This window comes from Mesorhizobium sp. Arg314 (assembly GCF_053714275.1).
The window spans coordinates 167818-222049 of the sequence record NZ_JBSKBP010000007.1 but is presented as its reverse complement, the minus strand read 5'-3'; the positions used below and the strand labels follow the sequence as shown (position 1 = coordinate 222049).

The 54232-nt window shown below is 63.9% G+C and carries 58 protein-coding genes; 36 read left to right on the top strand and 22 right to left on the bottom strand.

The genetic code is table 11. The features are described 5' to 3' along the window. Window positions 1–268: 268 nt before the first annotated feature. Window positions 269–1219, bottom strand: a complete 951-nt coding sequence (locus ACWGS9_RS10375) for a CPBP family intramembrane glutamic endopeptidase (protein ID WP_454505154.1) — start codon at window positions 1217–1219, stop codon at window positions 269–271. Window positions 1220–1376: 157 nt separating this feature from the next. Between ACWGS9_RS10375 and ACWGS9_RS10370 the strand changes: the two genes are divergently transcribed. Both ACWGS9_RS10370 and ACWGS9_RS10365 read left to right on the top strand, forming a co-directional pair. Further along, window positions 1377–1670, top strand: a complete 294-nt coding sequence (locus ACWGS9_RS10370) for a type II toxin-antitoxin system RelE/ParE family toxin (protein ID WP_454505184.1) — start codon at window positions 1377–1379, stop codon at window positions 1668–1670. Between the two features lie 32 nt (window positions 1671–1702). Further along, a complete protein-coding gene (locus ACWGS9_RS10365; protein ID WP_454505153.1) occupies window positions 1703–2002 on the top strand; it encodes a HigA family addiction module antitoxin in 300 nt (99 codons plus the stop codon). 72 nt (window positions 2003–2074) lie between these two features. Here ACWGS9_RS10365 and ACWGS9_RS10360 read toward each other — a convergent pair whose 3' ends face one another. Further along, window positions 2075–2686, bottom strand: coding sequence for a DUF1236 domain-containing protein (locus ACWGS9_RS10360; RefSeq protein WP_454505152.1), 612 nt, complete (start codon window positions 2684–2686; stop codon window positions 2075–2077). A 404-nt stretch (window positions 2687–3090) separates the two neighbouring features. On the opposite strand from ACWGS9_RS10360, the gene ACWGS9_RS10355 reads away from it, so the two are divergent. Beyond that, window positions 3091–3894: a lytic murein transglycosylase gene (locus ACWGS9_RS10355; RefSeq protein ID WP_454505151.1), complete on the top strand. Its 804-nt coding sequence runs from the start codon at window positions 3091–3093 to the stop codon at window positions 3892–3894. Window positions 3895–4114: 220 nt separating this feature from the next. On the opposite strand, the gene ACWGS9_RS10350 is transcribed toward ACWGS9_RS10355, so the two are convergent. Then, entirely contained in the window at window positions 4115–5335 is a 1221-nt protein-coding gene (locus ACWGS9_RS10350) for an argininosuccinate synthase (RefSeq protein WP_454505150.1), read from the bottom strand. A gap of 426 nt (window positions 5336–5761) precedes the next feature. Between ACWGS9_RS10350 and ACWGS9_RS10345 the strand changes: the two genes are divergently transcribed. Together ACWGS9_RS10345 and ACWGS9_RS10340 are read left to right on the top strand one after the other, a co-directional pair. Next, a complete protein-coding gene (locus tag ACWGS9_RS10345) occupies window positions 5762–6403 on the top strand; it encodes a LysE family translocator (RefSeq protein WP_454505149.1) in 642 nt (213 codons plus the stop codon). Window positions 6404–6509: 106 nt separating this feature from the next. Further along, complete coding sequence (locus ACWGS9_RS10340; RefSeq protein ID WP_454505148.1) at window positions 6510–7202, top strand: outer membrane protein; 693 nt, start codon at window positions 6510–6512, stop codon at window positions 7200–7202. Here ACWGS9_RS10340 and ACWGS9_RS10335 read toward each other — a convergent pair. From ACWGS9_RS10335 to rlmN, 3 genes are all read right to left on the bottom strand, one after another. After that, entirely contained in the window at window positions 7199–7882 is a 684-nt protein-coding gene (locus ACWGS9_RS10335; protein WP_454505147.1) for a GNAT family N-acetyltransferase, read from the bottom strand. The two genes, ACWGS9_RS10340 and ACWGS9_RS10335, sit on opposite strands and share 4 nt — an antisense overlap. Window positions 7883–7953: 71 nt before the next feature. After that, a complete protein-coding gene (locus ACWGS9_RS10330; protein ID WP_454505146.1) occupies window positions 7954–8421 on the bottom strand; it encodes a hypothetical protein in 468 nt (155 codons plus the stop codon). Further along, a complete protein-coding gene (rlmN, locus tag ACWGS9_RS10325; protein WP_454505145.1) occupies window positions 8418–9650 on the bottom strand; it encodes a dual-specificity RNA methyltransferase RlmN in 1233 nt (410 codons plus the stop codon). Before rlmN ends, ACWGS9_RS10330 begins: the two co-directional genes overlap by 4 nt. A 343-nt stretch (window positions 9651–9993) precedes the next feature. On the opposite strand from rlmN, the gene ACWGS9_RS10320 reads away from it, so the two are divergent. The 3 genes from ACWGS9_RS10320 to ACWGS9_RS10310 all read left to right on the top strand — a co-directional run bounded on the left by ACWGS9_RS10320 (window position 9994) and on the right by ACWGS9_RS10310 (window position 12250). Next, the gene (locus tag ACWGS9_RS10320) at window positions 9994–10293 is read left to right on the top strand and encodes a hypothetical protein (RefSeq protein WP_140805539.1); all 300 of its coding nucleotides are present in this window, start codon (window positions 9994–9996) and stop codon (window positions 10291–10293) included. A 145-nt stretch (window positions 10294–10438) separates the two neighbouring features. Beyond that, the gene (locus ACWGS9_RS10315) at window positions 10439–11776 is read left to right on the top strand and encodes a chloride channel protein (RefSeq protein WP_454505144.1); all 1338 of its coding nucleotides are present in this window, start codon (window positions 10439–10441) and stop codon (window positions 11774–11776) included. A 141-nt stretch (window positions 11777–11917) separates the two neighbouring features. Continuing rightward, the gene (locus tag ACWGS9_RS10310) at window positions 11918–12250 is read left to right on the top strand and encodes a hypothetical protein (RefSeq protein ID WP_454505143.1); all 333 of its coding nucleotides are present in this window, start codon (window positions 11918–11920) and stop codon (window positions 12248–12250) included. Window positions 12251–12301: 51 nt separating this feature from the next. On the opposite strand, the gene ACWGS9_RS10305 is transcribed toward ACWGS9_RS10310, so the two are convergent. From ACWGS9_RS10305 to ACWGS9_RS10295, 3 genes are all read right to left on the bottom strand, one after another. Continuing rightward, window positions 12302–12808, bottom strand: a complete 507-nt coding sequence (locus ACWGS9_RS10305) for an invasion associated locus B family protein (RefSeq protein WP_454505142.1) — start codon at window positions 12806–12808, stop codon at window positions 12302–12304. A gap of 257 nt (window positions 12809–13065) precedes the next feature. Continuing rightward, on the bottom strand, window positions 13066–13428 hold the full coding sequence (locus tag ACWGS9_RS10300; RefSeq protein ID WP_454505141.1) for a YkvA family protein: 363 nt from the start codon (window positions 13426–13428) through the stop codon (window positions 13066–13068). Window positions 13429–13863: 435 nt separating this feature from the next. After that, window positions 13864–14157 carry a 4a-hydroxytetrahydrobiopterin dehydratase gene (locus ACWGS9_RS10295; protein ID WP_454505140.1) on the bottom strand — a complete coding sequence of 98 codons (294 nt, stop codon included), beginning with the start codon at window positions 14155–14157 and terminating at the stop codon, window positions 13864–13866. Window positions 14158–14204: 47 nt separating this feature from the next. On the opposite strand from ACWGS9_RS10295, the gene ACWGS9_RS10290 reads away from it, so the two are divergent. Then, window positions 14205–14723, top strand: a complete 519-nt coding sequence (locus ACWGS9_RS10290; RefSeq protein ID WP_454505139.1) for a low molecular weight protein-tyrosine-phosphatase — start codon at window positions 14205–14207, stop codon at window positions 14721–14723. Here ACWGS9_RS10290 and thpR read toward each other — a convergent pair. Continuing rightward, window positions 14627–15223 carry an RNA 2',3'-cyclic phosphodiesterase gene (gene thpR / locus ACWGS9_RS10285; RefSeq protein ID WP_454505138.1) on the bottom strand — a complete coding sequence of 199 codons (597 nt, stop codon included), beginning with the start codon at window positions 15221–15223 and terminating at the stop codon, window positions 14627–14629. The two genes, ACWGS9_RS10290 and thpR, sit on opposite strands and share 97 nt — an antisense overlap. 118 nt (window positions 15224–15341) lie before the next feature. After that, window positions 15342–16004, bottom strand: coding sequence for an arylesterase (locus ACWGS9_RS10280; protein WP_454505137.1), 663 nt, complete (start codon window positions 16002–16004; stop codon window positions 15342–15344). Window positions 16005–16085: 81 nt separating this feature from the next. Between ACWGS9_RS10280 and ACWGS9_RS10275 the strand changes: the two genes are divergently transcribed. The 4 genes from ACWGS9_RS10275 to ACWGS9_RS10260 all read left to right on the top strand — a co-directional run bounded on the left by ACWGS9_RS10275 (window position 16086) and on the right by ACWGS9_RS10260 (window position 21002). Beyond that, on the top strand, window positions 16086–16784 hold the full coding sequence (locus tag ACWGS9_RS10275; RefSeq protein ID WP_454505136.1) for an ABC transporter ATP-binding protein: 699 nt from the start codon (window positions 16086–16088) through the stop codon (window positions 16782–16784). Next, window positions 16784–19324: an ABC transporter permease gene (locus ACWGS9_RS10270; RefSeq protein WP_454505135.1), complete on the top strand. Its 2541-nt coding sequence runs from the start codon at window positions 16784–16786 to the stop codon at window positions 19322–19324. Before ACWGS9_RS10275 ends, ACWGS9_RS10270 begins: the two co-directional genes overlap by 1 nt. A gap of 229 nt (window positions 19325–19553) precedes the next feature. Continuing rightward, the gene (locus tag ACWGS9_RS10265; RefSeq protein WP_454505134.1) at window positions 19554–20294 is read left to right on the top strand and encodes a Bax inhibitor-1/YccA family protein; all 741 of its coding nucleotides are present in this window, start codon (window positions 19554–19556) and stop codon (window positions 20292–20294) included. Between the two features lie 117 nt (window positions 20295–20411). Continuing rightward, window positions 20412–21002, top strand: coding sequence for a GNAT family N-acetyltransferase (locus tag ACWGS9_RS10260; protein ID WP_454505183.1), 591 nt, complete (start codon window positions 20412–20414; stop codon window positions 21000–21002). An 84-nt stretch (window positions 21003–21086) separates the two neighbouring features. Here ACWGS9_RS10260 and ACWGS9_RS10255 read toward each other — a convergent pair whose 3' ends face one another. After that, window positions 21087–21473 (bottom strand): DUF2794 domain-containing protein, encoded by a 387-nt coding sequence (locus tag ACWGS9_RS10255; RefSeq protein WP_454505133.1) that lies wholly within the window; start codon window positions 21471–21473, stop codon window positions 21087–21089. Window positions 21474–22037: 564 nt separating this feature from the next. After that, window positions 22038–22841 carry a DUF1223 domain-containing protein gene (locus ACWGS9_RS10250; protein WP_454505132.1) on the bottom strand — a complete coding sequence of 268 codons (804 nt, stop codon included), beginning with the start codon at window positions 22839–22841 and terminating at the stop codon, window positions 22038–22040. Window positions 22842–23025: 184 nt separating this feature from the next. Here ACWGS9_RS10250 and ACWGS9_RS10245 point away from each other — a divergent pair, with 184 nt between their 5' ends. Further along, complete coding sequence (locus ACWGS9_RS10245; RefSeq protein ID WP_454505131.1) at window positions 23026–23697, top strand: ceramidase domain-containing protein; 672 nt, start codon at window positions 23026–23028, stop codon at window positions 23695–23697. Between the two features lie 62 nt (window positions 23698–23759). Here the strand turns inward: ACWGS9_RS10245 and acnA are convergent, their stop codons facing one another. Beyond that, window positions 23760–26450, bottom strand: a complete 2691-nt coding sequence (acnA, locus tag ACWGS9_RS10240; RefSeq protein WP_454505130.1) for an aconitate hydratase AcnA — start codon at window positions 26448–26450, stop codon at window positions 23760–23762. 284 nt (window positions 26451–26734) lie between these two features. Here acnA and ccmA point away from each other — a divergent pair, with 284 nt between their 5' ends. The 4 genes from ccmA to ACWGS9_RS10220 all read left to right on the top strand — a co-directional run bounded on the left by ccmA (window position 26735) and on the right by ACWGS9_RS10220 (window position 29177). Beyond that, window positions 26735–27337, top strand: coding sequence for a heme ABC exporter ATP-binding protein CcmA (gene ccmA / locus ACWGS9_RS10235; protein ID WP_454505129.1), 603 nt, complete (start codon window positions 26735–26737; stop codon window positions 27335–27337). 226 nt (window positions 27338–27563) lie between these two features. Next, window positions 27564–28229: a heme exporter protein CcmB gene (gene ccmB / locus ACWGS9_RS10230; protein WP_454505128.1), complete on the top strand. Its 666-nt coding sequence runs from the start codon at window positions 27564–27566 to the stop codon at window positions 28227–28229. Window positions 28230–28434: 205 nt separating this feature from the next. Further along, window positions 28435–28602 carry a heme exporter protein CcmD gene (ccmD, locus tag ACWGS9_RS10225; protein WP_454505127.1) on the top strand — a complete coding sequence of 56 codons (168 nt, stop codon included), beginning with the start codon at window positions 28435–28437 and terminating at the stop codon, window positions 28600–28602. Then, the gene (locus tag ACWGS9_RS10220; RefSeq protein ID WP_454505126.1) at window positions 28599–29177 is read left to right on the top strand and encodes a DsbE family thiol:disulfide interchange protein; all 579 of its coding nucleotides are present in this window, start codon (window positions 28599–28601) and stop codon (window positions 29175–29177) included. Before ccmD ends, ACWGS9_RS10220 begins: the two co-directional genes overlap by 4 nt. Before the next feature lie 157 nt (window positions 29178–29334). Here ACWGS9_RS10220 and ACWGS9_RS10215 read toward each other — a convergent pair whose 3' ends face one another. After that, window positions 29335–29499 carry a hypothetical protein gene (locus ACWGS9_RS10215; protein ID WP_181177681.1) on the bottom strand — a complete coding sequence of 55 codons (165 nt, stop codon included), beginning with the start codon at window positions 29497–29499 and terminating at the stop codon, window positions 29335–29337. Window positions 29500–29792: 293 nt separating this feature from the next. On the opposite strand from ACWGS9_RS10215, the gene ACWGS9_RS10210 reads away from it, so the two are divergent. Together ACWGS9_RS10210 and ACWGS9_RS10205 are read left to right on the top strand one after the other, a co-directional pair. Then, on the top strand, window positions 29793–30713 hold the full coding sequence (locus tag ACWGS9_RS10210) for an SMP-30/gluconolactonase/LRE family protein (protein WP_454505125.1): 921 nt from the start codon (window positions 29793–29795) through the stop codon (window positions 30711–30713). A 207-nt stretch (window positions 30714–30920) separates the two neighbouring features. Further along, on the top strand, window positions 30921–31127 hold the full coding sequence (locus ACWGS9_RS10205; RefSeq protein ID WP_454505124.1) for a tautomerase family protein: 207 nt from the start codon (window positions 30921–30923) through the stop codon (window positions 31125–31127). A gap of 202 nt (window positions 31128–31329) precedes the next feature. On the opposite strand, the gene ACWGS9_RS10200 is transcribed toward ACWGS9_RS10205, so the two are convergent. The 7 genes from ACWGS9_RS10200 to ACWGS9_RS10170 all read right to left on the bottom strand — a co-directional run bounded on the left by ACWGS9_RS10200 (window position 31330) and on the right by ACWGS9_RS10170 (window position 38122). Further along, window positions 31330–31860 (bottom strand): NADPH-dependent FMN reductase, encoded by a 531-nt coding sequence (locus tag ACWGS9_RS10200; protein WP_454505123.1) that lies wholly within the window; start codon window positions 31858–31860, stop codon window positions 31330–31332. Window positions 31861–31906: 46 nt separating this feature from the next. Then, the gene (locus ACWGS9_RS10195; protein ID WP_454505122.1) at window positions 31907–32563 is read right to left on the bottom strand and encodes a septation protein A; all 657 of its coding nucleotides are present in this window, start codon (window positions 32561–32563) and stop codon (window positions 31907–31909) included. 62 nt (window positions 32564–32625) lie between these two features. Beyond that, window positions 32626–34503 (bottom strand): signal recognition particle-docking protein FtsY, encoded by a 1878-nt coding sequence (gene ftsY / locus ACWGS9_RS10190; RefSeq protein WP_454505121.1) that lies wholly within the window; start codon window positions 34501–34503, stop codon window positions 32626–32628. A 15-nt stretch (window positions 34504–34518) separates the two neighbouring features. Next, window positions 34519–35847 (bottom strand): tRNA (N(6)-L-threonylcarbamoyladenosine(37)-C(2))-methylthiotransferase MtaB, encoded by a 1329-nt coding sequence (gene mtaB / locus ACWGS9_RS10185; protein WP_454505120.1) that lies wholly within the window; start codon window positions 35845–35847, stop codon window positions 34519–34521. Then, window positions 35847–36731: a diaminopimelate epimerase gene (gene dapF / locus ACWGS9_RS10180; protein WP_454505119.1), complete on the bottom strand. Its 885-nt coding sequence runs from the start codon at window positions 36729–36731 to the stop codon at window positions 35847–35849. The genes mtaB and dapF overlap by 1 nt, the downstream gene beginning before the upstream one ends. A gap of 156 nt (window positions 36732–36887) precedes the next feature. Continuing rightward, on the bottom strand, window positions 36888–37049 hold the full coding sequence (locus tag ACWGS9_RS10175; RefSeq protein ID WP_320217716.1) for a DUF1328 domain-containing protein: 162 nt from the start codon (window positions 37047–37049) through the stop codon (window positions 36888–36890). Between the two features lie 65 nt (window positions 37050–37114). Further along, on the bottom strand, window positions 37115–38122 hold the full coding sequence (locus ACWGS9_RS10170) for an MBL fold metallo-hydrolase (RefSeq protein ID WP_454505118.1): 1008 nt from the start codon (window positions 38120–38122) through the stop codon (window positions 37115–37117). Between the two features lie 230 nt (window positions 38123–38352). On the opposite strand from ACWGS9_RS10170, the gene ACWGS9_RS10165 reads away from it, so the two are divergent. The 16 genes from ACWGS9_RS10165 (at window position 38353) to lpdA (ending at window position 54137) form a co-directional block, all read left to right on the top strand. Further along, the gene (locus tag ACWGS9_RS10165; protein WP_454505117.1) at window positions 38353–38793 is read left to right on the top strand and encodes a VOC family protein; all 441 of its coding nucleotides are present in this window, start codon (window positions 38353–38355) and stop codon (window positions 38791–38793) included. A gap of 197 nt (window positions 38794–38990) precedes the next feature. Next, window positions 38991–39539 (top strand): protease inhibitor Inh/omp19 family protein, encoded by a 549-nt coding sequence (locus ACWGS9_RS10160; RefSeq protein WP_454505116.1) that lies wholly within the window; start codon window positions 38991–38993, stop codon window positions 39537–39539. A 223-nt stretch (window positions 39540–39762) separates the two neighbouring features. Then, the gene (gene zapE / locus ACWGS9_RS10155; protein ID WP_454505115.1) at window positions 39763–40962 is read left to right on the top strand and encodes a cell division protein ZapE; all 1200 of its coding nucleotides are present in this window, start codon (window positions 39763–39765) and stop codon (window positions 40960–40962) included. Window positions 40963–41448: 486 nt separating this feature from the next. Continuing rightward, the gene (mdh, locus tag ACWGS9_RS10150; RefSeq protein ID WP_371011526.1) at window positions 41449–42417 is read left to right on the top strand and encodes a malate dehydrogenase; all 969 of its coding nucleotides are present in this window, start codon (window positions 41449–41451) and stop codon (window positions 42415–42417) included. A gap of 33 nt (window positions 42418–42450) precedes the next feature. Further along, entirely contained in the window at window positions 42451–43644 is a 1194-nt protein-coding gene (gene sucC, locus ACWGS9_RS10145; RefSeq protein WP_454505114.1) for an ADP-forming succinate--CoA ligase subunit beta, read from the top strand. Between the two features lie 5 nt (window positions 43645–43649). Continuing rightward, a complete protein-coding gene (locus ACWGS9_RS10140; protein WP_454505113.1) occupies window positions 43650–44021 on the top strand; it encodes a cupin domain-containing protein in 372 nt (123 codons plus the stop codon). A 3-nt stretch (window positions 44022–44024) separates the two neighbouring features. Beyond that, entirely contained in the window at window positions 44025–44522 is a 498-nt protein-coding gene (locus ACWGS9_RS10135) for a DUF1579 family protein (protein WP_454505112.1), read from the top strand. A 77-nt stretch (window positions 44523–44599) separates the two neighbouring features. Next, the gene (locus ACWGS9_RS10130; protein WP_454505111.1) at window positions 44600–44890 is read left to right on the top strand and encodes a hypothetical protein; all 291 of its coding nucleotides are present in this window, start codon (window positions 44600–44602) and stop codon (window positions 44888–44890) included. Beyond that, the gene (locus tag ACWGS9_RS10125) at window positions 44826–45236 is read left to right on the top strand and encodes a PIN domain-containing protein (RefSeq protein WP_454505110.1); all 411 of its coding nucleotides are present in this window, start codon (window positions 44826–44828) and stop codon (window positions 45234–45236) included. The genes ACWGS9_RS10130 and ACWGS9_RS10125 overlap by 65 nt, the downstream gene beginning before the upstream one ends. A 27-nt stretch (window positions 45237–45263) precedes the next feature. Beyond that, window positions 45264–46166, top strand: coding sequence for a succinate--CoA ligase subunit alpha (gene sucD, locus ACWGS9_RS10120; protein WP_454505109.1), 903 nt, complete (start codon window positions 45264–45266; stop codon window positions 46164–46166). A 145-nt stretch (window positions 46167–46311) separates the two neighbouring features. Further along, window positions 46312–49299: a 2-oxoglutarate dehydrogenase E1 component gene (locus ACWGS9_RS10115; protein WP_454505108.1), complete on the top strand. Its 2988-nt coding sequence runs from the start codon at window positions 46312–46314 to the stop codon at window positions 49297–49299. A 60-nt stretch (window positions 49300–49359) separates the two neighbouring features. After that, complete coding sequence (odhB, locus tag ACWGS9_RS10110; RefSeq protein ID WP_454505107.1) at window positions 49360–50640, top strand: 2-oxoglutarate dehydrogenase complex dihydrolipoyllysine-residue succinyltransferase; 1281 nt, start codon at window positions 49360–49362, stop codon at window positions 50638–50640. A gap of 73 nt (window positions 50641–50713) precedes the next feature. Beyond that, window positions 50714–51442, top strand: a complete 729-nt coding sequence (locus ACWGS9_RS10105; RefSeq protein WP_454505182.1) for a DUF4241 domain-containing protein — start codon at window positions 50714–50716, stop codon at window positions 51440–51442. Continuing rightward, on the top strand, window positions 51442–51954 hold the full coding sequence (locus ACWGS9_RS10100) for a hypothetical protein (protein WP_454505106.1): 513 nt from the start codon (window positions 51442–51444) through the stop codon (window positions 51952–51954). Before ACWGS9_RS10105 ends, ACWGS9_RS10100 begins: the two co-directional genes overlap by 1 nt. Further along, complete coding sequence (locus ACWGS9_RS10095) at window positions 51951–52706, top strand: SDR family oxidoreductase (RefSeq protein WP_454505105.1); 756 nt, start codon at window positions 51951–51953, stop codon at window positions 52704–52706. Before ACWGS9_RS10100 ends, ACWGS9_RS10095 begins: the two co-directional genes overlap by 4 nt. Before the next feature lie 24 nt (window positions 52707–52730). Continuing rightward, entirely contained in the window at window positions 52731–54137 is a 1407-nt protein-coding gene (lpdA, locus tag ACWGS9_RS10090) for a dihydrolipoyl dehydrogenase (protein ID WP_454505104.1), read from the top strand. Window positions 54138–54232 lie beyond the last annotated feature (95 nt).

The following is a 54232-nucleotide window of genomic DNA, read 5'->3' as shown; positions in this document are numbered from 1 at the left end:
AAGCCAAAAAGCACCCGGGGGCGCATTGCGCTGCCGGGTGTTGGCCTCCAGGATCTCTTTACAGCACTTGGCCTCAAAGAGGCTTCGGCGTCCTGGTCGGCTTTCGCGAAAGAAAACTCGTCGCGGAATTCAGCGGCTCTAGACAGGAAATCGGCTGCAGAGTCAAGGCTAATGCATGTCGCGCAAAAGTGCGCAGCGGTTTTGCGGCAACGACATGCATCAAAAAACATTCCTCAAATCCAGCCAAGACGCCGCGATTTGAGGCGGCTCACCGCGGGCTTTGGCTGCTCGTCCCGACCTTGAGCGGCGAACGCCGATGCAAAAGCAGCAGCATCGTCAAAAGCGTGCTGACGACCCCGATCGCGGCGATAAGAGCTGCGTCCAGACTGGTCCAGCCCGGGCCTTCGAGGGGCCTGGCGTTGAGCAGCGCGAAGGAGTTGTAGCCCTCCTGGTGCGAGATCAGCAGGAAGCCGGTCAGGTTGTTGCCCAGATGGGCGCCGAAACCGGCGCCGAGGTTGCCGGTGACATAGACCAGCAGCGTGAGCAGCAGGGCAAAGGCGCCGATCGAGACGAGCACGCAGGCATTGATGGCGAGCGTCGAGGCCGAATTCCAGTGCAGCGACGTGAACAGCAGTCCCGGCAGCACCGCCCAGATCAGCGGGCTCTTGAAGCGATAGGCGAGCGCGCGCAGCAGATAGCCGCGAAACAGCATTTCTTCCGACGACGTCTGCAGGAAGGCGAGCAGCACGATCGGCACCAGGAAGAGCAGCCAGGATGATAACGCGATCGGTCCGCGCGCGATCTCCGGCTGCAGCCAATAGAGCAGGACCTCGGAGAAGAGCGAGGTGATCAGGACCGCAACAAGGCCCTTGAGGAAATCGCCGCCCGCGATGCGGCGGGTGACGCCAAATAGAGCCGAGAGCGGCTCGCCATGCACGTAGCGCATCGCCACCCAAAGCCCGATCCAGATGCCGGCAAAGGAGGTCAGCGCACTGAGGATGCCGACGGGCGATGCCAGGAAGTCCTGCATGTAGCGCCCGGTCGAGGGGCCGGGGAGATGCCAGACGATGTAGGCATAGGTGCCGGCAAACAGCACCAATGCCGTCGCGGCCATCCAGCACACGACGACGATCGCCGTTCCGAACGGCAGGCGCAGCAAGGTGGTCTTTTCGTTCGGCGAGCGGCGGTAGCGCTCGAAGGCGGCATTTTCGATCGTCACGCGGCTCCCCTGCCGAAGGCTTTCGGGTCGCATGATCTATGGGATCAGTGGTTACCGTGCAATCGTCTTGCCGGGCTCGCCAGGGAATCGGTTTAGCAATCGGATCATAGAACGATACGTCTCTAACGACAATCGTGCCGTATCACGTTACGATACGATACGCGGAGGCACTGTTGATACGCTCGTTCAAAAAACAAGAGAACGGATTGCGCAAGGGCGATCTCCGAAGGGCTTTCCCGCCGATCTCGTTCGCGTGGCTCAACGCAAGCTGTGCATGTTAGACAACGCTGATGAACTAATCGACCTGAGAACGCCGCCGGGCAACCGGTTGGAGACGCTGAAGGGCGATCGTGCCGGACAGTACTCTATTCGCATCAACGACCAATTCAGAATCTGCTTCAGATGGGTGGAAGGTGCAGCCGAGGATGTAGAGATCACCGACTATCATTAGGGCATGTGCCCGCAACCAGAAAGGAAATGAAGATGGCTGCCAGCATCTTCCCGCCGATCCATCCGGGCGAAACCCTCCGTGAGGAGTATCTGGTCCCGCTTGGGCTGAAACCATATACGTTGGCCAAGAAGCTACATGTTCCTCGCACGCGCATCGAGCGCCTAGTGAGCGAAACCACGCCCGTAACACCAGACACGGCGCTTCGCCTTGCCAAGTTCTTCGGCACGACGCCCCGGTTTTGGATGAACATGCAGGCCAGCTACGATCTCGCGGTGGAAGGCGAGGCAAAGAAGGCCGAAATCGCGTCGATCGAGCAGATGCAAGCTGCCTGAGTTTCGGTCGGGGGAGCAAGCAAAACGGCCGCCATCGCTGGCGGCCGCTCTTATGACAGCGATCAAGCCCGCTCAGCGCATCACATAGACGATACGCCGCGTGCCGGGATCGACCAGCGCGGACTGGTTGTTCACATAGACATAGCGATACCGGTAATCCGGGATTTCGCGCAGCTCGACCGTGTCGGGCAGCGTGGCGCCCGTCACCACCTCGCCGTCGAGATAGACCGGATCGACCCGGTGCGCGGCGACATAGGTGCCGACCTCGGCCGGCGGTCTGCCGATCGACTCGATTGCATCGGGGTCGTCGCCGGGAACGATCGCTCCGGTGTAAATGTCCGTGGTGTAGACGTTGTCGGTCGGCGGCGCCACGACGGCGATGCCGGCATCGGCCGGCCGGCGAGTCAGCACGACGCGGCTGCCGCCGAAATCGCCCGTCACATAGTCGGAATAGACCCAGCCATTGCCGCCAGCTTCGGCGATCGTGCACCATTTGCTGTTCTCGATGCAGCCAGTGAGTGTGGCTGACTGGCCGGCGGCCAGCACGCCGATAACGGGATATTGCGGGCCGGGGCCGGCGCGCACATTGAGATCGGCCACCGCCGAGACGGCGGTGTCGGCCAGAGCCGTGCCCGACATGGCGAGCAGCGCGCCGGCAAGCGCCGGAAACAAGACGCGGTTCATGGTTTCACTCCGTTTTCAAAACGCTCCCTCGCGCTCCGAAACGAAACCAAAGCTTATGCGTTCCGGCTAAAGTGTCTTTCGGACGCTCACGAATTGTTCCACGGTTTTTCGGCGTTCCGGTCATAAGGGCGTGGGCGGGCTCAAGTTACGCCCGGCTCTTCGAGTGTGTTTCCGCCGGCCGCTCGAAGCGCCTTTGCCGCAGCAAGCCCCGCGGAACCGGCGCCAATGATCACGACATCAACGTCGTTCATGAGGCAAGCCCGCCACACCTGGTGCCTGATCGTAGGCAAGTTGCCCTTCTTTCGCCAGGGTCGGGTGTCACGTCCCCGCGAGGGCGGTGACAACCGGACGTTTCGCTGGCAAATTCACAACCGGGACGTGATTCAGGCAACCAGGAGAAGGACATGGCATTTTTTGCCAAAAGAAGGATTTTCGTGGCCGCCGCGGCGGTGGTGGCGATGCTTGGGCTGGCGACAGGCGCTGAAGCCGCGACCAGCTGTGGCAAGAGCGGCGCCGGCTTCGACGCCTGGAAGCAGGACTTTGCCGCCGAGGCCAAGGCCAACGGGGTCGGCCAAAGGGGCCTGTCGGCGCTGGCCGGGGCGACCTACGCGACAAGGACGATCTCCGCCGACCGCGCCATCCACAAGGCTTTCAGCGGCTCGGTGGAGGCGTTCATGAAGCGCCGCGGCGCTTCCGCGATCATCTCGAGGGGCCGCGCGCTGAAGAAGGCCAACGCGGCGATGTTCGCCGATATCGAGCGGACCTATGGCGTGCCGCCTGGCGTGCTGCTCGCCATCTGGGGTATGGAAACCGGTTTCGGCGCTTCGATGGGCAACCAGAACACGGTCTCGGCCATCCTGACGCTGGCCTATGACTGCCGCCGTCCGGACTATTTCACCCCGCATGCCATCGCCGCGCTCAAGCTGGTCGATCGCGGCGCGCTGAGCGCCTCCTCGGTCGGCGCCATGCATGGCGAGATCGGCCACACGCAGTTCCTGCCCGGAAACGTGCTGAAATATGGCGTCGGCAGCGGAAACCTGCGCGACCGCAACACGGCTTTGGCGTCGACCGCCAACTTCCTCAAAGGCCATGGCTGGCAAGCCGGCGCGAGCTATCAGGCCAATATGGGCGCGATCGCCGGCTGGAATTCGGCAAGCGTCTATCAGCAGGCCATCGCCCAAATCGCCGAGGCGATCGACGCGAACTGATCTTGAATCTCTGTTGAGCAGAACAGCCCGGCCATGCGCCGGGCTTTTTTGTTGGACTTGGAGATTGGCGAAAGCCGGGAACGCGGGAATCTCCCCCTCTCGGGGGGAGATGTCGCCGACGCGACAGAGGGGTTCTCGCGCGTGAAGCCGCGAAGGACGGGCTGCCGAGACAGCACTCCCCTCTGCCCTGCCGGGCATCCCGCGGGGGAGATCAGCAGTTTCAGCGGCGGTTCCTCGCTGCCAGCGTCCGCAGCCTCAATCCGTTCAACCGGATAAAGCCCTCGGCATCCTTCTGGTCATAGGCGCCGCGATCGTCCTCGAAGGTGACGAGCGCGTCCGAATAAAGCGTCTTCTTCGACTTGCGGCCGGTGACGATGACGTTGCCCTTGTATAGCTTCAGCCGCACCGTGCCTTCGACGTCTTCCTGGCTCTTGTCGATCATCGCCTGCAGCATGACGCGCTCGGGCGAGAACCAGAAGCCGTTGTAGATGAGCTCCGCGTAGCGCGGCATGAACTCGTCCTTGAGGTGGGCCGCACCCCGGTCGAGCGTGATCGATTCGATCGCGCGATGGGCGGCGATCAGGATGGTGCCGCCGGGCGTCTCATAGACGCCGCGCGACTTCATGCCGACGAAGCGGTTCTCGACCAGGTCGAGCCGGCCGATACCGTTGTCGCGGCCAAGGTCGTTGAGCGCCGCCAGCATGGTGGCCGGCGACAGCTTCTTGCCGTTGAGCGCGATCGGATCGCCCTTCAGGAACTCGATTTCGATCTCGGTGACGACATCGGGCGCATCCATCGGCGAAACGGTGCGCTGATGGACGAATTCCGGCGGCTCGCTCCACGGATCCTCCAGCACCTTGCCCTCGGAGGAGGAGTGCAAGAGGTTGGCGTCGACCGAGAAGGGCGCTTCGCCGCGCTTGTCCTTCGCCACCGGGATCTGGTGCTGCTCGGCGAAGTTGATCAGATCGGTGCGCGACTTGAACGACCAGTCGCGCCAAGGCGCGATGACCTTGATGTCGGGGTTGAGCGCATAAGCCGAAAGCTCGAAGCGGACCTGGTCGTTGCCCTTGCCGGTGGCGCCGTGGGCAATTGCGTCGGCCCCGGTCTCCCTGGCGATCTCGACCAGATGCTTGGAGATCAGCGGCCGGGCGATCGAGGTGCCAAGCAGGTAGGTGCCTTCATAGACGGTGTTGGCGCGGAACATCGGGAAGACGAAGTCGGCGACGAATTCCTCGCGCACGTCGACGATGCGGATGTCCTTGATGCCCATCATCTCGGCCTTCTTGCGCGCCGGCTCCAACTCGCCTCCCTGGCCGAGATCGGCGGTGAAGGTAACGACTTCGGCGCCGAGCTCGGTCTGCAGCCATTTCAGGATGATGGAGGTATCGAGGCCGCCGGAATAGGCGAGCACGACTTTCCTGACGTTCTTGATCTTGGACATCTTTGGCGGTTCCGCGGCAAATAGCTTCGCGGGCGAGGTATCACGGCCTTTCCGGGCCACGCAAGAGTTGAGCGGTGATTCAGCCGGCGCGATCGCTTCAGGTTCTTCCGGGCGCCGGCGCCGCCCCTCACCTGCCTGCCGGCATCCTCTCCCCGTATAGTGACGGGGAGAGGGGCGCTCTCATCGATGGTTTCGCCAATCGCCAGCGCTGAAAGAAAAGCGCCAACGCCGCGGCCAGCCCTTTCTCCCCGACACTATACGGGGAGAAATGCCCGGCAGGGCAATGAGGGGCGGCGCCAACATCAACGATTGCCTGGAGCGGATCGCCTGTCTTTTGCTGGACCAGAGGCCGCGCCAGTCAGCTGCTGGCATGGCCTGGCTGGCTGCGCTATAGGGATTTGCGATCCATCTCGCAGGGGCGAGCCAATGTCCTTCATTCCCGACACCACCACGCTGATCCAGTTCGCCATTGCCACCGTCATCCTGGCGATCACGCCGGGACCGGACATGACGCTGTTCGTGTCGCGCACGCTGAGCCAGGGCCGTGCCACCGGTTTCGCCTCGATGGCCGGTGCGCTCACCGGCACGCTGATCCACACCACGCTGGTGGTGGTCGGCATCTCGGCGCTGATCGTCGCTTCACCAATGGCCTTCTTCGTCCTGAAGATTTTTGGCGCCGGCTATCTGGTGTTCCTGGCCTTTCAGGCCGTGACGAAAGGCTCGGCCTTCTCGCCGGAGAAGAGGACGGGACCGCAAGTCTCCTTGTTCCGCAGCTGGGCGGCCGGGCTCGGCGTCAACCTGCTCAACCCCAAGATAATCCTGTTCTTCATGACCTTCCTGCCGCAGTTCGTCTCCGCGCATGATCCATACGCATCGGGCAAGCTGTTCTTCCTCGGCATGATGTTCGTCGTGCTGTCGATACCCGTGACGGTGCCGATGGTGCTGGCGGCGGAAAAGTTCTCGGCGGCGATGAAGGCGAGCCCGCGCGTCACGCGCGTGGTCGATTATCTGTTCGGCGGCGTGTTCTCGGCCTTCGCGCTCAAGATCCTGACGGCGCAGGCCAAGTAGGCGTTAGCCATCCGCAAAATTCGCCGGCGCTGTTGCACTGCTGCTCTTGTCACCCCGATTCTGCCCGCCTAGAAGATTCGCGAGGGCGCATGGGGGACTAATACTAATGAAGAGCTTACTCTTGGCGTCTGTCGCCATGATCGGGCTGGTCGGCGAGGCCAGCGCGCAGGACGCGACTTACAACTGGTCGGGATCTTATGTCGGCGTGGAGGGCGGCTATGCCCACTCCTCCGTCGATTTCGATGCCGACACGACAAACTTCGACGGCAGCCACCAAAAGGATGGTTATCTCGGGGGCATCTATGCCGGGCATGATTGGCAGAGCGGAAAATTCGTCTACGGCGTCGTCGGCGATTTCGATTTTGTCGGCATGCATGACACCACCTTCGGCGATGAGGCTGCATTTACCGGCGGCAAGGGCGAAGCCTACACCTACGACGTCGATTGGGTGGCGACGGCGCGGCTGAGGGCCGGCTATACCGCGACGGATCGTCTGCTCGCTTATGCGACCGGCGGTGTAGCGGCCGGACATTTTCAGGCAACGTCCTATTCAGGTCCAACTTTTGTTCCGGCCCCTCCGTTTTTCCTGCCCTCGTCGACCTCGGATTTTTCCGGCGTGAAATTCGGCGGTGTGATCGGGGTTGGCGCGGAGTACGCACTGGCCGACAAGTGGTCGCTGAAGGCGGAGTATCTTCACTACATTTTCGATGAGATCGAGCCTGGGCCGGGCGGCACCGCTGGCGCAAGTTTCCGGCCGTCCCTCGACACTGTGAAATTCGGCGTGGCGTACCGGTTCTAGGGCAGTCTTTGGGTCGGGAGGCCAGGGCCGGCGAAAGGACGAACCAGCCCGGCCGCCTCCAACGACCGAATGCGCTCGTCATATTCATCCAATGTCAGCGCATAGAGCATTTGGTCGAGACGCTTGCCCGTCTTGCCGTCGATGCGATGCGCACGCAGCGTGCCTTCGAGCCGCAACCCGAAACGTTCGCACACGGCGATGGCCGCGGCGTTACGCGCCAGCGGCTGAAAGGTCACCTTTTCGAGCTTCCTCTCGCGAAAGAAATGCCTGAGCAGAACGGCGGACGCCTCGAAGGCAACATTCTTGCCACGGTTTTCCGGGTCGCCGATGATGAGGTGCAGCGAGCCGAGCCGATGGCGTAGATCGACCTCCATCACGGCCAGGCCGAGCGGCTGATCGCCCGGCAGGCCAAGGATCGTCATCAGGTTGCGCTTCAGATTGTCGAAGCTCGCGACATAGGCGCGAAAGGCGTCGAGGCCCATTGCCTTCCGCGGGGCATTCAAGCCTTCCATTACCGCAGGATCGGTGAGCCACGCCGCGATCTCAGTTGTCACATCCGCTGGCCTGAGCGTGCGGATTCGAACCTTGTCGCTCCAGCGGTCGACAAAAACAGGCCTCAGCCCCTGGGCGGCAAGTGGTGTGACGAGGGGCTTGGCGCCCGGTTGCGGCATCTTCGGCATGGCGCTCCAGTGATGCGGGAGCATCGAACCGGGGTCAAGGCGGAGTTTGGCTGAGTTCAGCCGGGTGCGGCCTATGGCTCCAGGTCGAGCAGCGGCGCGCGGCGCCAGCTTCCGGCCCAGCGCCCGGCGGAGAGCCAATAGAAGATGCCGCCGACCATGCCGCTGCCGATCACGGCCAGCCTGGCGTTGGTCTCGGTGACATCGAAATTGATATCGGCGCTGCGGTGGACGAAACCGAGGAAGATGCCGGCCACGACGGCGCCGGCCAGCGCGTAGAACAGCCAGTCACGCCGGCCGAGCGCTTCGGCAATCAGGATCACGACAGCCGTCGGCATAAAGGCGAAATAAGCGACGAACAGTGCCACGAAAGGCACCGAGAAATAGAGTGAGGCGGTCGCCGTTGGCTCCGGATTGGCGGGGGTATAGCCCAGATGCGCCAGGAACAGGACGTTAAGGAAGGCGCTCGCCGACAGCGAGGCCACGACGTAGCCGGCCAGGATGACGGCGAAGCGGACGAGATAGGCGATGAGGCGTCTCAAGCCTCGCCGTGCCCCGCGATCATCATGGCTTCGAGCGCCAGGCGGTCGGCCTTGCGCATGCGCTCCGATTCCGACTTGAGCTGGCCGCAGGCGGCGAGGATGTCGCGGCCGCGCGGCGTACGGATCGGCGAGGCGTAGCCCGCGTTGTTGATGTAGTCGGCGAACTTCTCGATCGTCTCCCAGTCCGAGCACTGGTAGTTGGTGCCGGGCCATGGGTTGAACGGGATCAAATTGATCTTGGCCGGAATGCCCTTCAAGAGCTTCACCAGCGCCTTGGCGTCGTCGAGCGAATCGTTGACGTCTTTCAGCATCACATATTCGAAGGTGATGCGTTTGGCATTGGAGAGACCCGGATAGGCCTTGCAGGCGCCGATCAGGTCTTTCAGCGGGTACTTCTTGTTGATCGGCACCAAAAGGTCGCGCAAATCGTCATTGGTGGCGTGCAGCGAGATCGCCAGCATGACGCCGATCTCCTCGCCGGTGCGCGCGATCTCAGGGACGACGCCCGAGGTCGACAGCGTGATGCGGCGCTTCGACAGGGACAGGCCGTCGCCGTCGGAGGCGATCAGCAGCGCCTTCTTCACCGCCTCGAAATTGTAGAGCGGCTCGCCCATGCCCATCATGACGATGTTGGAGATTTTTCTGCCTTCAGCCGGCACGATGGCGCCGTCCGGCGTGTCGCGGTCTGGGAAATCACCGAGACGGTCGCGCGCGGTGAGCAACTGCGCCAGGATCTCTTCCGTCGTCAGGTTGCGCACCAGCTTCTGCGTGCCGGTGTGGCAGAAGGAGCAGGTCAGCGTGCAGCCGACCTGCGAGGAGATGCAGAGCGTGCCACGGCCCTCCTCGGGAATGTAGACGGTCTCGATCTCGACCGGACGGCCGGCGCCGCGCGGCGGAAAGCGGAACAGCCATTTGCGCGTACCATCGGCGGAGATCTGCTCCTCGACGATCTCGGGCCGCGCGACGGTGAAGTGCTTGTCGAGCACAGCGCGCAGATCCTTGGAGATGTTGAACATATGCGCGAAGTCGGAGACGCCGCGCACATACATCCAGTGCCAGAGCTGCTGGGCGCGCATCTTGGCCTGGCGCTCCGGCACGATGCCGGCCTCGACAAGGGCGGCGCCAAGCTCGGCGCGGGTCAGGCCGATCAGCGACGGCTTCTCGGTCGGTGCTGCGCGGCGCAAGGCGTCACGGGCGCCTTCGGCGGTAAGATCAAGCGAAACGGTCATGGTGGCGCCAATATAAGCGATTTGCGGCCGATTTCAGCATCGGCCGGATAAGGAAGCGCGGCGCATAGCACAGCTCGGCGATGAAGTCATGCGCCCGGGCTTTTCCTTCTCCCCTTGTGGGAGAAGGTGGATCGGCGCAGTGCCGGGACGGTTCTCACGAAGACGCGGATCGGCACAGCCTTACCTGGGGTATCCGTCCGCCGGCGATGGCCGCTGACCGTAACCCGCCGCCGCTCCCGCCGGCCGGAAAATCGATCACATATTCGTGTTGGCGTAACCAATCGAAGCGCATCCGCGAACCTGAAAGGGGCGACCATGCCCCGCAACAATGGGAGTTTTCCGGATGCACTCGATCAAGTTCGTTCTTATCGCCGGCCTCGTCGGTCTTTCCGCCTCGCAGGCATTTGCCGAAGACACGATGGGCGCAATGACCATGATGAAGGGTGGCCAGGTTACCGCGATCATGCCGGACGGTCACATGGGCACCATGATGCCGGACGCCAAGATGAGCGCCGACATGATGAAGATGGCCAAGCCGATCAAGCATTGCATGATGATGATCACCGACGCCAAGGGCAAAGCCTACATGATCGATACGTCGACCAAGAAGGCCCAGGCCGAATGTGAAAAAATGGCGATGTGAATTCGAACCTTGCTTGCCTTGCATTCCCGTCGGCACGACAGCCGGCGGGACAATCCTGAGCGCCTGCGCGATGGCGCCCTCGACCTTGTGGTCTTGATCGACCCTCAGCCTGTGCTAGGGCTGGGTTTCCATCTCGAAGGCGGACATGGCCGGGCTATCTCGAAAATACCGTATGTTGCGGCGCTCGCAGGCGATGTGGGTATCGCGGCGCGTCTGGCAGCCGCGTCTCGTCTTCTGGGCCGGCGCCATCTCGATCGGTCTGATCAGCGTTCTGTTCGCATTGCTCGCCGACCGCGCGCAGACCCTGTTTCACGCCATCACGGGCAATGATGGCGGCTGGCGATTTTATCTGCCGCTGGTCGTGACGCCACTCGGCTTCGTCTCTTGCGCCTGGCTGGCGCATTCCTTCTTCCCGGGATCGCAAGGCAGCGGCATTCCGCAGGCGATCGCGGCGCGGCATCTGCGCGACGAGGACGATCGCAGCCACATCCTGTCGCTCAGGCTGGTGGTGGGCAAGATCGTGCTCACCGTCATCGGCCTCGCCTGCGGCGCCTCGATCGGCCGCGAGGGTCCGACAGTGCAGGTCGGTGCTTCGTTGATGCTGCAGGCAGCGCGCTGGGGCGGCATGGCGCAGGCGCGCGGCCTGATCCTGGCTGGCTCCGCCGCCGGCATCGCCGCGGCCTTCAACACGCCGCTTGCCGGCATCGTCTTCGCCATTGAGGAAATGGGCCGCGCCTACGAATCGCGCACCAACGGCCTGGTGCTGACGGCGGTGATCCTGGCCGGCCTCGCCTCGCTGGGGCTGCTTGGCAACTACACCTATTTCGGCGTCGCCAAGGACACGGTCGCCTTCGCCGCCGACTGGCCGCTGGTGCTGGCCTGCGGCATTATCGGCGGCGGTGTCGGCGCGCTGTTTTCGCTGCTGGCGCTGAAAGCCATGCGGCGTATCCGCCGTTGGAATGCGTTGCAGCCGCTGCCGCGCACGCTGGTCGTGGCGGCTGTCTGCGGGCTGGCCGTGGCCGCGATCGGCATTGCCTCCGGAGGGCTGACGTTCGGCACCGGTTACACGCAGGCGCGCGGCGCGATCGAAGGCGCGCCGCTGCCGGCCTTCTTTTTCGTGGAAAAATTCGCGGCTGGCCTGCTTTCGATGGTGTCGGGCATTCCGGGCGGCATCTTTGCGCCGTCGCTTGCGGTCGGCGCCGGCCTCGGCAGCACGCTCGGCCTGCTCCTCGGCGCGGCCACCGGCACGGCGGCGCTGCTCGGCATGGCCGGCTATTTCGCCGGCGTCGTGCAGGCGCCGATGACGGCCTTCGTCATCATCCTCGAAATGACCGGCAACCACGACAATGTGATTGCGCTGATGTGCGCGTCTATGCTGGGTTACGGCACGGCGCGGCTGATCTCGCACGAGCCGCTCTACCACGCGCTGTCGCGGGTTTTCATCGCCGAGGCAATCCGGCGGCGGCGGGCTGTCGAGAGCTGAACTTAACCTTCGGACCGGCGGAAACCGCTTCGCATTTTCCCGGAATTGCTTAGGTCCGACTCATAGCCAGCAAGAGACAGCGGCCGCGATGCAGATCTCAGCGAGCCAAGAGATAGGATCCCTATGACAGAAAGAATCACCATGGCCGAGTCGTTACCAACAACCGCCGTCGTCCGCGTCTCGCGTGCCAGCTACGAGCCGAGCCGATTCGCCGAGGTCGACGCCGCGAGCAAGAAAACCTCGCAGTACATAATCCCGGCCATCAGACGGCTGCCAGGGCTCCTTCATTTTTATGCGGGCGTCTCGCCGAAGGGCTCGATCGTTCAAGTTAGCGTCTGGGACACCGACGAGCATGCGGCGCAGTTGGACCGGCTGAAGGAGATGGTCGTTGACGGCCGCAGGGATATGGAGGCGGTCGGCGTGACGTTCACCCCGATTTTCAACTATCCGATCGACTGGACCTGGACCGTCTGACCTGGAGTCCGGACTCATAACCAGTAGGAGATAGCGGCCGCGATGCCTTGCCTATTTGCACTTGGCGATCGAGGACAGCGCCGCCGAGATGCCCTTCAGCGAAAAGACGTAGGAGGTGGGGTTGCCGCGGCCGGACTTCGCCTGCACCTTCATGTCGGTGCCGGTCTTCATGGCGGCGATCAGCACCGGCTCTTCCGCGGCGTTCTCGACCCAGGCGGACTTGCCGCGGGTGAACATCGAGAACGACTTCTTGTCGATGGTGACGGTGGCCTTCGAGCCTTCCTGGAAGTTGTAGCCGGCGATGAACTGCGGCTCGTAGGACACCTGCTGTCCGGGCCGCTGGCTGACGAAGAAGAACATGTCGCCATGGTCGAGCGTCTTCGGCTGCTTGTCGGTGGGCACGGTCAGCACATAGCAGACCTTGCCGCCCGCCGCCTGATAGCTGTAGGTGCCCCACGCATTGTGCTGGCCGATCTTCGTCGCCTGCTGCGCCAGCGCCGGCGCCGCGAACGCAGCCGCCAGGACCAGGCTGGAAATTGTAGCAATCAATCCGCGCATCGTTCTTCCCGTATTCCAAATGGTGCGGAGGCGGGCCGCCTGGCGTCCTGCCGTCGCTTCATTTTGATTTAATCAGGGTTACCAAACGGTGAATTGTCCTCGAAGAAAAGGAACTCACCCCAGGAAACCGCCACCATTCGCGCCGCCGCCGTTAAAAGCGGCTGGCGCGACGTCCCGGCGCGGAGTTGGAGGCCACGAAAACGGCAAGAGTTTGTCTTTTCGCACGCGCTGATTTGCGGTCTTGAAGCGGGCCGCGGTCAGCTCCTATCAGCCAGCGCGTCCTTGGCGGCCTGCCTGTGGGCAGGCGTGATATGGGCGCTGACGGCGGTGATCGCGGCGGTCAGCACGGCAAGGTCGTCGGTAAAGCCGAGGCCGACGATGAAGTCGGGAATGAAATCGAACGGCAGCACGAAATAGCCGAGCGCGGCGAGCAGGATGCCTTTGGCACGCAGCGGCGTGTCCTTGTCCATGGCGCAGTAATAGGCGGCGACCACTTCATCCATGAACGGAATCTGCCGCGCCGCCTTCTTGGCGGTGCGCCAGAATTTCTCGCGCACTTCGCCTTCGCCGGCGAGCTTGTCGCCGAAGCCGAAGAAATCGAAACCGGTACCTTGCGCCATCAATCGCTCCTTGGCCGCCGGGCGCATGGTTGCGTCGGCCCGCCGCGACAAAATGTGGTGAAAGGGAGAGGCTGCCGCAAGGGTTTAGGGGTTGCTTGGCCGGGAAAATCGGAATCACCTGGCGTTTGGCTGCGATATGGTGCTGCAGCACTCCGAATGCCGGTTGGTGGGTGCGATTGGCAAACGCCTCAGTCCGGTGATTGGCCGAGGCATCCCTCCGATCGTCATCCTCGGGTCTGCGCTCCGCTTCGCGTCGCTCCGCCCGTGGATGACGAAGTTCGCAAGCTTCGGCCAATCGCGAACGTTCGCCACGATTAGCACCGCCGCGACGCTCATAGGTCACGGAATGGATTCCAAAGGTCTGCGCGCGTCGCTTCGCTCCTTGCTCCGCGCTGGAATGACGAGTCAAACTTTGAACAGCGAGGCTGCTCGTCCTCAGCCGAAATAGCGGTTCATCCGTTTGGCGAGCTCGATGTCGAGCGCCGTCACGCCACCGGAATCATGCGTGTTCAGCGTCACGTCGACGGTCTTGTAGACATTCGACCAATCCGGATGATGGTCCATCTTCTCGGCGGCCAGCGCCACGCGGGTCATGAAGGCGAAGGCCTCGGAGAAGTTTTTGAAGACGAAGCTGCGTTTTATCGAGGCACCGTCGGCGGCAAGCGACCAGCCCTCCAGACCGGACAGTGCTGAAGTGATCGCTTCCTTGGTGAGTTTCTCTCTCGTCATTTCGGGTTCCCGTGTTATTCGAAAAATGACCCGCACCATAGATCGACATGAGCGCAAAGCCCATAAAATCCATCCTATTCGTCTGCCTCGGTAACATCTGCCGCTCACCCTTGGCCGAGGGTGTTTTGAGCGCTGTACTGGCCGAGCGCGGAATGGGTCACAGCATCGTGCTCGATTCGGCGGCGACCGGTGGGTGGGAGATCGGCTCCGCTCCCGATCCGCGCTCGATCGCGGTCGCCATAAGCCATGGCATCGATATTTCCAGGCAAAGGGCACGCAGAATAGCGCCGGAGGATTTTTCGCGCTTCGACCTGATCCTTGGCATGGATCGCGTGAATGTGCGCGACCTCAAGGCGCTGGCGTCGCCGGCGGCGCGCGGCCGGGTCCATCTCTATCTCGATTTTGCAACGGGAAAGGCCGCAGACGTGCCGGATCCCTATTACGACGATGCCGAGGCCTTCGCGTCCGTCTACCGCATGATCCGCGAGGCGTCGGAGGCGCTGGCAAGGCGGCTCGAGGTCAGTGCATCGGTGCCGACCAGCGGCCAGGCCTCCTCGACGATATAGGGGCCGCCGCCGACCGAATCGCGCGACGACATCAGGACGAAGCGGCCGACGCGGAAGGGCAACGCGGAAAAATTGCCGCGCGCCGAAAGATATTGCGCGACGTCGAGCGGGCTCCCGTTGCGCAGTCGCGCCAGCGTCACATGCGGCGAGAATTTGCGCGGGTCGGCGGGCAGGCCAAGCCGCTGGCAGATGCGGTCGATCTCGCCCTGCAGCGCCGTCAGGTCGGGCGAGGCCGACACGCCTGCCCATACCGCATGCGGCTTCCTGCCGCCGAAGGCGCCGACGCCGGAGAGCGTCATCTGGAAAGAGGGGCGATGAACCCTGTCGAGCGCATTGGCGATCTCGTCGGCGACATGGCCCTCGACATCGCCGATGAAGCGCAGCGTCAGATGGTAGTTTTCGACATCGATCCAGCGCGCTCCGGGCAGCCCGCCCCGGAGCAGGGAGAGCGAGAGAGCGGCATCACGCGGAATTTCGAGGGCGGTGAAAAGACGTGGCATGTGAAGCCTCCTGTCCTCGAATCGAAACTCTCGGCCCTAGCGAATCATCGATATCCGCGCGGGGCAAGTGGTTTGTTGTCCACAAGGTTTCCCCAACGGAAACCGTGGCATTCCGGCCTCACGATGCGCCGCCATTGTCGGCGATCGCCTTCTCGACAATCGGCAGGATGCGCTCGACCATGACGTCGACGCCCTTCGAATTGGGGTGCAGGCCATCCTCCAACCGCAGTTCGGGATGGCCGGCGACGCCGTCGAGAAAGAACGCATAGAGCGGAACATCGTATTTCGCCGCGAGCTTGGGATAGATGGCGTCGAAGGACTTCTGGTAATCGGCGCCGAGATTGGGCGCAGCGCGCATTCCGGCGAGAAGGACGGGAATGTTGCGCTGCTTCAGCTTGGCGAGCATGGCGTCGAGGTTTTTCTCGGGGATATCCGGCGAGACGCCGCGCAACATGTCGTTGGCGCCGAGCTCGAGGATCACCAGCCGGGTGCCGTCCGGCACCGACCAGTCGAGCCGCGCCAGCCCGCCGCTCGACGTGTCGCCGGAGACACCGGCATTGGCGACGGTGACGTCAAGGCCTTTCGCCTTCAGCGCCGCCTGCAGCCTGTCGGTGAAACCCTGGCCCGGGCCAAGACTGAAGCCCGCCATCAGGCTGTCGCCGAAGCCGACGATGGTGAAGGTGGCAGCGCGCGCCGACGAAATGGCGCCGCAAAGGGCGAGGAAAAGGATGAGGGCTGCAAAAAGGACTGGAGCTGCGGCAAAACGGTGTTTGAATGCCATGCGGCGAGCCCCATATGACCGAAACAACCCAAGGAGGAGACACGGGCCGTCTCCTTTTTCCACATATAGGGCGCTTTCATTGTGACAGAAGCCGTCATCGCATTGAGGGATGTATCGCTGACGCTCGGCGAGGGCGCGTCCTCCGTCCATGTGCTGAAGGGCGTGAGCCTGGATGTGGGCGCCGGCGAGGCCACCGGTATCGTCGGTCCGTCGGGTTCGGGCAAATCTACTTTGCTCATGGTTCTTGCGGGTCTGGAAAGGGTCGATTCGGGCACGGTACGAGTAGCCGGCGAGCTGCTTAACGGCAAAAGCGAGGATCGAATTGCATCGTTTCGTGGGCGAAACATTGGCATCGTCTTCCAGTCCTTCCACCTCATTCCCAATATGACGGCGCTCGAAAATGTCGCGGTGCCGCTGGAGCTTGCCGGCCATGCCGATCCGTTCGGCGTGGCCGCGCGGGAGCTCGCGGCGGTCGGCCTGAGCGACCGTGTGACGCACTATCCGGGCGAGCTTTCGGGCGGCGAGCAGCAGCGCGTGGCGATCGCCCGGGCGCTGGCGCCGTCACCGCGCATCCTTATTGCCGACGAGCCGACCGGCAATCTCGACCAAGCGACAGGCAGGCAGATCGCCGACCTTTTGTTCGCCAAGGCGGCGGAGCGCGGCATGACGCTGGTGCTGGTCACGCATGATCCCGCGCTTGCCGCGCGCTGCGCGCGCCAGGTCTCGATGCGCTCGGGGCGGATCGAGGATGCGCCCAAGCCGGCGAAGGTGCCGGCCTGATGCGAACACTGAAGCTCGCCATCCGCTTCTCGTTGCGCGAGATGCGCGGCGGCCTGTCCGGCTTCATGATCTTCCTTGCCTGCATCGCGCTGGGCGTCGCGGCGATCGGCGGCGTCAATTCGGTGGCGCAGGCGATCTCCGCCGGCGTCGCCAACCAGGGCCAGACGCTGCTTGGCGGCGATCTACGCTTCCAGATCAATCAGCGCAGCGCTTCGGACGCCGAGCTCGGCTTCATCCGGAGCCTCGGCACGGTCTCGCAGAATTCCGGAATGCGCTCGATGGCGCGGCTGGAGGACGGCTCCGACCAGGCGCTGGTCGAAGCCAAGGCGGTCGATGAGGCCTATCCGCTCTACGGCGCGCTGGAGACCGATCCGCCGCTGCCGAAAGAAGAACTGTTCGGCGAAAGGGCCGGCGTGTTCGGCGCCGTCGCGCCCGATCTTTTGTTCGACCGGCTCAATCTTCATATCGGCGACAGGTTGAAGCTCGGCAGCGCCATTTTCGAGCTGCGGGCCAGGCTGGTCAGCGAGCCGGATGCGGTGTCGGACGGTTTCGGCTTCGCGCCGCGGCTGATGATCTCGAGCGCGGGGCTTGCCGCATCCGGCCTGGTGCAGCCCGGCAGCCTGGTCGAGAACGCCTATAGGGTGAGGCTGCCCGACGGCACCTCAGAGGCGCGGATCAAGGATGTCCAGGTTCAAGCCGCGAAGGACTTTCCGCAGGCCGGCTGGTCGATCCGGACGCGCAGCAACGCCGCCCCCGCGCTCTCCGCCAACATCGAGCGTTTCTCGCAGTTCCTGACCCTGGTCGGGTTGACGGCGCTGGTGGTCGGCGGCGTCGGCGTGGCGAACGCCGTGCGCGCCTATCTCGACGGCAAGCGCGCCGTCATCGCCACCTTCAAGAGCCTCGGCGCCTCGGGCGGCTTCGTCTTCACCGTCTATCTCGTGCAGATCCTTTTGATCGCAGGCCTCGGCATCGTGCTCGGGCTCATCCTGGGCGCAGCGATGCCTTTCGTGGCGAGCGCGCTTCTGCAATCGGTCATCCCGGTGCCGGCGCAAGGCGGCTTCTACGCGAGCGCGCTCGCCATGGCGGCGCTGTTCGGCCTGCTGGTGACGCTGGCCTTCGCTCTGCTGCCGCTCGGCCGCGCCCGCGACGTGCCGGCAACCGCGCTGTTTCGCGAGATGGGTTTCGAAAGCCGAGGGCTGCCGCGCCTGCCCTATGTTGGCGCTGCGCTGGCAATCGTCGTCGCGCTGGCGGCGCTGGCGATCCTTTCGGCCAACGACTACCGCATCGCCTCGATCTTCGTCGGCGCGACGGTCTTTGCTTTCCTGGTGCTGCGGCTGGTGGCGGCGCTGGTGCAGTGGGTCGCAAAAAAGAGCCCGCGGGTGCGTTTCGTTTCGCTGAGGCTCGCGCTTGGCAATATCCATCGGCCCGGCGCGCTGACGCCCTCGGTGGTGCTGTCGCTCGGCCTCGGCCTGACGCTTCTGGTGACGCTGGCGCTGATCGACGGGAACCTGCGGCGGCAGATCTCCGGCAGCCTGCCGGAGCGGGCGCCCAACTTCTTCTTCGTCGACATCCAGAGCAGCGACGTCGATGCCTTCGCCAGCCTAGTCGGCAAGGAGGCACCGCAAGGAACGCTGGTCAAGGTGCCGATGCTGCGCGGCCGCATAATGGCGCTCAACGGCGTCGACGTCGACAAGGTGAAGATCCCGGCCGACGGCGCCTGGGTGCTGCGCGGCGACCGTGGCCTGACCTATGACGCCAAGCAGCCGGAAAATGCGACGCTGACCGAAGGCATTTGGTGGCCGCAGGATTATTCCGGCGAGCCGCTGGTGTCGTTTTCGGCCGAGGAAGGCAAGGCGATCGGGCTGAGGCTCGGCGACAGCGTGACGGTCAATGTGCTCGGCCGCAATGTCACGGCAAGAATAGCCAATTTCCGCCAGGTGCAATGGGAGACGATGGGCATCAACTTCGTCATGGTGTTCTCGCCCAATACCTTTGCCGGGGCGCCGCATGGCTGGCTGGCGACGCTGACCGACAGGCAAGCCACCACGGCCGACGACGGAAGGCTGCTCAATGCCGTCACGCGTGCCTTTCCGGCGGTGACGACGGTGCGGGTCAAGGACGCGCTGGACATCGTCAACCGGCTGGTCGCGCAGCTCGGCACGGCTATCCGCGCGGCCGCCGGCGTGGCCTTGATCGCGTCGGTGCTGGTGCTCTCGGGCGCCCTGGCCGCCGGCAACCGGGCGCGCATCCACGATGCGGTCGTATTGAAGACGCTCGGCGCGACAAGGCGGACGTTGATCACCGCCTTCTCGCTGGAATATGTGCTGATCGGCCTTGCGACCGCGCTGTTTTCGCTTGTCGCCGGCGGCATCGCAGCCTGGTTCGTGGTCGCCCATATCATGACGCTACCATCGCATTTCATGCCGGAAGTCGCGGTGGCAACGATCCTGGCTTCGCTGACGGTGACGGTCGGCATCGGCCTTGCCGGCACCTGGCGGGTGCTCGGCCACAAGGCGGCGCCGGTGCTGCGCAACCTCTGACCCGGCGGGCCCAGAGCCGTTGGTCCGGTTAAATCTTTGTAAGAATGCAGGCGACAATGGCCAGAAACCCGGCTTTTTGCCTTCTCACAAAGGGTTACGCCTCGTTACCGTCTTGTTCTTGACGTCAAGAACCATCATATTTCGCGGCAGGCATGCTGGAGCCCTGCCAGCGGCGCCTGGTCCCAAAGGACCTGTCACCGGACGGGGCAGAAGCAACAGAGGATTTCCAATGGCTGATCCCATTCGCAACTACCAGACGTCCGCCGCCTCCGGCGCGCGCGTCGATATCGATCAGGGCCTGCGCGCCTATATGATCAAAGTCTATAACCTCATGGGGCTTGGCCTGCTCATCACCGGCCTTGCCGCCTGGGGTGCGTTCCAGCTCGCCATCACCGGCGACGGACAGCTGACCGCCTTCGGCCAGCTCATCTATGCCAGCGCGTTCCGCTGGGTCGTCATTCTGGCGCCGCTCGCCGCCGTGATGTTCCTGTCGTTCCGCATCCAGTCGATGAGCGTAGGGGCGGCGCAGGCCACCTTCTGGGTCTATGCCGGCCTTGTGGGCCTGTCGCTGTCGACGATCTTCCTCGTCTACACCGGCACCAGCATCACCCAGACCTTCTTCGCCACGGCCGCGGCCTTTGGCGGTCTGTCGCTCTACGGCTACACGACCAGGCGCGACCTGTCGGCGTTCGGCTCGTTCCTGGTCATGGGCGTGATCGGCCTGCTGATCGCGATGCTGATCAACATCTTCCTGCAGTCGTCGGCGCTTGGCTTCGCCATCTCGGCGATCGGCGTGCTGGTCTTCGCCGGCCTCACCGCCTATGACACGCAGGCCATCAAGGAGATGTACTACGAGGGCGATCAGTCCGATGTCGCCGGCCGCAAGGCGATCATGGGCGCGTTGAGGCTCTATCTCGACTTCATCAACCTGTTCATGTTCCTGCTGCAGTTCATGGGTCAGCGCCGCTAAAGGCGGTTACCCGGTCTCACTCTGGACTATAGACTTACAAAGGGCGGCCCAACGGCCGCCCTTTGCTTTTGTGTGCTCCTCTGCTCTCATCGAGGCAGGGAACAAACTGTATCAATGATAAGCAATATTGCGATCAGAGTCGCCACGCCGGCCGACCTCGACCGAATCACGGAAATCTATGCCGACGCGGTCGCGCATGGCACGGCGAGCTACGAGCTGGAGCCGCCCAGCCGCGTCGAAATGGGCAACCGATTCGACACCTTAGCGGCGGGCGGCTTTCCCTATCTGGTGGCGCAGAAGAGCGGCATTGTGCTCGGCTATGCCTATGCCGGACCGTTCCGGCCGCGCCCAGCCTATCGATTCGTCATCGAGGATTCGGTCTATGTCGCGCCCGAGGCCAAAGGGCAGGGCGTGGGCTCGCTGCTGATGCAGGCGCTGATCGAGACGGCACGCGCGGCGGGCTTCCGCCAGATCATCGCGGTGATCGGCGACGGCCATGCGGACAGCGCTTCGGTGCGGCTGCACGAGAAACTCGGCTTCCGCCATTCCGGGCGCCTGGAGGGATCGGGCTACAAGCACGGTCGCTGGCTGGACACGGTGTTCATGCAGCTGTCGCTGAATGGCGGCGCGGAATTGCCGCCCGATCCCGAATCATTGCCGGAACGGAGGTTTCGGGACTCAAGGGGAATTGAAGAACTGAAGAATTGAAGAACAAGGAGGGGGCGGCCACTGCGTCAGGCGCCAAGCGCCCTTTTCCTCAGTTCTTCAATTCTTCAGTTCCTCAATTCCCCTTCACGCCTCGACGACCCTCAGCTTGGGATCGAACACGCCAAGCACACGGCCGAGTTCCTGGCCGCGTTTCAGGATGCGGCCGCCGGCGGCGATGACGGCGAAAGCGCCTTGCCGGCGCGCCAGCTTCGGGTCCTTGACGATCTGGAACAGCGGCACTTCGCTGGCCCGGCGGAAGACGGAAAAGACTGCGCGATCAGTGAGATGATCGATGGCATAGTCGCGCCATTCATTGGCCGCCACCATGCGTCCGTAAAGCCTGAGTATCTGGTCTAATTCGCGCCGGTCGAATCGCACCGGCTGATCGAGGCGTGCGCTGCGCGCCTCGTGCAACGGGATCAATATTCCGGATGCTTCCCCATCCTCCGTCCCGCTGCTGCGATCGGTCATGCCTCGATCCTTCGATTGAATCATGCGCCGGCCAAGGTTCGCGCTTTCATGATGGAATTGCAAGGGCACGATGGCATTGCGAGGGCCGGCTAAGCACGCGCACGGTCGCGCGGTTTCCCAAACGTCCAGTCACGTTTGCGAAACACATGTTGGAATTGGTGATGTTCCGCCATATTCTCGCCACAAATAATCCGCGCTCATGCCCCAATGTCCGACGAATTTACCGGCGTTGCCTGAGACGGTTCGGTCCGGCACCGGCTCGTAAACCCCAAGCCCCCCGCCCACGGGTCAGCGTCGGATCGAACCAACCTCGGTTTTTCCTTGGAAAAATCAGGTGCGACGATCCCAAAACCTGAATAACCGGCGTCAGAAGCAAGCTGACGCCGGTTTTTTATTGGGCTGGCGGGACTCTCCTTCTCCCCTTGTGGGAGAAGGTGGATCGGCGCGACAGCGCCGAGACGGATGAGGGGTGTTCCAGCGGAGTGAGACGTGGGTGTTCCCTGGAACACCCCTCATCCGTCGCCTTCGGCGACACCTTCTCCCACAGGGGGAGAAGGGAAAAAGCTAGAGACGATCCGGTTTGCGGATGAAGGCGGCGCCGAGGATCGGCCCGGGCATGCCGTCCTTGCCGACCGACTGCAGCAGCACGGCGCAGCCGCCCTTCTTGGCGATCTCGGTCATCGGCAATTCGTAGCGCTGCGCCTTGCCGTGCCACATGCCGGCGGTCTGGATGTCGGAGACCGCGTTCCAATAGGTCAGGCTGCGGCCGCTGTTCTCGCCCTGGCCGATCTGCACCATCTGCGGCCGATCGAAATAGACGATCACCACATGGGCATCGGTCGGACCGTTGCCGGCGTCGCCCGCGTCGATCATGACCCGGTCGCTGGTGCGGCTCACCTTGATGCCGACGCGCATGCCCTCGCCGGTCCTGTCCATGCGGGCCAGCGCGCCGTCGACCTCCTTGCGGCTGGCGCCGTTGACGTGGCTGCGGCCGTTGATGACGGCTTGCGGCGTATAGACCGAGCGGCTGCCGAAGGAGCGCATGTAATCATACTGCCGCTCGGTGTTTTTCTTGGTGCTGAGCGTGTCCTGCCAGCCGAGATAGTCCCAGTAATTGACGTGGTAGGCGAGCGCTACGATGTCGTCCTTGCCGGCGAGCTCGGCGAAGAACTCGTCGGCCGGCGGACAGGAACTGCAGCCCTGGCTGGTGAACAATTCGACCACGCCCAAAGGCTTTTCGCTTTGGCCCCTGTCGGTCTGCGGCTTGTCGGTCGCGGCCTTCTCAGGCTCGGCTGCCAGGGCCACGCCGCCCAACGCCGTAAGGGCCAGCGCTAGTGCCGCAAGCCGCAATCGTCCTCGAAATGCCATGACTTTTCCAATTCCCGCCGGTGACGCCGGCCTTGTTCTGATTGCTAAAATATGTGGCAGAAGCGACAGTCAACGGGAAGTCACGTTGCAGTGAAATTTTGCGGTTGCAACCTCAGGTAAGGGGGCAATAGGAGAGGCCATTGCATTTCACGGCGTGGTTCGATTCGGGAGCAGCATCTTCACTATGTGGCAAACTCTCCTGACCCCCGTCGATCTCTATTGCGAACGGACCGGGCCTGGACTCTGGGCAGAGCCGGCTAATGCTTTGACCAACCTGGTTTTCATTGCCGCGGGACTGTGGGGCGTCCGGCAGGTGCGGCGGTACAAGACCGGTGCTTTCGCCGAAGTGCTGGCCTGGTGGGTGGTGGCGATCGGCATCGGCTCGGCCCTGTTCCACACCTTCGCCACCAAAGGCACGATCTGGGCCGACATCCTGCCGATCGCCAGTTTCACGCTGGCCTACACGCTGTTCAACCTGCGCCGCTTCCTCGACATTTCATGGGGCAAGGCGATCCCGGTCTTCATCGCCTTCTATGTCGTCGCCGGACTGATCACCTTTGCCGTGCCGGACTGGCTGCGCCAGGCTTCGAACGGCACCACCAGCTACCTGCCGCCTTTCCTGGCGCTTGCCTTCTTCGGGGTGTGGGTAGCAGCCACCGGCAACCGGGCCGGCTGGTACAATCTGACCGGGTCGGCGATCTTCGTCGTCTCGGTCATCTGCCGCATGGTCGACCCGATCGTCTGCGCCAGCTTCCCGCTCGGCACGCATTTCCTCTGGCACGTCTTCAACGCGCTGATGCTCGCCGTGCTGCTGGCGGCGACGGCAAGGTTCGGGGCGCCGAAGCTTAGGCAGTAGGCAGTAGGCAGTAGGTATCCTATTTCCCTACTGCCTATTGCCTAAGCCCTACTGCCTGGCCGCTACGCGGCCAGATCGCGCAGCACGTATTGCAGGATGCCGCCGTTCTTGAAGTAGTCCAGTTCATCCAGCGTATCGATGCGGCAGATGATCGGCACATTCTTCACCGTGCCGTCGCCAAAGGTGACCTTGGCGACCATCTTTTGGCGCGGCTTGATCGCGTCCAGCCCGTCGATCTCGACCAGCTCGTCGCCCTTCAGATTGAGGGAGGCCCATGAGGTGCCGTCCTCGAAGACGAAGGGGATGACGCCCATGCCGACCAGGTTGGAGCGATGGATGCGCTCGAAGGACTGGGCGATGACCGCGCGGACGCCAAGCAGGTTGGTTCCCTTGGCCGCCCAGTCGCGCGAGGAGCCGTTGCCGTACTCGACGCCGGCGAAGATGACCAGCGGCACGCCTTCCTGCTTGTATTGCATCGCGGCGTCGTAGATCGACATCTCCTCCTTCGAGGGGTAGTGGATCGTGTAACCGCCCTCGCGGCCGTTCTCCCCCAGCATGTGGTTGCGGATGCGGATGTTGGCGAAGGTGCCGCGCATCATCACCTCATGATTGCCGCGCCGCGTGCCGTACTGGTTGAAGTCGGCGACGCCGACGCCATGCTCGGTGAGATATTTGCCGGCCGGCGAGGCGGCCTTGATCGAACCCGCCGGCGAGATGTGGTCGGTGGTGATCTTGTCGCCGAACAGGCCAAGCACGCGCGCGCCCTTGATGTCGCCGACTTTGCCGAAGGAGCGGCCCATGCCGGCGAAATAGGGCGGGTTCTGCACATAGGTCGAGTGATCGTCCCAGGCATAGGTCTGGCCTTCCGGCGCCTTGACCTTCTGCCAATATGCGTCGCCCTTGAAGACGTCGGCATATTTGCGCGCGAACAGCTCGCGGGTGACGTTCTTCTCGATGAACTCCTGGATCTCGGCCGAAGTCGGCCAGATGTCCTTGAGATAGACCGGCTTGCCGTCGCTGCCTTCGCCGAGCGGCTCGGTGGTGAGGTCCTTGGTCACCGTGCCGGCCAGCGCATGCGCGACCACCAGCGGCGGCGAGGCGAGGTAGTTTGCCTGTACATCGGGCGAGACACGGCCTTCGAAGTTGCGGTTGCCGGACAAGACCGCGGCAGCAATCAGGCCCTTATCGTTGATGGTCTTCGAGATCGGCGCCGGCAGCGGGCCGGAATTGCCGATGCAGGTGGTGCAGCCGAAGCCGACCAGGTTGAAGCCGATCTGGTCGAGCTCCTTCTGCAGGCCCGACTTCTCGAGATACTCGGCGACCACCTGGCTGCCGGGGGCGAGCGAGGTCTTGACCCACGGCTTCTGCTTCAGGCCGCGCCGGTTGGCGTTGCGGGCCAAGAGGCCGGCACCGATCAGCACGCTCGGATTGGAAGTGTTGGTGCAGGAGGTGATGGCGGCGATGACGACGTCGCCATGGCCGAGATCGTAGTCGGTGCCTTCGACCGCATAGCGCTTCGAAATCTCGGCGGCCTTCTTGTATTCGGTCTCCATCGCCTTGGCGAAGCCGGCGGGGATATCCTGCAGGGCGACGCGGCCTTCGGGCCGCTTCGGGCCGGCCATCGACGGCACGACGTCGCCGAGGTCGAGCTCAAGCAGGTCGGTGAAGACCGGATCGGCCGAGCCGGTGTCACGCCACATGCCTTGCGCCTTCGAATAGGCTTCGACCAGCGCGATGCGGTTCTCTTCACGGCCGGACATCGTCAGGTAGCGGATGGTTTCCGAGTCGACCGGGAAGAAGCCGCAGGTCGCGCCATATTCGGGCGCCATGTTGCCGATGGTGGCGCGGTCGGCCAGCGTCATGTTGGAGAGGCCGGGGCCGAAGAACTCGACGAACTTGCCGACCACGCCCTTCTTGCGCAGCATCTGGGTGACGGTGAGCACCAGGTCGGTGGCGGTCACGCCCTCCTTCAACTTGCCGGTGAGGCGGAAGCCGATGACCTCGGGCAACAGCATGGAGACAGGCTGGCCGAGCATCGCGGCCTCGGCCTCGATGCCGCCGACGCCCCAGCCGAGCACGCCGAGGCCGTTGATCATGGTGGTGTGCGAATCGGTGCCGACGCAGGTGTCGGGATAGGCGACCGCCTCGCCGTCCTCTGCGTTGGTCCACACCACCTGTCCGAGATATTCGAGGTTGACCTGGTGGCAGATGCCAGTGCCGGGCGGCACGACGCGGAAGTTGCGGAACGCCTGCTGGCCCCATTTCAGGAACTTGTAGCGCTCTTCGTTGCGCTCATATTCGAGCTCGACATTGCGGGCGAAGGCCATCGGCGTACCGAACTCGTCGACGATGACGGAGTGGTCGATAACGAGGTCGACCGGCACCAGCGGATTGATCTTCTCCGGGTCGCCGCCGAGCGCCTTGATGCCTTCGCGCATGGCGGCGAGGTCGACCACCGCCGGAACGCCGGTGAAATCCTGCATCAGCACGCGGGCCGGGCGATAGGCGATCTCGACGCCGGCGGTGCCCTTGTCGGTCAGCCAGGCGGCGACCGCCTGGATCGATTCCCTGGTGACCGAGCGGCCATCCTCGTTGCGAAGCAGGTTCTCCAGCAGCACCTTCATCGAATAGGGCAGCTTTGCGATGCCGGTGAGGCCGTTCTTCTCGGCCTCAACCAGGTTGAAGTAAACATAGTCGGCGCCACCTGCGGTCAGGGTGCGGCGGCAATTGAAACTGTCGAGGGATTTCGTCACGGCGATCCGTCCTTGTCTGTTCAGCCTGAAAGGGAACGGACGCCGTTGGCATGCAATCACGCGCAAAGGTGCGGGTACGGCCATTTCCGCTGTCCGTTCCCGAGCAACCCGAGCCGTTCAAGGCGGCGCGTGCGCTGGTTCGGCGCTAATCCTGTTCCCGCGCCGACCGCTGGCACGGATGAACCGCATATAGAGAATTTCCCGGAATAGTTCTAGACAGTCGAGAGACGAATTTGCGTGAGGCGGCGAGCGCCGCGAAACGGTGCTTTCGGGACGGACAAGGAATGCGGCTGATCGCCGAAAATCTGGGCGGCGAGCGCGGCGGCGAGGCGGTTTTCTCCAATATCGGCTTCGCGCTCGACAAGGGCGAGGCGCTCATTGTCAGCGGGCCGAACGGCTCGGGCAAATCGACGCTGCTGAGAGTCGTCGCCGGGCTATTGCCGGCCGCCGGAGGCAAAGTGCTTGTCGAAGGCGGCGGCGAGGCTTTCCCGACGGTCGCCTCGGCCTCGCATTATCTGGGCCATCTCAACGCGATGAAGCCGGCGCTGAGCGTCGAGGAGGATCTGGGATTCTGGCGGGCTTTCCAGGGCGAGGCGGCGTTGAGCGTCGAAGAGGCGCTGGAGACGGTGGCGCTTGGCGGGCTCGGGCATTTGCCCTTCGGCTATCTGTCTACCGGGCAAAGACGGCGTGCCTCGATCGCGAAGCTGCTGGTCAGCAGGCGGCCGATCTGGCTACTCGACGAGCCAACGGCGGGGCTGGACAAGGCGTCGGAGGAGCGGTTCGCTGGGCTGATGCGGGGGCATCTGGAGGATGGGGGGATTTTGCTGGCGGCGACGCATCTGCCGTTGGGGCTGCAGGGGGCGAAGGCGCTGAGGATGGGGGATTGATGTCGGTGCGAGGCACCCCCCTCTGGCCTGCCGGCCATCTCCCCCGCAAGGGGGGAGATTGGGAGCTTGACCGCCGGCGCCCATCTTTCGACCTTGGAGATTGGCGAAAGCCGACGCGACATCCAATCTCCCCCCTTGCGGGGGAGATGTCCGGCAGGACAGAGGGGGGTGCGAAGGAACGCGACGTTTGTAAGAAAAGCGATCGTGCGAAAGAGGTGCTTAGCCGATGCTAGCCCTCTTCCTGCGCGATATCCGCCTTTCGATCCGCGCCGGCGGCGGGGCGTTGATCGGCGTGATCTTCTTCCTCGCCGTCATCATCACCATCCCGTTCGGCGTCGGACCCGACCTCAACCTCTTGTCGCGCATCGGTCCGGCGATCCTGTGGATCGCCGCGCTGCTCGCCTGCCTGCTCGGTCTCGACCGCCTCTTCCAGGCCGACCGCGAGGACGGCTCGCTCGATCTTCTGGTGCTCAATAGCGACCGCCACATGCTGGCGCTGACGGTGCTGACGAAATGCCTGGCGCATTGGACGGGCAGCGTGCTGCCGCTGGTGGTCGCCGCACCCCTGCTCGGCCTGTTCATGAACATGGAGCCGCTGGGCATCGGCGCCACGGCGCTGACGCTGTTTGTCGGCACGCCGGCCATCACCTTCATAGGCGCTGCCGGCGCCGCTGTCGCGGTGGCGCTGCCGCGCGGCGGGCTCTTGATCTCGGTGCTGGTGCTGCCGCTCACCATTCCGGTGCTGATCTTCGGTGTCTCGGCCAGTTATGGCGCTGTCGCCGATCCGGCGCCGTTCCTGCAGCCTTTCCTCATTCTTGCCGCGCTGACGCTGTTTCTTGCCGTGCTGGGCCCCTTGGCGGCGGCGGTGGCGCTGCGGCACGGGACGGATTGATGCGACAAGGGCGACTGCGGCACCGCGACAAATTGCGGGACGGCAGCGGCGGAGCTATTCCAGGAAAAGTGTGAGCGGTTTTCCGTCCGGAATTGCGTCAAAACAAGGAAATAGAGCGGATCGTCGTTTCCGTGAAACGGTGAAACCCTCTAAGGGAAGACATGATTGAAGCGATTGGCACGGCGGAGAGTGGGGAGCGGCTGACATGAGCGCGCACGCCCTGTTCGTAACCGCCGCTTATGCCATCACGGCCGTCGTGCTCGCCGGGCTGATCGGCTGGATCCTGCTCGACCAGCGGGCGCGCAAGCGCGAGCTCGCGGCGCTGGAAGCGGCCGGTGTGCGTCGGCGCTCGAACAAGGCCGTCAAATCATGAGCCCCGAAAGCCAAGCGCCGGCGCCGCGCCGGCGCCTGTTCGTGCTCCTGCCGTTGCTGGTGTTCCTGGGGCTGGCGGGGTTGTTCCTGTCGCAGCTTCTGTCAGGCCGCGATGTCGCTGAAATCCCCTCGGCGCTGATCGGCCTGCCGGCGCCGCAGACCAGCCTGCCGCCACTCGAAGGCGTGAACCTGCCTGGGCTCGATTCCAAAAACTTCGCCGGCAAGGTGACGCTGGTCAATGTCTTCGCATCATGGTGCGCGCCGTGCCGCGAAGAGCATCCGGTGCTTCTCGGCCTGTCGCAGGACAAGCGCTTCACGCTCGCGGCGCTGAACTACAAGGACCAGCCGGAAAACGCCCGCCGCTTCCTTGGCGATCTCGGCAATCCGTATCAGGCTATCGGCGTCGACCCGGCCGGGCGCGCGGCGATCGATTGGGGCGTCTATGGCGTGCCGGAGACCTTCGTCATCGGCAAGGACGGCAAGATTGCCTACAAGCATGTCGGGCCGCTGACGCCGGAGTCGGCGCGGGACCTGTTGTTGCCGCAGGTCGAGAAGGCGCTGGCGGCGCGGGGTTAAGGCGCCCCCTCATCCGGCCGCTACGCGGCCACCTTCTCCCCGAGGGGAGAAGAGGTTGGCGCCGGCGCTTACTTGCTCCTCTCCCCTCGGGGAGAGGTCGGATTGCCCCGAATTGCCCTTCGCAATTCGGTTGGCGATCCGGGTGAGGGGCGATCGCTCAGCCGTAGATCTGCTTGTGGACCTGGTAGAGCATCTCGGAACGGTCGGCGCGCAGATCGGCGAGATCGCGGCTGGACAGGTTCTCGATTTCGGCGACGAGGCGGTTGTAGTGGCGGCGCTTGGCCATGCTGGCGCGGGCGCGAGAGACAAGGTTGTCGAACATCACAGGGCTCCTTCTGTGCCGCATTGGCGGCCGGTTATTCCTCCCTGATCGATTGCCAGCATGACATAGGAATGGTGCATTGCAAAAGAAAGATGTTGCAATGCACCATTGCAATTAGCGCATAGCCGGTTAATTCCGAACTAACAGGCCATGCGCCCAGCGCGGCATGCAAGGGCGCCCACTTCGCCCAGTTCTTCTCCGTTTTTGTCATACAAATTGCCGGCTTGCCGTCTTGCCAGATTGGTTGCGGGCTGGCTTGATCCACCCCGTCACGTGATGCCGGGAGGAAATGCATGGCGGCCGCAGACTATTACGAGGTTCTCGATCCGCGCTTCGCGCGCCTGTTCAACGGCAGCGCGCAGGTGGAGAAGCTTTTCACCGGATGCCGCTGGGCGGAAGGGCCGGCCTGGTTCGCCGCCGGCCGCTATGTCGTCTGGTCCGACATCCCCAACAACCGCATGCTGCGCTATGACGAGACCGACGGCAGCGTCAGCGTGTTCCGCCAGCCATCCGGCAATTCCAACGGCAATACCGTCGACCGGCAGGGCCGGCTGGTGACCTGCGAACATTCCGGCCGCCGCGTCAGCCGCACCGAGCATGACGGCTCGGTTACCACCATCGCCGACAAATGGAAAGGCAAGCGGCTGAACTCGCCCAACGACGTGGTGGTGCGTTCCGACGGCTCGATCTGGTTCACCGACCCGAGCTATGGCATCGACACCGATTATGAGGGCGACAAGGCCGAAAGCGAGATCGGCGCCTGCAATGTCTATCGCGTCGATCCGGATACGGGCGATGTCGAGGCGGTCATCACCGATATGGTGCGGCCGAACGGGCTTGCCTTCTCAACCGACGAAAGCCTGCTCTATGTCGTCGACACCGGCCGCACGCATGGCGAGAAGAACCCGGCTCATATGCGCGTCTTCACTGTCGGCAAGCACGGCAAGAAGGTTTCGGGCGGCAAGGTGTTCGCCGACTGCACGGCAGGCCTGTTCGACGGATTCAGGCTCGATTCGGACGGACGCATCTGGACAAGTGCGTCCGACGGCATCCATTGCTACGATCCGGACGGCACACTGATCGGCAAGGTCAAGGTGCCGGAAGTGACCGCCAACTGCGTGTTCGGCGGCAACAAGCTCAACTGTCTCTACATCGCCGGCACCACCTCGCTCTATATGGTTCGGCTGATGGTGAACGGGGCCAAGACCTACTGAGGCGAGACTGTTTGGAAATTCTACTCCGGCGGCCATCTGCCGGCGTTTTCTGCGCTTCCGGCCTTCGCCGGCCGAAGCACTCATGCGTGGTCGCGCGGTTGCGGCTACGGTCGGCGTAGGCCGGTTCTCGAAACCGCCACCATATGACTCGCCGGAGCGAATTTCGAAACAGCCTCGACCGCGTGTGCAATTGAACGGGAGGACATCATGCCATTCGTCAACATCCGCATCGTCAAGGAAGTGATTGCCGCCGACCCGGCCGGCAAGAAGGCTGACATCGCCAAGAAGGTCACCGCGGCCATCATGGAGGCCACCGGGCTCGGCAATGACGATGTCTGGGTGGTGTTCGAGGAGGTCAACGCCCGCGACTGGTATGTCGGCAAGACCGATGTCGAGACGCGGAGGAAGGGGTAGCTTCTTCCTTCTCCCCTTGTGGGAGAAGGTGGATCGGCGCTTTAGCGCCGAGACGGATGAGGGGTGCTGGACGGGGTGCTACGCTGGCCTTCCGTCGCCGCGCCTCGTCGCTGGACCGGCGCTTTTTCCAAGCTGGAACACCCCTCATCCGACCGAGCTTCGCTCGGCCACCTTCTCCCACAAGGGGAGAAGGGAAAGGCGCTCACCGCCCGCGAATAAACCCGGCGAAAGCCTGCACCGCGTCGTGCATCGCCTGTCGGTTCGCATCCTTCGCCAGGATAGCCGCCATCTCCGCCGGCTTCTTGCCCAGCAGCGCGATCTCCAGCGCCTCCTCGTAGAGCGCGAACGACATGGTCCGCATTATCTCGCTCAGCGCCGCACGCGCATAGAGCGACCGGGCCGAGGCATGGACCAGCATCGCCGGCTTGCCGACGGCGGCATCGCGCGACACCAGCCAGTCCAGCGCGTTCTTCATGCCGCCGGGCACGCCATGCGCATATTCCGGGCAGGAGACGATGACGCCATCGGCGCGGGTCACCGCCTCGATCAGCCGCGCCGCTTCGGGCGGCGTGCGCTCGCCCTCGTCGTCGGGATTGAAGATCGGCAGCCGGCCAAGACCGTCATAAACCTCGACGCGGCAGTCCGCGGGCGCGTTGGCGGCTAAAGCCGCCACCAAGGCCGAATTGGTCGAGGCGGCGCGCAGGCTGCCTGATATGGCGATGATGTTCAGCATTGGAGCAATTCCAGGAAAACCGTTTCACACTTTTCCTGGAATTGCTCTAGTTTCCGGCTTTCTCTTCCTTGGGCTTTTCCTCAAGTGAGTGGCGCATGATCAGCGGCATCTGGCTGAAGGTGAACAGCAAGGTGATCGGGATCGTGCCCCAGACCTTGAAATAAAGCCAGGTCGCCTCGGAAAAGTTGCGCCACACGACCTCGTTGAGCACGGCGAGGAAGAGGAAGAACAGCCCCCAGCGGAAAGTCAGCTTGCGCCAGCCTTCGGCATCGAGCTGGAAAGCGGAATCGAAGACGTAGCCGAGCAGCGACCGGCCGAACAGAAGCCCGCCGAGCAGCGTGACGCCGAACAGCGAATTGATGATCGTCGGCTTCATAAAGGCGAAGGTCTTGTCCTGCAGGTACAGAGCCAGCGCGCCGAACACGAAGACGACGATCGCCGAGACCAGCGGCATCAGCGGCAGGCTGCGCGTCAGCAGCCAGGAAGCGCTCAGCGACAGCGCCGTCGCGACCATGAAGAAGGCGGTGGCGATCAGGATCGGCTCGCCGAGATGGGAGAGCACCGGGAATTTCTCGGCCAGCCACTCGCCGCGGATGGTGGTGAAGAAGAACACCAGGCCAGGTCCGAGCTCGAGCAGGAACTTCAAGCCGGGGTTCATCGGCTTGCGGCGTGGATCGGACGGGTCGCGTTCGAGGATATCCATAAAAACCCTTCTTGCGCACGATCTGGCCAAAAAACAGGCCATTTCAAAAGATCGCGCTTTATTCAAGCCACGCCGGCAATTGCTCTGGCGAATTCGCTGGCGGAAAACGGTTCGAGGTCGTCGACCTGCTCGCCGACGCCGATGAAATAGACCGGCAGCCGGTGCTTGGCGGCGATCGCCACCAGAATGCCGCCGCGCGCCGTGCCGTCCAGCTTGGTCATCACCAACCCGTTGACGCCGGCGACGTTGCGGAAGATCTCGACCTGGTTGAGCGCATTCTGGCCGGTGGTGGCATCGACCGTCTGCAGCACCGTGTGCGGCGCTTCCGGATCGAGCTTGCCCAGCACGCGCACGATCTTTTCCAATTCCGCCATCAGCTCGGTTTTGTTCTGCAGGCGGCCGGCGGTGTCGATGATCAGCACGTCGGAGCCGGCCTCCTTCGCCTTCTCGAAAGCGTCATAGGCGAGGCCGGCCGCATCGGCGCCGAGTTTCGAGGCGACGACCGGCGATTTCGTGCGTTCCCCCCAGATTTTCAGCTGCTCGATGGCAGCCGCGCGAAACGTGTCGCCGGCGGCCAGCATCACCTTGAGGCCGCCGTCGGTGAGCTTGGCGGCGAGCTTGCCGATGGTCGTGGTCTTGCCGGTGCCGTTGACGCCGACGACCAGGACGACATGCGGCTTGTGGCTGAGATCGAGCTCGAGCGGTTTGGCGACCGGCGTCAGCACCTTCTCTACCTCCGCCGCCATCACGGCGCGGACCTCGGCGTCGGAGACGTCGCGGCCGTAGCGGCTGGCCGCAAGCGAATCGGTGACGCGAAGTGCTGTCTCCACGCCAAGATCGGCGCGGATCAGCACGTCCTCCAGGTCCTGCAGCGTGTCGTCGTCCAATTTGCGCTTGGTGAAGACGCCGGCAATGTTGCCGGTGAGCTCGCGCGAGGAACGGGCGAGCCCGTCGCGCATGCGCTGGAACCAGGAGCGCCGAGGCGCAGGCTCGGGCGCTTTTACCGGCTCTGCCTTCTGCTCGACCTTTTTGGCGACGGTGACCTTGCCTGGGGAGGGGGCGGGTTTTGGTGGTGGCGGTACTACCTCCGGTTCCGGCGCGATCTCGGCATGGATCGGCTGCGGCTCGATAGGCGCGGGCTGTCGAACAGGAGGCGCGATTTCCGAGCTGGCCTCGGCGGATGGTGCCTGACCTTCCGGAAGCTGGCGCTGCCCCTCACCCTTACCCTCTTCCCGTGAAGGACGGGGAGAGGGGGGCACCAGTGCTGGAGCTTCGCCCTTCTCCCCGTCCCTATACGGGGAGAAGGTGCCGGCAGGCGGATGAGGGGCGGCGCCGGCTTCCGAGGATGGCTCGATGGCGGGCGGCGCCGCTGGCGGAATCTCGATCGGCGCCGGCGTTTCGACCGGGACTTCGGCAGGCGGCGTCGGCACTTCGACCGGAGCCGGCTCAGGCTGCGGTTCTGGACGCGAAGGCTCGATGTCCGGCTGCGCCGGCGCGGGTACAGGCACTTCCTGCGGAGCAGGTTCGGGCGCCGGTGAAGGCTCAGGTAGCGCCGGTGGCACTTCCTCGGGCGCCGGCGGCTCGGGCTTCTCAGGCGCCGGTTGCGGCTCTTCTTCGGGCTCAGGCTCCGGTAGCGGCTCCGGCTCGGCGGGAATTGCCGGTCCTGGTGGCTGTGGGATAGCCGGCGCTGGCTCGGGTATCGGCTCTTCGGGAAGCGGCGGAGGGGTAGGGGCGGCTTCAATCACCGGCTCAAGCGCCGGCGCGGCCTCCGCCACAGGCTCCTGCTCGCGTGCCAAAACCTCCGGCGCGTCGGCAGGCTCCGGCTTCAGCGTGTCCAGCGCGTCCCATCTGATCGGCGGCAGCGGCGCGGTCTCGTCGACGCGCTCCTCGACGACCTCTTTCTTGCCGAACGAAAATATCTTCTTGAAAAAACCAGCCATGCGTCTCGCAGTTTCTCAGGCGGCTTGCGCGGCAAGCGGCGCCGCGATCAGTCTGGCGCCGTCATGGCCGGTGATCATGGCGTCGACAATCTCGCCCGGCTGTCCAGCAGCGATCGCGGCGATCGTGAACCCTTCGGTGCGGCCGAGGCCGTCGCGCTCGACCAGGATCGATTGCCGGCTGCCGGCTAGCGACAACAGGTGACGACGATAAGCGGCCTCGCCGGCGGCGCGCAGCCTGGCGGCGCGCGCCTTCACCACCTCGCGGCGAACCTGCGGCATGCGGGCGGCGGGCGTGCCCTCGCGAGGCGAGAACGGGAAGACGTGCAGATGCGTCAGGCCGCATTCCTCGACTATTCTTTCCGAATTCTCGAACATCGCCTCGGTCTCGGTCGGGAAACCGGCGATGATGTCGGCGCCGAAGACGATTCCGGGGCGCAGCTTGCGCACATCCTCGCAGAAGCGGATCGACTGATCGCGCAGATGCCTTCGCTTCATGCGCTTCAGGATCATGTCGTCGCCCGACTGCAGCGACAGGTGCAGATGCGGCATCAGCCTAGGCTCCGTGGCGAGGGCATCGAGCAGGTCGTCGTCGGCTTCGATGGAATCGATCGAGGACAGCCGGAGCCGCTTCACGTCCGGCACCTGGCGCAGGATCGCATTCACCAGTTTTCCGAGCTTGGGGCCGCCTGGCAGGTCGGCGCCGAAGCTGGTCATGTCGACACCGGTCAAAACGATCTCGGCGTAGCCGTTGCCGGCAAGACGCTTGACCTGCTCGACAACGGCGCCCATCGGCACCGAGCGCGAATTGCCGCGGCCGTAAGGAATAATGCAGAAGGTGCAGCGGTGGTCACAGCCATTTTGCACCTGCACGAAGGCGCGCGCCCGGCCCTCGATGGCGTCGACCATGTGGCTTGCCGTCTCGCGTACCGAAAAGATGTCGTTGACGCGCGCCTTCTCGGTGTCGTTGACGCCGAAATCGGGCAGCGCGCGATAGGAGTTGGCCCTGAGCTTCTCCTCATTGCCGAGCACGAGATCGACCTCGTCCATGGCGGCGAAATTCTGCGGCTCGGTCTGCGCCGCGCAGCCGGTGACGATGATGCGCGCAGCAGGATTCTCGCGGCGGGCCTTGCGGATCGCCTGCTTGGCCTGCCGCACCGCTTCCGCCGTGACGGCGCAGGTGTTGAAGATGACGGCGCCGCCTTGGAGCGCGCCGAGGCCGGCGCTTTCGGCCTCGCGGCGCATCACTTCCGATTCATAGGTGTTGAGGCGGCAGCCGAACGTGACGACGTCGATACCGGTCGCGACGGAGGCTTTGGGGACCGCCCCTTTTTCAAGGGCGGACATCAGGCGGCGCTTTCGGTGTCGCGGGCCCACGTGCCGGTCGAGGGATCGAAGCTGCCGGAAAACTCCCATTCGGCGGCACCGGTCAGGATGACGTGGTCGTCGTCGCGCCATTCGACATGCAACTCGCCGCCGCCCGGCGTCATCAGCGAGACGCTGCGGCCGGTGCGCTTGGTGCGGGCGGCCGAGACCACGGCGGCGCAGGCGGCGGAGCCGCAGGCCTTGGTGAGGCCGGCGCCGCGCTCCCAGGTGCGGATAATCATGGTTTGCGGCGACGTGACGTGGGCGATGGTGATGTTGGCGCGCTCGGGGAAGATCGGATGGTTCTCGAGCAGCGGGCCGAAACGGTCGAGCTCGTAGGACCAGACATCGTTGTCGACCCAGAAGATGGCGTGTGGATTGCCCATCGAGACCGCTGAGGGCGAATGCAGCACCGGCGCGTCGATCGGGCCGATCTGCAGTTCGATCATGCGGGTATCGCGGAACTCCTCGGCGAGCGGGATATCCTGCCAGCCGAAGCGCGGCTTGCCCATGTCGACCGAGATCAGGCCGTCGGCGTGCTCCCGCGCATTCAGGATGCCGGCGCGGGTCTCGAAGGTGAAGGTCTTCTGCCCGGTCTCGGCGGCCAAAGCCTGCACGACGCAGCGCATGCCGTTGCCGCAGGCCTGCGCACCGGATCCATCGGAATTCAGGATGTCGACGTAGTAGGCGGTGCCGGCCGTGCGCGCATCATGGATCGCCATGATCTGGTCGAACTTGGTCGCGGCATCGCCGTTGAGGGCGATCGCCGCTTGCGCCGTCACCTTGTCGGCGCGGCCGCGCATATCGGCGACGATGATCTCGTTGCCGATGCCGTTCATCTTGGCGAAAGGGGCGGTGCCTGCCATCTAACCGGTCGTTCCAATTCCGTTTGGCCAATTCCGTTTGGCGCTATATGGCGGAAACGGGCGGGAATTACCAGTCCGGCGGGCGCTTGGCGACAACCAAGAGGTCGCGCCTGCGACGACCAAGGGGTCGCGCCTGCGACGACCAAGAGGTCGCGCTTAGGTTACCGCGAAGACGCCGAGGAGGATCAGCAGGAAGATGATCAGGACGACGCCGATCAGGATGCGCGCGCCGGTGGCGGCTGCGCCAGCCAGCGCCGGCATGCCGAGCAGGCTCGCAGCGGCGGCGACAATCAGAAGGATGATGATCCACTTGATCATGGAAGAGGCTCCCAGCCGAGTTGCGTTGTGGGGATCAACGCGCCTTGTCGGCCTGGGTTCCTTGGCTAGGTGGCCGGCACGTCCCATACCTCCCCAGGCCTCAACGCCCGGAATTGCTCCGGCGGCAGGCCTTCCGCGGCCAGCGCCTCGGCGAGCTTTGCCGCCGGCTCGTCGACCGGCTCGTCGGTGAGATGGAAGGTGCCCCAATGGCAGCCGGCGGCGAACGCGGCCTTGCACAGCTTCATGCCTTGCACGGCCTCCTTGGGGTTCTGGTGCTGGGGCGCCATGAACCAGCGCGGCTCATAGGCGCCGATCGGCAGGATGGCGAGGCGAAAGCCGCCATGCTTCTCGCCCATCAGCCGGTAATTGATACCGTCATGGAAGCCGGTATCGCCGGCGAAATAGATGTTGCCGCCCGCCGTCTCGATGACGAAGCCCGCCCACAACGCCATGCGGCGGTCACGCCCGCCGCGCGCCGACCAATGATGCGCCGGCTCGACATGGATGGCGGCCGCGCCGGCGTCGACCCTGCCGCCCCAGTCATGCACGCTGAGCCGCATGCCGGGCACAGCGCGGTTGATGACGGCATCGTTGCCGAGCGGCGTGACGACGCGCGCGTCGTGGCTCTGCCTCAACCGCTTCAGCGTGGCAAGGTCGAGATGGTCGTAGTGATTGTGGCTGACGAGGACCAGATCGATCGGCGGCAGGTCGGCAAAGGCAATCCCCGGCGCATTTGCCCTCCTCGGACCGGCGAAGGCAAAAGGCGAGGCACGCTCCGACCAGACCGGATCGGTCAGGATGTTCAGGCCCGCCGTCTGGATGAGAAGCGAGGCATGGCCGACCATGGTAAGCCTGAGCGCGCTGCCGTCCACCCGATCGTCCGGCTTTGCTTGTGGATGGGGACTCGGAAAGGCGGCCGGCCATTTCGCCCGCCCGCCGCTGAATTGCCATCTGAGCAGATCGGTGAAGCGCCCCGGCGGCTTGCCGCCGGGATTGAAGAACAAGGTGCCGTCGAAATGATCGCTGGGCGGGCCGCTGTAGTAGCGGTTGGCGGTTGCTGTTCTCGCGGCCATTGTCTCTCCCGCCGGATCGGTCCCCTCCTGAGATAAGGAAGCGCCTGCCTGGTGCAAGCATTTTGCTGACGAATGCCAAGGGCCGAAGGTCGGCTTCGACTAAAGCGCGTCGCGCTGAACCGGATCAGGCGACGCGCTTTAAGTCTTTGTTTTGATGCATGTCGTTGTCCCAGAACCGCGGCACACTTCTGGGCGACATGCATCAGGATCGGGCTAGGGAGACGATCACCATGGTAATGGAAGCGAACCAGGACACGGTGGATGAAGGCCGAGGGATTTCGGCCGCTCGCAGCCGCAAGGACTGGGCGTCAACCTGCTGGTCACCGACATGGCGGCGATGGAGGCTTTTTGCCGCGACGTGCTTGGCGCCCGGATCATCTACGCCGACGAAGGATTTCGCGGCGATTGAGCTGCTGGGCTCGATCTTCATGCTGCATGCCGACCATTCCTATCTCGACAATCCGATGACGGGCGTCGTCACTGGAACCGAAACGCGAGGCGTCGGCATCGAACTGCGCCTTTACGGCGCCGATCCGGATGCGATCGAGAAAAAGGCGGCGGCACTCGGCCACATCGTGCTTGCCGGCTCGATCGACAAGCCGCACGGCCTGCGCGAATGCTATATTGTTGGCCCCGATGGCTATGTGTTCGTGCCGAGCGCTCGACCATAATAGCGGTATTTCAATAATTTAGAGGACTGCTTCCAGCATCTTCCCGGCGCCGGCCCTCCATGCGACAAATTTACAACAGCCGCCTCGAAAACCCTATTTTAACCATATCAGGTTGAAATTCTGCCACCTTCGCCATCTTGGTGGAAGCGAACATTGCGCGGATGGCTCCCCCCGGCCAGATCCGACGGAGGTTGGAAATGAATTTTTCGAAGACTGGCCCCTTTTCCAGAACTGGCCTTGTGGCCGTAGCGCTGGCCGCGCTGGTTGCGAGCGGCTGCTCGACCTCGCGCTTCTCGTCGATGGACGACCAGCAGCCGGCGCCGCTGACGCCGGCGCCTTCCGGCACGGTGACGCAGAATCAGTTGCCGCCGCCGGCCTCTCCCGGCGCGTCGCAATTCCCGACCGCTCCGAAGAACACCCAGGTAGCCTCGCTGCCGCCGAACGGTACGGCGCCCGCCGGCGCCACCGATCTCACCGCGGCCAGCGTCGCCGGCGTGTGGAACGTCAATGTCTCCGGGCAAAGCTGCAAGGTGGCGACGCCGCAGACCAAGTTCGGCGCCGGCTACCGCGCCGGCCCGTTGCACTGCCCGGCTCCGATCGACGGCATCAAGTCATGGAATGTCGCCGGCAAGCAGCTGACGCTCTACGACGAAAACGGCGGCACGCTGGCCAGGCTCTATTCCTCGGGCGGCGAAAAGTTCGACGGCCAGACTTCCAGCGGCCAGCCCATCTCGCTTACAAGGTAAGGGTATGCTGATATTCAGGTGATGCCGGCCTGCGAATGGCGACTTCCTGCGCTTCCGGCCTTCGCCGGCCGAAGCCCTCATAAGTGTCTCCGCCCTATGAAGGCAACGGCCGGCGTAGGCCGGTTCTCGGAAGCCACCCATTCTCGGCTCGGCCTGACCTGAATCTCAGCACACCCTTGGCGACTTCCTTAGAGCATTCTGCTCGATATAAGTGACGTGAACCATGCACCTGCGTGACGGCCTCCAGACCCATGCGACCGTCAGGCAGCGCTACGATCATCTCGTCCTGAACGGCGTTGTCGCGCGCGACCCGGCGCAGGAGCGTATCGTCGCCGCGCTCGACCGGTTGATCGAAGAGATCTCGGCCAAAAGGCTGGCGCAGAAATCGAGCGCGCTGGGCTGGCTGTTCGCGGCCAAGCGGCAGCCGCGCGAGCCGGTCAAAGGCCTCTACATCCATGGCGGCGTCGGTCGCGGCAAGACCATGCTGATGGACATGCTCTTCGAGCTGCTGCCGGTCCGGCGCAAGCGCCGCGTGCATTTCAACGACTTCATGGCCGATGTGCAGGACCGCATCCAGAAGCACCGGCAGGCGCGCAAGGACGGCACGGTCAAGGAAGACGACCCGATCCCGCCGGTGGCCCGCGCGCTCGCCGACGAAGCCTGGGTGCTGTGCTTCGACGAGTTCTCAGTCACCGACATCGCCGACGCGATGATCCTGTCGCGCCTGTTCTCGGCGCTGTTTGCCGGCGGGGTGGTGCTGGTTGCCACCTCCAACGTGGCGCCGGAGAACCTTTATCGCGACGGGCTGAACCGCCAGCTCTTCCTGCCGTTCATTTCGCTGCTGGAACGCAATGCCGAGGTGATGACGCTGGATGCCGACAAAGACTACCGGCAGGAAAAGCTCAACCGCCAGCCGGTCTATGTCACGCCGGACAATGCTGCGGCCGACCGCGCGCTGGACGACGCCTGGAAGGCGATGACGCATGGCCAGCCGGCCGGCGAGGTGACGTTGACGCTGAAAGGCCGCCATCTCGTGGTGCCGCGCGCGGCCGGCGATGCGGCGCGCTTTTCCTTTGCCGACCTCTGCGAAAAGCCGCTCGGCGCACGCGACTATCTGGCGATCGCCGGCCGCTTCTCGACCGTCTTCATCGACCATGTGCCGGTGCTGGGCGAAGGCAAGCGCAACGAGGCCAAGCGCTTCATCCTCTTGATCGACACGCTCTACGACCATCGCATGCGGCTGGTGATGAGTGCGGCGGCGCCGCCCGAAGGTCTCTACACGGCCAAGCGCGGCACGGAGGTGTTCGAATTCGAACGCACCGCCTCGCGCCTGGTCGAGATGCAGAGCCGCGACTGGCTGGACGGCTGGGCGGAACGGCGGGAGGTCGCGCGGCCTGCGGAAGCAAGGCAAGCGCAGGGATAGCTACAAACACTCGTCCACTCGTCCATACATGACGATGAGGGCTCTTTGGCCAACTTCGTAAGCCGATAGACGTACTCCCCGTGCGGATCCGGTTTCGGGGGCATGCGCTGCCGACCATGATTTCGTCAATTATCGCCACGATCATGAAATGGCCGGGCGAGGCGAGATAGGCGGCTAGACGGTCCGGTCGCACAGCTCGTCGAACACTTCTCCGGCCACCCGTATCACAAGGGCGTCATCGCCGGGATGAAGCCTTCTGATTTCGACGTTCATTGTGTAAATTCTCTTCGGTCGGCTCACAAATTTTGACGTTTACGTAATTCCCGATGCATCTAACCGATTGAAAATGTTGGATCGAAAATAATCGTTTGAATTTCTTCCGTGCCGGAGTTATTCGGTGCGGCTAAATCTCGCGGTTTCCCCGCATCCTTCCGGCCTCCCGGCCCCGTCACGGTCTCGTCACAGACAAAGGGAAAACATCCTCACATGGCACGCAATAAGATAGCGCTCATCGGCTCGGGCATGATCGGCGGCACGCTCGCCCATATGATCGGCCTCAAGGATCTCGGCGACGTGGTGCTGTTCGATATCGCCGAGGGCATTCCGCAGGGCAAGGGCCTCGATATCGCCCAGTCGTCGCCGGTCGACGGCTTCGATTCCCGGCTGACCGGCGTCAACGATTATGCCGGAATCGAGGGCGCGGATGTCTGCATCGTCACCGCCGGCGTGCCGCGCAAGCCGGGCATGAGCCGTGACGATCTTCTGGGCATCAATCTCAAGGTCATGGAACAGGTCGGCGCGGGACTCAAGAAATACGCGCCGAAGGCCTTCGTCATCTGCATCACCAACCCGCTCGACGCCATGGTCTGGGCGCTGCAGAAGTTCTCGGGCCTGCCGAGCAGCCATGTCGTCGGCATGGCCGGCGTGCTGGACTCGTCGCGTTTCCGCTACTTTCTTGCCGAAGAGTTCAAGGTTTCGGTCGAGGACGTCACCGCCTTCGTGCTCGGCGGCCATGGCGACTCGATGGTGCCGATGATCCGCTATTCGACGGTGGCCGGCATTCCGCTGCCCGACCTCGTCAAGATGGGCTGGACCTCGAAGGAAAAGCTCGACCAGATCGTGCAGCGCACCCGCGATGGCGGCGCCGAGATCGTCGGCCTGTTGAAGACCGGCTCCGCCTATTATGCGCCGGCTGCCTCGGCCATCTCGATGGCCGAAGCCTACCTCAAGGACAAGAAGCGCGTGCTGCCCTGCGCCGCACACCTCTCCGGCCAGTATGGCGTCAAGGGCACCTATGTCGGCGTTCCGGTGGTGATCGGCGCCGGCGGTGTCGAGCGCGTCATCGAGATCGACCTCTCCAAGGCCGAGCAGAAGATGTTCGATTCCTCAGTCGCGGCCGTCCAGGGCCTGACCGAGGCCTGCACCAAGATCGCCCCTCATCTCGCCAGCAAGTAATCTCGCCGGCAAGTAATCGCGGAGACCAAGCGCATGAACATCCATGAGTATCAGGCCAAGGCGTTGCTGAAGACTTTCGGCGCGCCGGTAGCAAGCGGCGTTCCAGTGTTCAAGGCAAGCGAGGCGGAAGCCGCCGCCAAGGCGTTGCCCGGCCCGCTCTATGTCGTGAAGAGCCAGATCCATGCCGGCGGCCGCGGCAAGGGCAAGTTCAAGGAGCTCGGCCCAGACGCCAAGGGCGGCGTGCGGCTGGCGAAGTCGGCGGCCGAAGTGGTCGCCAACACCAACGAGATGCTCGGCCACACGCTGGTCACCAAGCAGACCGGGCCTGCCGGCAAGCAGGTCAACCGCCTCTATATCGAGGACGGCGCCGACATTGCGCGCGAGCTCTATCTGTCGATCCTGGTCGACCGCTCCGTCGGCCGCATCGCCTTCGTCGTGTCGACCGAGGGCGGCATGGACATCGAGACGGTCGCGCACGATACGCCCGAAAAGATCGTCACCGTCGCCATCGATCCGGAAAAGGGCGTGACGGCCGATGACGTGAAGAAGCTCAACGCCGCGCTGAAGCTGGACGGCGATGCCGCCAAGGATGGCGGCACGCTGTTCCCGATCCTCTACAAGGCCTTTATCGAGAAGGATATGAGCCTGCTCGAGGTCAATCCGCTGATCGTGATGAAGGACGGCCGCCTGCGCGTGCTCGACGCGAAAGTGTCGTTCGACAACAACGCGCTGTTCCGCCATCCGGACGTGATGGAGCTGCGCGACACCACCGAAGAGGACGAGAAGGAGATCGAGGCGTCGAAATACGACCTCGCCTATGTCGCGCTCGACGGCAATATCGGCTGCATGGTCAACGGCGCCGGCCTCGCCATGGCGACGATGGACATCATCAAGCTCTACGGCGCTGAGCCGGCTAATTTCCTCGACGTCGGCGGCGGCGCTTCCAAGGAAAAAGTCACGGCGGCGTTCAAGATCATTACCAAGGATCCGGCGGTCGAAGGCATCCTGATCAACATTTTCGGCGGCATCATGAAGTGCGACGTCATCGCCGAAGGCGTGATCGCCGCGGTCAAGGACGTCGGCCTGAAGGTGCCGCTGGTCGTTCGCCTCGAAGGCACCAATGCCGAGCTCGGCAAGAAGATCATCAACGACAGCGGCCTCAACGTCGTGTCGGCCGATGATCTCGACGACGCGGCCAAGAAGATCGTCAAGGCGGTGAAGGGCTAAAGCGGATGCCTCCGCGCAAGATAAACCTGGTCGAGGCCGCGGACGCGAAGATCGCCAAGGTCTTCGATCCGCATATCGCCGGCGACGTCAATGACAGCCAGGCCAAGGTCGCCAAGTTCGGCGAGACCTTCGACTGGCACGCGCATGACAATGAGGACGAGGCCTTCCTCGTGCTGCGCGGCAGGATCGCCATCGATTTTCGCGATGGGCCGGTCGAGCTCGGCGAGGGCGATTTCATCGTCGTGCCGCGCGGCGTCGAGCACCGGCCGCGCTCGCTGAGCTTGGAGCCGGTGGTGCTGATGTTCGAGCCGGCGACGACCTTGAACACCGGCAATGCCCGGAGTCACCTCACTGTCACCGACCTGAAGCGGCTCTGAGCCATGAACGCTGCGCCCTTCTCTTCCCTCTCCGACGGTCACCAACGCCTGCAGGCATTGGTCGGCGCGTGGCGTGGCGAGGAAGAGGTCGCGGCCACGCAATGGACCGATGCCGGCATGGCGACGTCGGAAGTGCTGGCGGAGGCTGAGTTCGGCGGCCTGTTCGTGGTACAGCGCTATCGCCAGCGCCGCGACGGCACGATTTCGTTCGGCGCGCACAATGTGTTCGGCTTCGACCAGCAGAACAGCCTCGTCACCATGCACCAGTTCGATTCGATGGGGTTCGTGCCGATGTCACCGGCCACCGGCAGCTGGAACGGCAACGAGCTTACTCTCGAACGGTCGTCGCCGCGTGGTGCCGCCCGCGTGGCATATGGCTTTGACGGCGCCGACACTTATCGCATGAATCTCCAGTTCAAGCCCCCCGGCAGCGATGCCTGGCAAGACATGGTGAGCGGCCTTTACCGGCGCGTTTCGCCTTCCGAGATGAAGGAAGCCTGACCGATGGAGATCGAGGCAGTTGAAAAATTACACATAATCACACATATTAACCCTGTGTATTTATGTGGAGTCGGACGATGAAGAACGTCACCCTGGCCATTGACGAAGCTCTGCTCGAAAAGGCGCGCGGCCTTGCCGGGCGTCGGCAGACGACGCTTAACGCCCTTATCCGTTCGCTACTCGCGCACGAGGTTGAGCAGGAAGACCGGATTGCCTGGGCGAGAGCCGGTATGAAGCAGTTGATGGAAGAATCGCCGCTCGAATTTGAGCCTGGCACAAATCTCAAGGAGCTCAGCCGCAGCCGTGGCGACGACCAGCTTTCTGGACACCAACATTCTGATACGCGCCGCAGAAAGAAGACCGGATGACCCGCGAAAATCGGCTATCTGTCGAGCGCTTGTTCTCAATGAGGTCTTTGGCGTTTCGGCCCAGACCATCGCAGAGTTCGTCAACGCCGCAACGCGGGCCAAGATCGGGCTGCCGGCGACCGTCGTTGATCGCTGGGTCGACTATCTTTCTTCAATGCCGTTCACGGTCCTGGATGCGGCCATTATCCGGCGGGGATTCTGGATGCGTCAGCGATACCAGATCCAATACTACGACGCGGCGTTGCTCGCAGCCGCGGAGCGCCTCGGCGCGCCGATTTTCTACACCGAAGATCTCAACCACAATCAGATCTACGGCTCGGTCCGAGCCGTCAATCCATTCTTGTAATCGCTGAATTCAGAGGCGTTCCCACCCATGTCCATTCTCATCGACAAGAATACCAAGGTTCTGGTTCAGGGTCTGACCGGCAAGACCGGCACGTTCCATACCGAGCAGGCGCTGGCCTATCACGGCACCAAGATGGTGGGCGGCATCCATCCGAAGAAAGGCGGCGAGACCTGGGCCGGTTCGAAGGGCGAGAGCCTGCCGATCTTCGCCACCGTTGCCGAGGGCAAGGAAAAGACCGGCGCCAACGCCTCCGTCATCTATGTGCCGCCGGCAGGCGCCGGTGAAGCCATCATCGAAGCGATCGAGGCCGAGATCCCGCTGATCGTGTGCATCACCGAAGGCATTCCGGTGATGGACATGGTCAAGGTCAAGGCGCGGCTCGACCGCTCCACTTCGCGGCTGATCGGACCGAACTGCCCGGGCGTGCTCACCCCCGACGAATGCAAGATCGGCATCATGCCCGGCAACATCTTCCGCAAGGGTTCGGTCGGCGTTGTTTCCCGCTCGGGAACACTTACCTATGAGGCAGTCTTCCAGACCACCAATGTAGGCCTCGGCCAGACCACGGCTGTCGGCATCGGCGGCGACCCGGTCAAGGGCACCGAGTTCATCGACGTTTTGGAAATGTTCCTCGCGGACGACGAGACCAAGTCGATCATCATGATCGGTGAGATCGGCGGCTCGGCCGAGGAAGACGCCGCGCAGTTCCTCAAGGACGAAGCCAAGCGCGGCCGCAAGAAACCCATGGCGGGCTTCATCGCCGGGCGCACGGCGCCGGCCGGCCGCACCATGGGCCATGCGGGCGCCGTGATCTCCGGCGGCAAGGGCGGCGCGGAAGACAAGATCGCGGCGATGGAATCGGCCGGCATCAAAGTTTCGCCGTCGCCGGCGCGCCTGGGCACGACGCTGGTCGAGGCGATCAAGGGTTAAGGCAGTAGTGAGCAGGCAGTAGTCAGTAGTGAAAAAGGGACGAGCGGGCGAGCAGCAGCTGAGCGGGGATTTTTATCTTTCTACTCACTACTGCCTACTCACTATTCCCTAAAAAGGAGACGGAGCCAGGCTCCGCTGAAACGACATGGCAAGACACGATCAGGCCAACGACCAATTCTCGCTCACCTCATTCCTCTATGGCGGCAATGCCGATTATATCGACGCGCTCTATGCGGCCTATGAGGACAATCCGGCCTCGGTCGATCCGGAGTGGCAGGATTTCTTCGCCGCGCTGAAGGACGACGCGGGCGACGTCCGCAAGAACGCCAAGGGCGCCTCCTGGGCGAAGCCCTCCTGGCCGCTGCAGGCCAATGGCGAGCTGGTGTCGGCGCTAGACGGCAATTGGGGTATCGTCGAGAAGCATCTGGAAAAGAAGGTCAAGGACAAGGCGGTCACCAACGGCGTCGTCCTGTCCGACGCCGACGTGCACCAGGCAACACGCGATTCCGTGCGCGCCATCATGATGATCCGTGCCTACCGCATGCGCGGCCATCTGCACGCCAATCTCGATCCGCTCGGCATCGCCAAGCCGCTGGAGGATTATAACGAGCTGTCGCCGGAGAATTACGGCTTCACGGCAGCCGATTACGACCGGCCGATCTTCCTCGACAATGTGCTGGGGCTCGAATTCGGCACCGTCCGGCAGATGCTGGACATCCTGACCCGCACCTATTGCTCGACGCTCGGCGTCGAGTTCATGCACATTTCCGATCCGGAAGAGAAGGCCTGGATCCAGGCGCGCATCGAAGGCGCCGACAAGGAGATCACTTTCACCGCCACCGGCAAGAAGGCGATCCTGTCGAAGCTGGTCGAGGCCGAGGGCTTCGAGCAGTATATCGACGTCAAGTACAAGGGCACCAAGCGCTTTGGCCTCGACGGCAGCGAATCGCTGATCCCGGCGCTGGAGCAGATCGTCAAGCGCGGCGGCCAGCTCGGGCTGAAGGAAATCGTGCTCGGCATGGCGCATCGCGGCCGCCTCAACGTGCTTTCCCAGGTGATGGCGAAGCCGCATCGCGCCATCTTCCACGAATTCAAGGGCGGCTCCGCGGCGCCCGACGAGGTCGAAGGCTCGGGCGACGTCAAGTACCATCTCGGCGCCTCGTCGGACCGCGAGTTCGACGGCAACAAGGTGCATCTGTCGCTGACCGCCAACCCATCGCATCTGGAAATCGTCGACCCTGTCGTGATGGGCAAGGCGCGCGCCAAGCAGGACCAGCTTTCCGGCCGCGAGCGCGGCGAGGTGGTGCCGCTGTCGGAGCGCGCCAAGGTGATGCCGCTGCTGCTGCACGGCGACGCGGCCTTTGCCGGCCAGGGCGTGATCGCCGAGATTCTCGGCCTGTCGGGCCTGCGCGGTCATCGCGTCGCCGGCACGCTGCACGTCATCATCAACAACCAGATCGGCTTCACCACCAATCCGCGCTTCTCGCGCTCCTCGCCCTATCCATCGGACGTGGCCAAGATGATCGAGGCGCCGATCTTCCACGTCAACGGCGACGACCCGGAGGCGGTGGTGCATGCCGCCAAGGTCGCGACCGAGTTCCGCATGAAGTTCCACAAGCCGGTGGTGGTGGACATGTTCTGCTACCGCCGCTTCGGCCACAATGAAGGCGACGAGCCGGCCTTCACCCAGCCGATCATGTACCGCAACATCCGTACCCATAAGACGGTGGTGCAGGTCTATGCCGACCGGCTGATCGCCGAAGGCCATATCACCCAGGCCGAGGTCGACAAGATGCGGGCCGACTGGCGCGCGCACCTGGAAGCCGAATGGGAAGTCGGCCAGAGCTACAAGCCGAACAAGGCCGACTGGCTGGACGGTGCGTGGTCGGGCCTGCGCACCGCCGACAACCAGGACGAACAGCGGCGCGGCAAGACCGCCGTGCCGGTGCGCACGCTGAAGGAGATCGGCAAGAAGCTGACAGAGGTGCCGAAGGATTTCGAGGCGCACAAGACCATCCTGCGCTTCCTCGAAAACCGCCGTCAGGCGATCGAATCCGGCGAAGGCATCGACTGGTCGACGGCCGAGGCGCTGGCCTTCGGCGCCATCCTGCTCGATGGCAACCCGATCCGGCTCTCCGGCCAGGATTCGGAACGCGGCACTTTCTCGCAACGCCATTCGGTGCTTTACGACCAGCGCGACGAGACCCGCTACATCCCGCTCAACAACCTGTCGGCGGCGCAGGCCGGTTACGAAGTCATCAACTCGATGCTGTCGGAAGAGGCGGTGCTGGGTTTCGAATATGGCTACAGCCTTGCCGAGCCCAAGGCGCTGACGCTCTGGGAGGCGCAGTTCGGCGATTTCGCCAACGGCGCCCAGGTGGTGTTCGACCAGTTCATCTCGTCGGGCGAGCGCAAGTGGCTGAGAATGTCGGGCCTCGTGTGTCTCTTGCCGCATGGCTATGAAGGCCAGGGACCGGAGCATTCGTCGGCCCGCCTGGAGCGCTTCCTGCAGCTCTGCGCCGAAGACAACATGCAGGTCGCCAATGTCACCACGCCGGCTAATTATTTCCACATCCTGCGCCGGCAGTTGAAGCGCGACTTCCGCAAGCCGCTGATCCTGATGACGCCGAAGTCGCTGCTGCGCCACAAGCGGGCGGTTTCGACGCTGCCGGAAATGTCGGGCGAAAGCTCGTTCCACCGCCTGTTGTGGGACGATGCTCAGCTGCTGCCGAACCAGGCGATCAAGCTGGTGAAGGATTCGAAGATACGCCGCGTCGTGCTGTGCTCGGGCAAGGTCTACTACGACCTTTACGAGGAGCGCGAGAAGCGCGGCATCAACGACATCTACCTTTTGCGCGTCGAACAACTCTATCCGTTCCCGGCCAAGGCGCTGATCACCGAGTTGTCGCGTTTCCGCAACGCCGAGATGGTGTGGTGCCAGGAGGAGCCCAAGAACATGGGCGCCTGGTCGTTCATCGATCCCTATCTCGAATGGGTGCTGGCGCATATCGACGCAAAGCATCAGCGGGTGCGCTATACCGGCCGGCCGGCCTCGGCCTCGCCGGCGACAGGGCTGATGTCGAAGCATCTCAGCCAGCTCGCCGCGTTGCTCGACGATGCTCTCGGCGAATAGGGCCCTGGGCGAATAGAAGACCGGACGAAACAGACCTCAAGAAGACAACGGACAGGCACAATGGCTACCGAAATCCGCGTCCCCACTCTCGGCGAATCCGTCACCGAGGCGACCGTCGGCAAGTGGTTCAAGAAGGTCGGCGACGCGATCGCCGCCGACGAGCCGGTGGTCGAGCTCGAAACCGACAAGGTGACGGTGGAAGTGCCCGCCGCGGGCGCTGGAACGCTGGCGGAGATCGCCGTCAAGGAAGGCGAGACGGTCAATGTCGGCGCGCTGCTCGGCTCGATTTCGGCAGGCGGCGCGGCTGCCGCTCCGGCCACGAAGCCGCAGGCGGTGGCACAGGCCTCGAGCCCGGATGCCGCTTCCACGGTCAAGCAGGCCGCCGCCGAGACCGCCAGGGTCGCCGGCGACGGCGGCGCCATCGAGCCGCGCACCATGCCGCCGGCACCCGCCGCGGCCAAGCTGATTGCGGAGCACAACCTTGCGGTCGACCAGCTTTCCGGTTCCGGCAAGCGCGGCCAGGTGCTGAAGGGCGACGTGCTCGATGCCATCGCCAAGGGCGCGCCCTCGCAGCCGGCCGAGACGCCGAAGGCGGCTCCCGCGCCAGTTGCGGCCCGCGCGCCGTCCTCGGCCGACGATGCGCCGCGCGAGGAGCGCGTGCGCATGACCAAATTGCGCCAGACCATCGCGCGCCGTTTGAAGGAAGCGCAATCGGCCGCCGCCATGCTCACCACCTTCAACGAGGTGGATATGAGCGCGGTGATGGCGCTCAGGGCTAAATACAAGGACGTGTTCGAGAAGAAGCATGGCGTGAAGCTCGGTTTCATGGGCTTCTTCACCAAGGCGGTGACGCATGCGCTCAAGGAGATCCCGGCGGTCAATGCCGAGATCGACGGCACCGACATCATCTACAAGAACTTCGCCCATGTCGGCGTCGCCGTCGGCACCGACAAGGGCCTGGTGGTGCCGGTGGTGCGCGACGCCGACCAGATGTCCATCGCCGAGATCGAGAAGGAGATCGGCCGGCTGGGCCTCGCCGCGCGCGACGGCAAGCTCTCGGTCGCCGACATGCAGGGCGGCACCTTCACCATCTCCAACGGCGGCGTCTACGGGTCGCTGATGTCGACGCCGATCCTCAACGCGCCGCAGTCCGGCATCCTCGGCATGCACAAGATCCAGGAGCGGCCGATGGTGGTCGGCGGCCAGATCGTCATCCGGCCGATGATGTACCTGGCGCTCAGCTACGACCACCGCATCGTCGACGGCAAGGAAGCGGTGACCTTCCTCGTGCGCGTCAAGGAAAGCCTGGAGGACCCCGAGCGGCTGGTGCTCGATCTGTGATCGGACCGGTCGCGCCGTGAGCGGCTGGCTGGAAAGGTTCGGTTTCAAGCTCGGCCGAGTGGCGCGGGGTTCGATGCGGGTGTTCCGGCGCAGTATCGTCCCGCTTGGCCTCTCCGCCGCGATCCCGTCGCTGGCAGTCGCCGCCGACTGGGATCCGGCAACGGCCAGCAGCAATTTCGGCATCTTTGCGCTCAGCGACGTACAATTGGCGGAGCGCAAGATCACCGCCACGCCGATCGGCGAGCTCGAACTTCCGACCGGCGAGATCATCGCCTGCGATCCTCTGATCACGACCGACGACTGGCCGGCGCTGAGCCGCAGGGTGAAGCCCGGGCGCTACCGGGTCACGCTGTTCGAGGCGCAGGGTCGCGTGGCCGCCGCATTCCTCCGCTTCCGTTCCGGCGTGCCGGTGCGCTGGGAGCTCGCAACCTTGCCCGACCAGGACGTTTCGACGCTGAATGGCGACGAAATCTTCGGCTACCCCGTCGATGCCGGCCTCGGCTCGTTCATGGACAAGGCCGCGATGGCCTTGATGTCGGCCGCGCAGGCCAAGCTCAAACCCGATCGGAACTACTATGACGATGTGCTGGCGGCCGAGTTCGCGCCCAACCAGGACCGGTTCGTCATGCATCATCCGGCCGCCGGCAATCCGGTCAACATCGCCATGTTCTGGAGCGGCTGGGGCGATGGTTTCTACCCGTCCTTCTGGGGACTGGACGCAGCCGGCGATCCGCTGGTCTTGATGACCGATTTCGGCGTGCTCGAAAACGCCGATGGCCGCGAGGGCGAGCAGGCCAACTGATGACGAACGCCGCCTTGCCCATGATCGGATTTATGGCCGGGTCGCTGGCTCTCACAGCCGTGGGCTCCAGCGCCCAAGCGGCCTGTCCGATCCAGCTTGCCGTCTATGGCGAGGCGCAGAGCGGCGCCGAGATCGATTTCACCCCGACCGGCACCTCGGCGACGATCACCAACACTTTCCGCATGATCCTCGACAACAATGTCGTGCTCGACGGCATCGCCATGTGGACTGAGGGCAGCGCCGCGCGGCCGCACGGCTCTTTGATGTACAAATGCCCGACCGGCGACGTCACCGGCGAGGAGCTTGCAGCCTGCACGGTCTGGGAAGGCGTCATCTACAGCGCCGACGACAAGGGCACAATCGGCTTGCTACCCGCCGAAGGCGCCGATGCGCCGAAAAGCCTGATCGTACCCGATCTCGGGCCGTCGCTCGAAATGTCGGCCGCTTATGGTCCCGCCGGCCTTTCGAAAGTGCCATGGGACATCTTCGTGCTGAAAGGCTGCCAGGAATGAACGGCGACAAGAAGACGCTGCTGGTCACCGGCGGCAGCCGCGGCATCGGCGCCGCTATCTGCCGGCAGGCGAGCCAGGCCGGCTACCGCGTGGCGGTCAACTATGTCGCCAACCAGGCGGCGGCCGATGCGCTGGTCGCCGAGCTCAAGGCCGGCGGCGGCGATGCCTTTGCCGTCAAGGGCGACGTCGGCAACGAGGCCGACGTGATCGCGATGTTCGAGGCGGTGGACCGGGTCTTCGGCCGGCTCGACGCCTTCGTCAACAATGCCGGCATCGTCGACGTCAAGGCGCGCGTCGACGAGATGAGCGTGGCGCGGCTGGAGCGCATGATGCGCATCAACGTCGTCGGCTCCTTCCTTTGCGCGCGCGAAGCGGTGAAGCGCATGTCGACGCGGCATGGCGGCAAGGGCGGCGCCATCGTCAACCTGTCCTCGGCGGCAGCCAGGCTCGGCTCGTCCGGCGAATATGTCGACTACGCCGCCTCCAAGGGCGCGATCGACACCATGACCATCGGGCTCGCGCGTGAAGTCGCGATGGAGGGTGTGCGCGTCAATGCGGTCAGTCCCGGTATCACCGAAACCGAAATCCACGCCTCGGGCGGCCAGCCCGATCGCGTGGCGCGGATGCAGGATCTGCTGCCGATGAAACGCGCGGGCACATCGGATGAAGTCGCGAGCGCGGTTCTCTATCTTCTGTCGGATGCGGCCTCCTATATAACAGGCGCGATCCTGAATGTGAGCGGCGGCCGCTGAAGGCCCGGTAAGAAGGACACCATCATGGCATATGACGTCGTAATCATCGGATCGGGACCGGGCGGCTATGTCTGCGCCATCAAGGCGGCGCAGCTCGGCCTGAAGACGGCGGTGGTCGAGAAGAACGCCACCTTCGGGGGCACCTGCCTCAACATCGGCTGCATTCCCTCGAAGGCGCTGCTCCACGCTTCCGAGATGTTCGCCGAGGCCGGCCATGCCTTCGATACGCTCGGCGTCGAGGTCGACGCGCCGAAGCTCAATCTGAAGAAGATGATGGCTCACAAGGACGCGACGGTCGCCTCCAACGTCAACGGCGTCGCCTTCCTGTTCAAGAAGAACAAGATCGATTCCTTCCGCGGCACCGGCAAGGTGACCGGCGCCGGCAAGGTCTCGGTCACCGGCGAGGACGGCAAAGTCGAGGAGATCGAGACGAAGAACATCGTCATCGCCACCGGCTCCGATGTCGCTGGAATTCCGGGCGTCAAGGTCGATTTCGACGAGAAGGTGATCGTCTCCTCCACCGGCGCGCTGTCGCTGGCCAAGGTGCCCGCCAACCTCGTGGTGGTCGGCGGCGGCGTCATTGGGCTGGAGCTCGGCTCGGTGTGGGCCAGGCTCGGCGCCAAGGTCACGGTCGTCGAGTTCCTCGACAATATCCTCGGCGGCATGGACGGCGAGGTTTCGAAACAGTTCCAGCGGCTGTTGTCCAAGCAGGGTTTCGAGTTCAAGCTCGGCGCCAAGGTCACCGGCGTCGCCAAGGCCAAGAAGGGCGCCAGCGTCACCTTCGAGCCGGTCAAGGGCGGTGCCGCCGAAACCATCGAGGCGGATGTGGTGCTGGTCGCCACGGGCCGGCGTCCCTATGCCGACAGTCTCGGTTTGAAAGAGGCGGGCGTCGAGGTCGACGAGCGCGGCCGGGTCAAGACCGACGGCCATCTCAGGACCAATATGCCCGGCATCTACGCCATCGGCGATGTGATCGCCGGGCCGATGCTGGCGCACAAGGCCGAGGACGAGGGCGTGGCGGTGGCCGAGACGATCGCCGGCCAGGCCGGCCATGTGAACTATGACGTCATCCCGAGCGTCGTCTACACCAGCCCGGAGATCGCCTCGGTCGGCAAGACCGAGGAGGAACTGAAGAAAGCCGGCATCGACTACAAGGTCGGAAAATTCCCGTTCAGCGCCAATGGCCGCGCGCGAGCCATGCTGCACACCGACGGTTTCGTGAAGATCCTGGCCGACAAGGCCAGCGACCGCGTGCTCGGCGTCCATATCGTCGGCTTCGGCGCCGGCGAGATGATCCACGAGGCGGCGGTGCTGATGGAGTTCGGCGGCTCCTCGGAAGACCTCGCCCGCACCTGCCATGCGCATCCGACGATGTCGGAGGCGGTGAAGGAAGCGGCGCTGGCGACGTTCTTCAAGCCGATTCATATTTAGTCGGCAAGAGCCGTACCCCGCGATTTCGTCATCCTAGGGCGGAGCAAGGAGCGAAGCGACGCGCGCAGGCCCTCGGATCCATGCCGTGACGCTAA

Coding starts and splice junctions, on each gene's coding strand:
- ACWGS9_RS10215 (WP_181177681.1), bottom strand. CDS start 29,499: ATGTTCGACAACCTTGTCTCTCGCGCCCGCGCCAGCATGGCCAAGCGC.
- mdh (WP_371011526.1), top strand. CDS start 41,449: ATGGCACGCAATAAGATAGCGCTCATCGGCTCGGGCATGATCGGCGGC.
- ACWGS9_RS10175 (WP_320217716.1), bottom strand. CDS start 37,049: ATGATCAAGTGGATCATCATCCTTCTGATTGTCGCCGCCGCTGCGAGC.
- lpdA (WP_454505104.1), top strand. CDS start 52,731: ATGGCATATGACGTCGTAATCATCGGATCGGGACCGGGCGGCTATGTC.
- ACWGS9_RS10210 (WP_454505125.1), top strand. CDS start 29,793: ATGGCGGCCGCAGACTATTACGAGGTTCTCGATCCGCGCTTCGCGCGC.
- sucD (WP_454505109.1), top strand. CDS start 45,264: ATGTCCATTCTCATCGACAAGAATACCAAGGTTCTGGTTCAGGGTCTG.
- dapF (WP_454505119.1), bottom strand. CDS start 36,731: ATGGCAGGCACCGCCCCTTTCGCCAAGATGAACGGCATCGGCAACGAG.
- ACWGS9_RS10300 (WP_454505141.1), bottom strand. CDS start 13,428: ATGGCGCAAGGTACCGGTTTCGATTTCTTCGGCTTCGGCGACAAGCTC.
- ACWGS9_RS10295 (WP_454505140.1), bottom strand. CDS start 14,157: ATGACGAGAGAGAAACTCACCAAGGAAGCGATCACTTCAGCACTGTCC.
- ACWGS9_RS10355 (WP_454505151.1), top strand. CDS start 3,091: ATGGCATTTTTTGCCAAAAGAAGGATTTTCGTGGCCGCCGCGGCGGTG.
- ACWGS9_RS10320 (WP_140805539.1), top strand. CDS start 9,994: ATGCACTCGATCAAGTTCGTTCTTATCGCCGGCCTCGTCGGTCTTTCC.
- sucC (WP_454505114.1), top strand. CDS start 42,451: ATGAACATCCATGAGTATCAGGCCAAGGCGTTGCTGAAGACTTTCGGC.
- ccmD (WP_454505127.1), top strand. CDS start 28,435: ATGAGCGCGCACGCCCTGTTCGTAACCGCCGCTTATGCCATCACGGCC.
- ACWGS9_RS10245 (WP_454505131.1), top strand. CDS start 23,026: ATGTGGCAAACTCTCCTGACCCCCGTCGATCTCTATTGCGAACGGACC.
- ACWGS9_RS10140 (WP_454505113.1), top strand. CDS start 43,650: ATGCCTCCGCGCAAGATAAACCTGGTCGAGGCCGCGGACGCGAAGATC.
- rlmN (WP_454505145.1), bottom strand. CDS start 9,650: ATGACCGTTTCGCTTGATCTTACCGCCGAAGGCGCCCGTGACGCCTTG.
- zapE (WP_454505115.1), top strand. CDS start 39,763: ATGCACCTGCGTGACGGCCTCCAGACCCATGCGACCGTCAGGCAGCGC.
- ACWGS9_RS10205 (WP_454505124.1), top strand. CDS start 30,921: ATGCCATTCGTCAACATCCGCATCGTCAAGGAAGTGATTGCCGCCGAC.
- ACWGS9_RS10270 (WP_454505135.1), top strand. CDS start 16,784: ATGCGAACACTGAAGCTCGCCATCCGCTTCTCGTTGCGCGAGATGCGC.
- ACWGS9_RS10340 (WP_454505148.1), top strand. CDS start 6,510: ATGAAGAGCTTACTCTTGGCGTCTGTCGCCATGATCGGGCTGGTCGGC.
- ccmA (WP_454505129.1), top strand. CDS start 26,735: ATGCGGCTGATCGCCGAAAATCTGGGCGGCGAGCGCGGCGGCGAGGCG.
- ftsY (WP_454505121.1), bottom strand. CDS start 34,503: ATGGCTGGTTTTTTCAAGAAGATATTTTCGTTCGGCAAGAAAGAGGTC.
- ACWGS9_RS10315 (WP_454505144.1), top strand. CDS start 10,439: ATGGCCGGGCTATCTCGAAAATACCGTATGTTGCGGCGCTCGCAGGCG.
- ACWGS9_RS10265 (WP_454505134.1), top strand. CDS start 19,554: ATGGCTGATCCCATTCGCAACTACCAGACGTCCGCCGCCTCCGGCGCG.
- ACWGS9_RS10360 (WP_454505152.1), bottom strand. CDS start 2,686: ATGAACCGCGTCTTGTTTCCGGCGCTTGCCGGCGCGCTGCTCGCCATG.
- ACWGS9_RS10290 (WP_454505139.1), top strand. CDS start 14,205: ATGAGCGCAAAGCCCATAAAATCCATCCTATTCGTCTGCCTCGGTAAC.
- ACWGS9_RS10365 (WP_454505153.1), top strand. CDS start 1,703: ATGGCTGCCAGCATCTTCCCGCCGATCCATCCGGGCGAAACCCTCCGT.
- ccmB (WP_454505128.1), top strand. CDS start 27,564: ATGCTAGCCCTCTTCCTGCGCGATATCCGCCTTTCGATCCGCGCCGGC.
- ACWGS9_RS10105 (WP_454505182.1), top strand. CDS start 50,714: ATGCGGGTGTTCCGGCGCAGTATCGTCCCGCTTGGCCTCTCCGCCGCG.
- ACWGS9_RS10135 (WP_454505112.1), top strand. CDS start 44,025: ATGAACGCTGCGCCCTTCTCTTCCCTCTCCGACGGTCACCAACGCCTG.
- ACWGS9_RS10305 (WP_454505142.1), bottom strand. CDS start 12,808: ATGCGCGGATTGATTGCTACAATTTCCAGCCTGGTCCTGGCGGCTGCG.
- ACWGS9_RS10095 (WP_454505105.1), top strand. CDS start 51,951: ATGAACGGCGACAAGAAGACGCTGCTGGTCACCGGCGGCAGCCGCGGC.
- ACWGS9_RS10160 (WP_454505116.1), top strand. CDS start 38,991: ATGAATTTTTCGAAGACTGGCCCCTTTTCCAGAACTGGCCTTGTGGCC.
- ACWGS9_RS10220 (WP_454505126.1), top strand. CDS start 28,599: ATGAGCCCCGAAAGCCAAGCGCCGGCGCCGCGCCGGCGCCTGTTCGTG.
- ACWGS9_RS10100 (WP_454505106.1), top strand. CDS start 51,442: ATGACGAACGCCGCCTTGCCCATGATCGGATTTATGGCCGGGTCGCTG.
- ACWGS9_RS10130 (WP_454505111.1), top strand. CDS start 44,600: ATGAAGAACGTCACCCTGGCCATTGACGAAGCTCTGCTCGAAAAGGCG.
- ACWGS9_RS10165 (WP_454505117.1), top strand. CDS start 38,353: ATGGTAATGGAAGCGAACCAGGACACGGTGGATGAAGGCCGAGGGATT.
- ACWGS9_RS10200 (WP_454505123.1), bottom strand. CDS start 31,860: ATGCTGAACATCATCGCCATATCAGGCAGCCTGCGCGCCGCCTCGACC.
- ACWGS9_RS10250 (WP_454505132.1), bottom strand. CDS start 22,841: ATGGCATTTCGAGGACGATTGCGGCTTGCGGCACTAGCGCTGGCCCTT.
- ACWGS9_RS10345 (WP_454505149.1), top strand. CDS start 5,762: ATGTCCTTCATTCCCGACACCACCACGCTGATCCAGTTCGCCATTGCC.
- odhB (WP_454505107.1), top strand. CDS start 49,360: ATGGCTACCGAAATCCGCGTCCCCACTCTCGGCGAATCCGTCACCGAG.
- ACWGS9_RS10255 (WP_454505133.1), bottom strand. CDS start 21,473: ATGACCGATCGCAGCAGCGGGACGGAGGATGGGGAAGCATCCGGAATA.
- ACWGS9_RS10170 (WP_454505118.1), bottom strand. CDS start 38,122: ATGGCCGCGAGAACAGCAACCGCCAACCGCTACTACAGCGGCCCGCCC.
- ACWGS9_RS10115 (WP_454505108.1), top strand. CDS start 46,312: ATGGCAAGACACGATCAGGCCAACGACCAATTCTCGCTCACCTCATTC.
- mtaB (WP_454505120.1), bottom strand. CDS start 35,847: ATGTCCGCCCTTGAAAAAGGGGCGGTCCCCAAAGCCTCCGTCGCGACC.
- ACWGS9_RS10280 (WP_454505137.1), bottom strand. CDS start 16,004: ATGGCATTCAAACACCGTTTTGCCGCAGCTCCAGTCCTTTTTGCAGCC.
- ACWGS9_RS10310 (WP_454505143.1), top strand. CDS start 11,918: ATGGCCGAGTCGTTACCAACAACCGCCGTCGTCCGCGTCTCGCGTGCC.
- ACWGS9_RS10335 (WP_454505147.1), bottom strand. CDS start 7,882: ATGCCGAAGATGCCGCAACCGGGCGCCAAGCCCCTCGTCACACCACTT.
- ACWGS9_RS10195 (WP_454505122.1), bottom strand. CDS start 32,563: ATGGATATCCTCGAACGCGACCCGTCCGATCCACGCCGCAAGCCGATG.
- thpR (WP_454505138.1), bottom strand. CDS start 15,223: ATGCCACGTCTTTTCACCGCCCTCGAAATTCCGCGTGATGCCGCTCTC.
- ACWGS9_RS10350 (WP_454505150.1), bottom strand. CDS start 5,335: ATGTCCAAGATCAAGAACGTCAGGAAAGTCGTGCTCGCCTATTCCGGC.